Here is a 56083-nt window from a genome sequence, read left to right as displayed (position 1 = left end):
TGGTCAGCGTGTCGCAATCCGGCGAGACCGCCGACACGCTCGCCGCGCTCAAGTACGCGCAGGCGCTCGGTCATATCGACACGCTCGCAATCTGCAACGTGCCGACCAGCGCGATGATGCGTCAGGCTGGCCTGCGGTTCCTGACGCGCGCCGGCCCGGAAATCGGTGTCGCGTCGACCAAGGCATTCACGACGCAGCTCGTCGCGCTGTTCATACTCGCGGTGACGCTTGGCCGGCTGCGCGGCTACGTCGACGACGCGCAACTCGCGCGTTATACGACGCAGCTGCGGCGGCTGCCCAGCGCGCTCGAGGACGTGCTTGCGCTGGAGCCGCAGATCGAGGGCTGGGCCGCGGAGTTCTCGCAGCACGAGAATGCGCTGTTTCTCGGGCGCGGGCTGCATTACCCGATCGCGCTCGAAGGTGCGCTGAAGCTGAAGGAGATCTCGTATATCCACGCGGAAGCGTATCCGGCCGGCGAGCTGAAGCACGGGCCGCTCGCGCTCGTCACGCATGCGATGCCGGTCGCGACGATCGCGCCGAACGACGCGCTGCTCGAGAAGCTCAAGTCGAACATGCAGGAAGTGCGGGCGCGCGGCGGGCAGCTTTACGTGTTCGCCGATGCCGATACGCGGATCGACAACGGCGAAGGTGTGTCGGTGCTGCGGATGCCGGATTACTACGGGCTGTTGTCGCCGATCCTGCACGTCGTGCCGCTGCAGTTGCTCGCCTATCACGCGGCATGCCTGCGCGGTGCGGATATCGACAAACCGAGGAACCTGGCGAAATCGGTGACGGTGGAATGACGGGAAGGGGGCGGGGGCCGGTCGGCGGTTGCCGGCCGGCCCCCGCAAGCGATCAACGCAACGCCGCCCGGGCCTTCACGATTTTTCCTCGCTGCAACACGTACGCGACGCTTTCGCCGTTCCCCGCGACGACGCCGATATCGTCGAGCGGGTTCCCGTCGAGCACGACGACGTCCGCGATCGCACCCGCGGCGATCACGCCCAATTGCCCCGGCATGTTGACGATCTCGGCCGCCACCGTCGTCGCCGACCTGAGCGCCGCGAGATTGCCCAGCACGTCGGCCCGGATACGGAACTCTCCGCACTGAAACGCGTGCATTTCGCCGAGCAGGTCGGAGCCGAAGCCCATCTTCACGCCGGCGTTCGCATAGATCTCGAGCGACTCGCGCCCCTTCTGCTGCACGGAAGCCACCTTGGCCACCGAATCCGCCGGCATCCCGAACTGCGCACCGTGTTGGGCAAGCGCGTCGTACGTGACGAGCGTGGGCACGACAAACGCGCCGCGCTCGTGCATGAGCTTTGCGGCCGCCTCGTCGACGAGATTGCCGTGCTCGATCGTCCGCACGCCGCACCGCACCGCGCGCGCAATCGCTCGCCCCGTGTACGCATGTGCCATCACGTAAGTATTGGCGGCGTCGGCTTCATCGACGATCGCGCGAATCTCGTCTTCCGAATACTGCGTGTTCGCGATCGGGTCGGTCGGCGAGGCCACCCCGCCCGACGCCATGATCTTGATCTGCGTCGCGCCTTTCTGGATCTCTTCGCGCACGGCGAGCCGCACGCCCTCGACGCCATCGACGACCCGCGCGATCGCCCCCGTGCGAAAGCAGCACGAACACGGCTCCAGCACGTCCCCGCGCGGCCGGAAGTCGCCGTGCCCGCCGGTTTGCGACAGCGCCTTGCCGGACGGAAAGATGCGCGGCCCCGAAACCAGCCCGGTCTCGACCGCCTGCATCAGGCTCCAGTCCGCGCCGCCCGCGTCCCGCACGCTGGTAAATCCGCGCGCCAGCATCGCATCGAGAATCGGCAGCGACCGAATTGCCGCGAGAATGTTCGGCTGCGTCGCGTTGGCGCCCAGGTTCGCATTGGAGGCGAGCACATGCACGTGGCAATCGATGAACCCGGGCATCACGGTCTTGCCGCGCACGTCGATCACGCGCGCATTCGGAAAATCCACGGGTCGATCGGTGACTTCGACGATGCGCTCGCCGTCGATCACGACGTGGTGATGGTCGAGGAGCACGCCCCGTTCGAGGTCGAGCACGTTGCCGCCGTGAAGCACGGTGATGGTCATTGGGGAGGTATCCTTATCGAGTCGTTGACGCATTGCGCCGCGCGTCCTTCACGAAGCGCGTGCCGACGAGGCTGACCGCCGCCGCGACGGTCACGTAGAGCGCGGGCGCCATGTTGCTGCCCGTGCGGGCGATGAGCCACGTAATGAGGAACGGTGCGAACCCGCCGAAGATCGTGACCGCGAAGTTGTACGCGACCGACAACCCGGTCGACAGCACCTTGGTCGGGAACAGTTCGGCAAACGCCGCGAGAATCGGCCCCGTATAGGTGGCGATCAGCACGCCGAACACGGCCTGGAACACGATCAGCGAAGCGAAGCCGGGCGCATGGTTGATCCACGCGAACATCGGCCACGCGAGTACCAGAATTGCGAGCGCCGAGCCTGAGAGGAACACGCGCCGGCCCCACGCGTCGGCGAGCTTGCCGACGATCGGCGAGCAGCACATGATCATCAGGCCACCGGCCATGCCGGCCGCGAAGCCGGTCGACTGCGGCAGGTGCAGCGTGCGCACCGAATAGGTCGGCATGTAGAACAGCAGCACGTACGTGCAGACCGTCCACAGAATCACCATCGAGAAGCTGGCGAACGTCTCGCGCGGGTAGGTCGACAGCACTTCCTTCAGCGGCGAGCTTTCCTTCACCTGCGCTTCGACGGCGCTGAACGCGGGCGTTTCGTCGAGATGGCTGCGGATGAAGTAGCCGACCGGCCCGACGACGATCCCGAGCAGGAACGGCAGCCGCCAGCCCCAGCTGTGCAGTGCCTGCGCATCGAGGGACGTCGTGACGAACGTGCCGGTCGCGGCGCCGAGCAGTACCGCGAAGCCGATGCTCGACTGGATCCAGCTCGAGTAGTACGCGCGCTTCTCCGGCGGCGCGTATTCGGTGAGGAAGGCGGTGGCGCCACCCATCTCGCCGCCGGCCGAGAAGCCTTGCAGCAGCCGCGCGACGACGATCAGCAGCGGCGCGGCGATGCCGGCCTGCTCGTAGGTCGGCGCGAGCCCGATCAGCGCGGTGCCGAACGCCATCAGCAGGATCGTCAGCGACAGCGCGGCCTTGCGACCGACCTTGTCCGCATAGACGCCGAGCACGATGCCGCCTACCGGCCGCATGAAGAAGCCGACGCCGAACGTCGCGACGGTGAGCAGCACCGACGTCAGTTCGTTGCCGGTCGGGAAGAACAGCTTCGCGATGATCACCGCGAAGAAGCTGTACACGGTGAAGTCGAACCATTCGAGGCCGTTGCCGATCACGGTCGCGACGATGGCGCGGCGGCGCTGCTGCGCGGCCGCATCGACGGAATGCGCGGCGCGCGGGGAAAGCGTTCCTTGCATGGTCTCTTCCTTTGTCGGATGACGGGACGGGTGCCCCGCGTGAAGCCCATGTTAAGGACAGCCGGATTTTTTTATGAAACGAAAGATTTGCATGCACGCATGCGCACAGCGCATGCATCGCATTCACTGCGCGGTCTGCCGGTCCGCCTGCTCGAACAGCCAGCGCGAGAACAGTCGTGCCGCCTGGTTCTGCGCGCGGTCGTTCGGCGAGATCACGTAGTAGCCGCCGCCGTGGCTCGCGGATGCCTCCGTCACGCGCACGAGCAGGCCGGCCTCGAGGCACGCGTCGATCATGTAGCGCCAGCCGAGCGACACGCCCTGGCCGAGGATGGTCATCTGCACGATCTGCGGATACGAGTTGATCGTGATGTCCTGGGGCTGCGCCTTCTGCCGATCGATGTCATTCATGTCGAACCATTCGGACCACGACATCCACTGGCGCTGGCCGTCCTCGAGGCGCAGCAGCGTCTCGTTCGCGAGGTCGGCCGCGCACAGCGTGCGGCCGGCCAGGTAACCCGGCGCGCAGACCGGGAAGACTTCCTCGTCGAACAGGCGGCGCGCGGTATATTCGGCCGGCGCTTGCTGGCGCACGTAGTAGACGCCGACGTCGAATTCCGCGGGCGACATCGATGCCAGGCCGTCGCGCACGATCACGCGCAGCTTGATGTTCGGATATGCGGCGCGGAACGCCGGCAGGCGCGGCGTGAGCCACAGCAGTGCGACGCCGGACGAGCAGGCGATCGTCAGTTCGAGATCGCCGTACGGCTTCATCACGTCGTGCGTGGCTTCCGCGCATAGCGTGAGCAGATGATGGACCTGCGCCGCATATTGCTCGCCGGCGATCGTCAGCCGCAGCGAGCGGTGTTCGCGGACGAACAGCGAGCGGCCGAGGAATTCCTCGAGCTGCTGGATCTGGCGGCTGATCGCACTTTGCGTCAGGTGCAGTTCGACGGCGGCCTTCGTGAAGCTCGCATGCCGCACGGCGGCTTCGAACGCGACGAGGCACTGAAGGGGCGGCAGGGGCGTGATGCGCATGGCGGGCGTGAGGGTCGAGGTCGCTGCCGACATGATACGGGCGCACGAGCCGGAAATCGCATGCCGGAACGATGCTGCCGGGCCTTATTCGTGCGAAGATTGAGCGACTTCCACCTGCATTCCATCGAGGCCGTCGTGATCCGATCGAACCCCGAGGGCAACCCGCAAGCCGGCCATCCGCCGTGGATGCCCGTCGCGCTGGACGAGCTGGGCATCCGCCGCTTCCCGCCCGGCAGCATCAATCCGCGCATCGTCGAATACAACAACCACACGAATCTCGTCGGCTACGACGACAAGATTTCGTGGTGCTCGTCGTTCGTCAACTGGTGCATGACGCATGCCGGCATCCGCGGCACGGGGTCGGCGCTCGCGCGCTCATGGCTCGAATGGGGACGCCCGCTGGAGCGTCCGGAGTACGGCTGTATCGCGATCCTGACGCGCGACGACCCCGCAAGCTGGAAGGGGCACGTCGGGTTCTATCTGCGTCACGACGACGACCATGTGCACCTGTTCGGCGGCAATCAGCTGGAAGAGGTGCGCGAACTTGCGTACCCGGTGAGCGAGGTGATCGGATACCGCTGGCCCGACGCCGGCTGATCGCGCCGCACGCGGGCGCCCTGTACACACGGACAATGGAGCCGGCGTCGAATGGCGGCCGCAGTCAGTCCTTCGCGGCAGCGACGGCCACGGCCTCCGTCTCATCCGACGCCTCGTTCCTGCTCCACCCACCCCCGAGCGACCGATACAACGCGACCGCCGCCAGCGCATGCTCGCGCTTGACCTGGTTGAGCGCATCCGAGTCCCGCAGATACACCTCCTGCGCTGACAGCACGTCGAGAAAATCTGTCGCACCGCCCTTGTAGAGCTGGTTTGCCAGCCCGAGCGCCTTGTCCGATGCCGCGAGCGCGCTGTCGAGCCGTCGCGTCGCTTCATCGCTGCTGACGAGGTTCGCACGCGCATCCTCGACTTCCCGCAGTGCTTGCAGCATCGTCTGCCGCAACCCGAGTTCCGACTCGCGCATCCGGCTTTCGCTTTGCGTGATGTCGGCCGTGATCCGCCCGGCATTGAAGATCGGGCTCGTCGCGCTCAACGCCGCGCTGAACAGGTTGTCGGTCAGCGTCGGCAAGCCGAGGTACGACGCGGCAAGAATCCCGTCCGTCAGGTTCAGCGAGAACTTCGGATAACGCTCGGCCTTCGCGACACCCACCTGCGCCGCGCGCCGTTCGACCTGCGCGTAAGCGGTGAGCACATCGGGCCGCCGCAGCAGCGCCTGCGAAGGCAGCGTGGCGGGCGACCCGGCCGGCGGTGCCGGAATCGCGCCAGCCTGCGCGAGCACGAGCCGATCGATCGACTCGGGCGTGCGCCCCGAATACACGGCGATCAGGTTGAGCTGATGCGCGATCTGCGCCTGCGTCGGCGGAATCCGCGCTTCGAGCGCGTCGAGCTGGTTCTGCGCGCGCGTGACGTCGAGTTCCGTCGACAGCCCGAATGCCTGCCGCTTGCGCGTGAGTTCGAGCGCACGTCGACGAATTGCCGCGTTGTCCTGAAGGATCTTCAGTTCCTGCTGCGCCCAGCGCAGGTCGACGTACGCGGAGGCCGCATCGGCCGCGAGCGCGAGCCGCATCGCGTCTTCCGCGTGCTGTTGCCCGACCAGCCCGGCCTGCGCGGCCAGCAGGTCGAGCCGTTGCCCGCCGAACACGTCCGGCGACCAGCTCAACGCGAGCCCGGCGCCGGCCTGCCGCACGTAGCCGAGCGGCGGTGGCGTGTTCTGGCGTGCGTCGGCGGCATGCGCGGTCGCGTCGAGTTCGGGCAGCAGCACCGCCCGCTTCTGCACGGTCAGCGCCTGCGCCTGCTTCACGCGTTCGGCGGCGGCCAGCAGATCGAGGTTGCCGTCGAGCACGGTCGCGATCAGCCGGTCGAGCACGGGATCGTGGAACTGTGCCCACCACGCGGCGGCGTCGATGTCCGCGCGCGGCACGTCGGTGTCCCATGCGGCGGGTGCGAGCGCTTGAACGGAATCGTGCAGCGCGGGATGCTGCGCGGGCTGCACCGCGCAGCCGGCGGCGAATGCGCTGACGGCCAGCGCGGCGAGTAGCTTTTTCATGACGAGTGTCTCGGCTTCAGTGCGCGTCCGGCGGCGGCGCGTTCAGGGTGATGGGGCGGGAAAACGCGACGGCGATCAGCGCCACCACGAAGCACAGCGACAGCGCGTAGTACGCATCCGCATAGGTGAGCGTCAGCGCTTCGCGATAGATCAGGCGGTGCAGGTTCGCGAGGCCGGCCTGCGCGGTATCCAGCGTGTTGCCGGCCACCGAGGTCCAGTACGCGGCCTGGCGATCGAGCAGCGACGCGACCTGAGGCTCGCCGGCGCTCACGTGCTCGTTCAGGCGCAGGTAGTGGAAGTTCAGCCGGTCGTTGAGCATCGTCGCGCTCACCGCGATGCCGATCGCGCCGCCGAGGTTGCGCATCAGGTTGAACAGTCCGCTCGCCGATTTCAGCCGCGACTGCGGCAGCGAACCGAGTGCCATCGTCACGATCGGCGGCACGCTGAACTGCTGGCCGATGCCGCGCAGCGCCTGCGGCAGCAGCAGTTCGCGCCAGCCCCAGTCGTGCGTGATCGGCGTGTACAGGTAGCAGCCGAGGCCGAAGCAGACGAGCCCGAACACGAGCAGTGCGCGCATGCTGAAGTGGCGCGCGGCGAACGCATACGCGCAGAGCGCGAGCAGCTGGAACGCACCGACCGACAGCAATGCGATGCCGATCTGCAGCGAGCTGAATGCACGCACCTGCGACAGGAACAGCGGCGTGAGGAACACCGTCACGAAGATCCCGATGCCCGTCACGAACGACAGCAGGCTGCCGATCCCGAAGTTGCGCACGGCGAGCGCGCGCAGGTCGACGACCGGATCATCCGCGGTCAGCGCATGCACGATGAACAGGAAGCCGCAGATACCGGAGATCCACGCGCAGACGACGATCGCGTCGTCGCCGAACCAGTTCTTGCGCGGGCCTTCCTCGAGCACGTACTCGAGGCAGCCGAGGAAGCCCGACATCAGCGCGATGCCGAGGTAGTCGCCGCGCTTGACGAGGCTCGGGTCCGGCGTGTCGATGTGCACGTAGCGCGGCACCAGCACGGCCACGACGATGCCCGGCACGAGGTTCAGGTAGAACAGCCAGTGCCACGACCATTGATCGGTGATCCAGCCGCCGATCACAGGCCCGATCGCTGGCGCGAGCGATGCGAGCGCGCCGATCGTCGTCGACGCGATCAGCCGCTGCTTGCCCGGGAACAGCACGAACGCGGTGGTGAACACGGTCGGGATCATCGCGGCGCCGAGCGCGCCCTGCAGCCCGCGAAACAGGATCATCGAGTTGATGTCCCACGCGAGCCCGCACAGCATGCTCGTGATCGTGAAGCCGACGGCCGATGCGACGAACAGCCAGCGCGTCGACATCACCTTCGACAGCCAGCCAGACATCGGGATCACGATGATCTCGGCGATCAAGTAGGCGGTCTGCACCCACGACAGCTCGTCCTGGCTGGCGGACAGGCCGCCGCCGATGTCGCGCAGCGACGATGCGACGATCTGGATGTCGAGCGTCGCCATGAAGAAGCCGACGCACATCAGCGCAAACGCGAACACGCGCTGCTTCGTCGGTTGCGACGCGGGGTCGCCGGAAAACGCGGTGGTCATCGTCGGCTCCCGTTCAGTTCGCGCGGCCGGTGTGCACGGTTACGACCGCGGACAGGCCGGGGCGCAGCACGTGCTCGATGCCCGGTTGCGGATCGAGATGCACGCGCACCGGCACGCGCTGGACGATCTTCGTGAAGTTGCCGGTCGCGTTCTCGGGCGGCAGCACGCTGAAGGTCGCGCCGGTCGCCGGCGCGAGACTGTCGACGCGGCCGTGGAGGCGCGCGCTCGACGCATCGAGCGACACGTCGACGCGATCGCCCGCGTGCATCTTGCGAAGCTGGTCCTCCTTGAAGTTCGCATCGATCCATAGCCCCGACGCGGGCACGACCGTCAGCAGCGGCACGCCGACGTTCGCGAGCATCCCGACGCGGCCCGTGCGGTTGCCGACGTAGCCGTCGACCGGCGAGCGGATCGTCGTGTATTCGACGTTCAGCGCCGCGACGCGTTGCGCGGCGAGTGCCGTGTTCACGCGGGCCCGCGCATCGGCGAGCTGCGCGCCGAGCACGTCGAGCTGCCGCTTCGATGCGAGCAGCGCGGCGTCGCTGCGTGCGACGGCGGCATCCGCTTTCGAATAGTCGGCATCCGCACGTTCGACGATCTGGTTCGACACCGCATCGGATTTGACGAGCTCGCGGTAGCGCACGCGGTCGGATGACGCGCGCGTGAGCTCGGCCGACGATGCATTCCTGTCCGCCGCATGCTGACCGATCACCGCGTACTGCAGTTGCTGCTTCGCTTCGAGTTCGGACACCGCGGAGCGCGCGCTGTCGACTTCCGCGGCGGCTTGCGCGAGCTTCGCGTCGTAGTCGCGCGCATCGAGCTGCACGAGCACGTCGCCGGTCTTCACGCGCTGGTTGTCGGTCACGAGGATCTTGTCGACGAAGCCGTTCACCTTGGGCGCGAGCACCGTGACGTCGCCACCGACATACGCGTCGTCGGTGCTTTCCTGGAAGCGCAGCACGAACAGCCAGTCGAGCGCGGCAGCGGCCACCACGACGATCACCGCGCCCACCGCGATGCGCATCCACGGCACGCGGCGCTGCCTGGCCGGCCGGTCGATTGTGGCTGCCTCGCGGGAGGCAGCGGCTGGGGTCGTTTCCATCGATTCACCTATGTATATGCACTAATTGAGGCGACCGACGATGCGTCGCCGATCGGGGAAGGGGTTAGCGTTCCGGCAGGTTGTGCGTGATCCGGAACAATTCGTCTCTGAGGCGGGCCGCCCGGGCCGGCCCGAATTGCTGCTCGAACGCCTCCTGCGCGGCGAGCCAGTGCACATGCGCGTCGGCGATCTTCGTTTCGCCGTGTGCGGTCAGCGCGAACGTCCGGGGGCGGCAACGCGGCTCGATCCGGCCCGTCACGAGCGCCGCGCCGACCAGCGGCTTGAGTGCGCGCAAGAGCGCCGTGCGCTCGATCACCAGCACCGCCGATAGCGTCGCCATCGTCAGGCCCGGGCGCTCGCGCAGCAGCGCGAGAATGCTGTACTGCGACGGCGTGACGCCCGCCCGCGACAGGTAGCGCTCGTAGAACTGCGAGATTCGCCGGGCGGCTTGCCGAACCGCGAAGCAATCGTCATCGGTAAGCATGGTCGTGTGCATGTGCACATGTTAGGCGGCAATGCGAGGCGAAGCGAGCGGCGGGGCAGGATCAGATTGGTGTCGTGGCTGTACCAATCGGCGGCAGAACGGCGCGTTCCGTGCCGGATCAGGCCGCGGCCGGAACGATCCAGCCTTCGCGGTCGCAATACGCGGCCGTGTAGTCGATGAACGCCTGGACCTTCGCGGGCAGCAGCGCGCGGTTCGCGTAGGCGAGCTTGATCTCCACGAACGCGTCGACGAGATCGGCGCCTTCGAGCAACTGCACGAGCGCGCCCGACGCGAGTTCGGCCTCGACGAGCGTTCTCGGCACGACGCCGATGCCGAAGTCGTGCATCACCATTTCACGGTTGAAGACGGGGCTGTTCGACGAGATGTCGAAGCTCAGCGGCACGGTCAGCAGGTCGCCGTCGACGCGGAACGACAGCGCGGGCCGGCGCAGCGACGGCGACATCGGTACGAATGCATGATCGGCGAGGGCGGCCGGCGTGTCGGGGCGCGCGTGCGCGCGCAGGTACGCCGGGGTCGCGACGATCACCACGGGAATGCGTTCGACCAGCCGCACGACGGTCGTCTCGCTCGTCAGCATGTACGGCACGACGATGCCGATGTCGTAGCCTTCGCCGACGAGGTCGACCGGGCGCTCGGTTAGCGTGACGTCGAGGCGCACCTTCGGATGCGCGGCCTTGAAGCCGGCGATCAGCGGCACGAGCCGGTTCAGCGCGGCCGTCGTATGCGCGACGAGGCGCAGCAGCCCTTCGGGCTCGCGCGTGTGCGACTGTGCCTGCGCTTCCATCGAGTCGAGTTCGTCGAGCACGGCCGCGCAGCGTTCGTAGATGCGTTCGGCGGTTTCGGTCAGCGAGACCTGGCGCGTGGTCCGGTGCAGCAGGCGGCTGCCGAAGCGCGCCTCCAGATCCGCGACCGCCCGCGACACGACCGGCCGCGCGAGGCCGTGCATGTCGGCGGCGCGCGTGAAGCTGCGCGTTTCCACCACCGACCGGAAGATCCGCAGCTTGTCGATGTAGTCCATGTCCGTCTCCTCGGGGCGATGGCGGGGCGCCCGATGCACGCGACCGGCCCGGCCATGTTACGGCGCAGTGTACATTGACTTTATGCATATGCACATATAAATTGCCGATCATGAACGATATCCAGATGGCCCAGGCCTGCAATTGCCTCGCGCTGCGTCAGGCGGCGCGCTTCGTCACGCAACTCTACGAGCGGCATCTGGCCCCGGTTGGCGTCACGCCCGCGCAGTTCTCGATCATGGCGAACCTGTCGCGCCGGCCCGGCCTGGTGATGAGCGAACTTGCCGATAGACTGGTGATGGATCGCACGACGCTGTTGCGCGCGCTGAAGCCGCTGCAGCGCGACGGATTCGTCGCCGCGGCCGCGTCCGAGCATGACGCGCGCGCGCATGCGCTCAGCCTGACGAAGCTCGGCGAGCGTACCTACGCGCAGGCGAAAGTCGCGTGGCAGGCCGCGCAGGACGAGTTCGAGACGCAGTTCGGCCGCAGCCGGGCCAAGGCGCTGCGCGACGAACTCTTCAGCCTGACGGCGCAGCGATAGGCGCAATGCGCGCGGTAGTATGACGAAAGCGATCCGGATCCACCGGACGAGACACGAGGAGCACCCCCATGCTGCAGTTGAGCGAGCGTGACGACGCGATGTTGCGCGGCGCATTCGGCGACGGCGTCGCGCGCGCGATGCGGATCGTCGCGCGCACGGCCGAGGTCATGTCGGCGCCGCACTTGATCGACATCACGTCCGCGCATATCGACGGTTGTCTTTACCACGGCCGGACGAGCCTCGACTTCGTCGAGTATTTCGTCGATACCGGCGCGCAAGTCGCGGTGCCGACCACCCTGAACGTCGGGTCGCTCGACCTGATCCATCCCGAGCTGTATCACGGCGACCGCACGATCCAGCGCGACGCGCAGCGCCTGATGGATGCGCACCTGCAACTCGGCTGCGAATCGAGCTTCACGTGCGCGCCGTATCAGCTGAAGCATCGTCCGCGCGTCGGCGAGCAGATCGCGTGGGCCGAATCCAATGCGATCGTGTTCGCGAATTCGGTGCTCGGTGCGCGCACCAGCCGCTACGGCGACTTTCTCGACCTGGCCGCCGCGATCACCGGACGCGCGCCGTATGCGGGCCTGCACGTCGAATCGAATCGCGCGGCGCGGATCGTGTTCAACGCGCCGGACTTCGGCAACCGGCCGTCGCGCGACATCTATTTTGCGGCGCTCGGGTTGCTGATCGGCAGGATCGCGGGCGCGATCGTGCCGGCGATCGTCGGATTGCCCGTCGACACCACCGAAGACGAACTCAAGGCGCTCGGCGCGGCCGCCGCATCGAGCGGGGCCGTCGCGCTGTTTCATGCGGTGGGCGTCACGCCCGAGGCGCCGACGCTCGATGCCGCATTGCACGGGCAGGCGGCGCAGCGAACGGTCGAGGTCGCGATGGCCGATCTCGACGAGATCCGCCGCACGCTGAATCATGGCGCGGCCGGCGATGCGCTCGTCGCGGTCGCACTCGGCACGCCGCATTTCTCGCTGGCCGAATTCCGCACGCTCGACGCGCTGCTCGATCAGTTCGACGGCAAGCTGACGTGCGATTTCTACGTGAACACGAGCCGCTTCATTCTGTGGGAGCTGGGCGAGCTCGGGCTCGCGGACAAGTTCGACGCGCGCGGCATCCAGATCGTCGTCGACACCTGCACGTACATCACGCCGGTGATGAAACAGCTGTCGGGCCTGGTGATGACGAACTCGGGGAAGTGGGCGTCGTATGCGCCCGCGAACATTGGCGTCACGGTGGCGTACGGCAGCATGCGCGAGTGCGTGCGCTCCGCGTTCGAAGGAAGGGTGCGATTCGATGACTGAAGCAACGATCGGGAAACTGACGGGCGACACGCTCGTGCAGGGCAGCGTGTGCGCGAACACGATCGTGCTCGACAAGCCGCTCAGCTTCTGGGGCGGCTACGACTCGGGCGCGGGGCGGATCGTCGATCGCGGGCATCCGCAGGCCGGCGCGAGCCTGGCCGGTCGGATCATGGTGATGCCGCACGCGAAGGGTTCGAGCTCGAGCAGCAGCGTGCTCGCGGAAGCAGTGCGCAACGGCACGGGGCCGATCGGGATCGTGCTGAAGGAGCGGGACCTGATCATCTCGATCGGTGCGATCGTGGCTGCCGAACTGTATGGGATTGCGGTGCCGGTGGTGTGCGTGACGGACGACGTGTATGACGCGATCGTCGCCGCGACCGGCGAGGTGCGGATCGAGGCGGGCGGCGGGGACGGTGGCGCGCGGATTGACGTCGGCGACTGAAGCGGTCTCGCCGACGTCGGCTCAGATGAAGCGGATGCGCGGCGTATCCTCCGGCGCGAGCGAGAGCGCGTTCCTGGCGGCATTCATCTCGCGTTTGCCGCCCGGTTGCTTGAGCCGTCGAATTTCGGGCCACACGATCAGACCGAACACCGAGCGCAGGATCGTACTCGCCACGAAGAAGCCGATCACGGCTGCACCGAACCACGCAAATATGTCGAGCATGCCGTCGGTACTGCGTTGCACGGCGGACAGGATGCCGGTGACGAGCGTCAGGCAGATCAGCGCGCCGATCGTCACGGCTACATCGGTTCGGGCGCCGGCGACCCGCGCGGGGCGAACGAGATACACCGAGCCGTCGGTGACGTTGCGGATTCCGTAGATTGCCAGGCTATCGAGGCCTTCGGCATAGGCGACATTCAGCTGATCGCCCGCGACGAGGAAGAGGTTGCGCGTCCCGCTTGTCCTGAGCGTAAGCGGCGCGTCGAACGCGTCGAGCCGAAGAGCGATCTCCTCGATGCTTTGCGTGGTCCAGCCGAGGTTATTGCTCCAGACCTTCGTATTGATCGTTTTCTGGCTGACCGACATGACGCTGCCGGACGCAATCCGCATGGAGCGATCGGTCATGCGTTGCTCCGTTCGATCGTGAAACGGGACGGCTGGCATTGCCACTGTTCCCTGGCTTCGCGCCGCTGCGGCCGGAACACCCATTCGGACAGGCCGGCAATCGCGAGCAGCGTGCCCAGCATGCTGATGATGCTCGCGAACACGGTCAGTGCGAGGACGAGCGCCCAGCCCGATTTGAACGCGGCGCCGCCGATCAACAGGCTCAGGATGAACACGCACGACGCCCAGGTGAGCAGCGACAGGTTGCGGTCTTTCTGGGCGAATGCATCGTAGGGCGCGATCGCCAGATCGTGGCTTCTGATCCATGCGATCCGGCGACGGCCGCGGTCGTCGAAGACGCATGCGCGTACGGCCATGCCGGGCTTCAACCGATCCACCTGCTTGAACGCTTCGGCGTCGACGTCGCCGGCCGCGATGAAGTAGCAAACATCCTGCATCGTCAGGCGATAAAGCGGCACCTGCTTGATGTCGGTCTTGACGCGGATGAGGTTCGTATCGATACGGTCGATCCTCGCGTCGATCAGCGTGGTGTGATTGCGCATGATTGGAAGAGGGCGTCAGCCGACATCGCGTTGGTGTGGCATTCATCATACCGATGAATGCGCGGGCGAGCGCATCTCCCGCGTTTCCGCATCATTCGCGCGCCGTTCCCGCCGCTGCTTCCCGATACGCACTCGGCGTTTGCCCGGCCCAGCGCCGGAACGCCCGCGTGAAATTCGCCGGATCGGTGAACTGCAGCCGCTCGGCGATCGTCTTCAGGTCGAGGTCCGATGCGGCGAGCAACTGCTTCGCGTCGCGAAACCGCGCTTCGTCGAGCAGTTGCCGATAGCTCGACCCGGCGTCCTCGAGCCGGCGCCGCAACGTGCGCGTCGACACGAGCAGTGCGTCGGCGAGCGCCTCCGGGCTCGAATAGTCGCCGGCCGTGCGCGCCAGTTCGGCACGCACGCGCTCGACGAGATCGCCTTCCTCCTGGCGCACCTGCGCATACTCGCGCTCGACCTGCACGAGCGCCTGCCGGTGCGCGACTTCGTCGGCGAGCGGCAGCGGCCAGTCGAGCACGTCGCGTGCGATCCACAGCGCATTCGCCGGGCAGCCGAATTCGACCGGCGGCAACTGGTCGCGGTAACGCGCGAAATAATCGGGCTCCGGCCACGTGAAGCGCAGCGCAATCGGCGGCGACGCGCGTCCGGACCATTGCGAGACGTTCTGCGCGAGCCCGGTCAACACGAACTCGAACATCACGTGATGCTGCAGCACGGGGCTTGCCTGCACGCCGTGCAGTTCGAGCGTCGCGCCACGTTCGTCCTCCGCGTAGATCAGCCGATATTGACGGTTGCGCATCCGGAAGTAGCGCTGCGTGACGACCAGCGCGTCGCGGATGTCCCGCGCGGTCAGCGTCGCATAGCCGAGGAAGCCGTGCACGGTCGGCTTCAGCAGCAGGCCGAACGCGAGGCCGATGCCCGGGTCGCCGCCGATCTCGATCGCGTTGAGCACGAGCCGGCCCCATTGCGACGGCGCGACGCGCGCGTCCGGTTCGGCCAACACCGCGTCGCGCAGCCCGGTGCCCGCGCGCACCGCGGCCAGATCGACGCCGCGTGCGGCCAGCGCCTGCAGCAGCAGGCGCGTATAGGCAACTGGAATCGTCGGCCGGCGTAGCCCGAGGCGGTCCTTGCGTGGCGGGGAGGTCATGTCGTTTTGGCCGGAAATGACAAGCATTATGGCTGTTTGCCCCCTCACGTTCAAGGCGGCGCGCGGCCTACGATGGCATTCATCGCTCAACCGCGGAACGATCATGACGACCCCCTTTCCCCACCTGCTCGCACCGCTCGACCTCGGCTTCACCACGCTGAAGAATCGCGTGCTGATGGGTTCGATGCACACGGGCCTCGAAGACAGCCGCAAGACGCTGCCGCGGCTCGCCGACTATTTCGCCGAACGCGCGCGCGGCGGCGTCGGCCTGATCGTGACCGGCGGCTTCGCGCCGAACGTGGCCGGCTGGACCAAGCCGTTCGGCGGCACGCTGATGACGTCGGCCGGCGCGCGGCGGCATCGCGTGGTCACCGACGCCGTGCATGCGGACGACGGCAAGATCGCGCTGCAGATCCTGCATACCGGCCGCTACGGCTACCACCCGTTCGCGGTCGCGCCGTCGAAGATCAAGTCGCCCATTTCTCCGTTCGCGCCGCATGAACTCGGCGCGCGCGGCGTCGAGCGTCAGATCCGCGCGTTCGTCCGCTGCGCGCAGCTCGCGCGCGAGGCCGGCTACGACGGCGTCGAGATCATGGGCTCCGAGGGCTACCTGATCAACCAGTTCATCTCGGTGCATACGAACAAGCGCACCGACCAGTGGGGCGGTTCATACGAGAACCGGATCCGCCTGCCGATCGAGATCGTCGAGCGCACGCGCGACGCGGTCGGGCGCGATTTCATCCTGATCTACCGGCTGTCGATGCTCGACCTGATTCCGGACGGCAGCGACTGGAGCGAGACCGTGCAGCTCGCGAAGGCCGTCGAGCGCGCGGGCGCGACCATCATCAACACGGGGATCGGCTGGCACGAGGCGCGCGTGCCGACGATCGCGACGTCGGTGCCGCGCGGCGCGTTCGCGTGGGTGACGAAGAAAATGAAGGGCGAGGTCGGTATCCCGCTCGTGACGACCAACCGGATCAACCGGCCCGAAGTGGCCGAGCAGATTCTCGCGGACGGCTGCGCGGACATGGTGTCGATGGCGCGCCCGCTGCTCGCGGATGCCGAGTTCGTCGTCAAGGCCGCACAGGGCCGCGCCGACGAGATCAACACCTGCATCGGCTGCAACCAGGCGTGCCTCGACCACGCGTTCAAGAACCAGATCGCGTCGTGCCTGCTGAACCCGCGTGCCTGCCACGAGACGGAGCTGGTCTACACGCGCGTGCAGCAGCCGAAGCGCATCGCGGTCGTGGGTGCGGGCCCGGCCGGGCTCGCGTGCTCGACCGTGCTCGCGCAGCGCGGCCACCACGTCGACCTGTTCGACGCGGCGCCGGAGATCGGCGGCCAGTTCAACATGGCGAAGCGGATTCCGGGCAAGGAGGAGTTCGACGAAGCGCTGCGTTACTTCGGCCGCCAGGTCGAGCTGACCGGCGTGAACCTGCACCTGAACCGCCGCGTCGACGCGAGCGACCTGATCGCGGGCGGCTACGACGAGATCGTGCTCGCGACCGGCGTGGCGCCGCGTGACCCGAAGATTCCCGGGCAGGACGGGCCGAACGTGCTCAGCTATATCGACGTGCTCGCCGGCAGGCAGCCGGTTGGCCAGCGTGTCGCGGTGGTCGGCGCGGGCGGCATCGGTTTCGATGTCGCCGAGTATCTGGTGCAGGACGGCGAGTCGCCGACGCTCGATCTGGAAGAATGGAAAGCGGAGTGGGGCGTGACCGATCCGGCCGCGACGCGCGGCGGCGTGACGCGCGCGCGGGTCGCGGCGCCGGTGCGCGAAGTGACGCTGCTGCAGCGCAAGGCCGCGCCGCTCGGCAAGGGGCTCGGCAAGACGACCGGCTGGATTCACCGCGCGACGCTGAAGATGAAGCAGGTGAAGATGATCGGCGGCGTGAACTACGAATCGATCGACGCGCGCGGGTTGCACGTGTCGTACGGCGAGCAGCGTACCGATCACGAACTGATCGAAGCCGACACGATCGTGCTGTGCACGGGGCAGGAACCGCAGCGCGCGCTGCTTGCGCCGCTTCAGGCGGCCGGACGCTCGGTGCATCTGATCGGCGGCGCGGAACTGGCGGCCGAACTCGATGCGAAGCGTGCGATCGATCAGGGCTCGCGGCTTGCCGCTCGGCTGTAACGGGCAGGCGTTCCGGGTTTCGAGACGGCGTGCGTCGCGCGGCAGCGCGCTGCGTGCGCGACGGCTCCCGACTTCCCGGCCGATGTGTTGCGGCATCCCGCAACACGCCGGTTGCGTGGACCGGATGTACCGCGGCGCCATGCAACATGGCGACGCGATTCCGGCAGACCGCCATCTGCCACCGGCACGCGTGCCTTAGGCCGCTTCGGCCCGCTCTTCCTCTTCCGCTTCCAGCATTGCCTTGACGATCAGGTAGACGGCCGGCAGGTCGTCGTCGTCGCGGCGCCAGTCGACCGGCTCCTCGACGTCCGCGGCGACCAGCCGGCTGTCGCGCAGGCGGATGAACGCGTCGACGACCGTCGGATCGTTGCGGCTCAGGAAACCGGTATTCGAGAACGCGAGTTCCTCGACGTTCAGCAGCGCCTGCCAGCTCATCGTGCGGACGGCGGCCGGATGAGTGCGGCGCCGCAGGCCGAGCGCGCGTTGCGCAGGGCCGCCGACGACACGCTGAAGATCGACGACCGCCCGCTGCGCGGCACGCTCGAAGTGGACGGGGTTGAAGCCGGGTTGCTCGGGATCGAATGCGGATGACTGGAACATGGTCGCCTCACAGAAGTCCGTCCGTCATGGGTGACGGAATTCGGGTCAAATGGTGCAAAAGCACTGTAAATATATACAGTGTTCGAGGCGGTTTCAAGTGCTGAATGCACGTGTGTTCGTCGCAACCGGTTCGAGCGCGGCGGTGAGGGTGGTCGAAGCGTGCGTCGAGTCGTTCCCGCGCGCGGCTTACACCGACGCGGCGATCGTCTCCCGCAGCCATCGATGCGCCGGATCGCGATGCACGCGTTCGTGCCACAGCATCGACATCTCGTAGCCGGGGACCTCGACGGGCGCCTCCACGACGCGCAACGCGGGCGTATTGCGCACCAGCCGCTCGGGCAGCATTGCCACGAGGTCGGTGGCGGCGACGGCCGACATCACGAACAGGAAATGCGGAACCGACAGCACGACACGCCGCGCGGCGCCCGCTTTCGCGAGCGCTTCGTCCGTCACGCCGAAGAAGCCGCCGCCGTCGGGCGACACGATCACGTGTTCCAGCGCGCCGAACTGCGCGAGCGTAGGGCGTCGCTTCAGTTTCGGATGACCGGCGCGGCCGACGAGCACGTATCGCTCGACGAACAGCGGCAGGCGCCGCATTCCTTCCGGCGAGCCGTCGGTCGTATGGAAAGCCAGGTCGATGCCGTTTCGCTCCGCATCCTGCTCGATGCGCGGCGGCGCGAGTTCGACGACGGCGAGCCGCGTAGCGGGGGCGGCCGAACGCAGCGCGTTCAGTGCAGGCAGGACGATCGTCGATTCGCCATAGTCGGTCGCGGCCACGCGCCATGTGTTCGTCGCGGTTGCCGGATCGAACGGCGTGGCCGTCAGCACCGCGCGTTCGATCGCATCGAGCGCGTCCCGCAGCGGCTCGCGCAGCGTTTCCGCGCGCGCGGTCGGCCGCATCCCGCGCGGCCCCGGCAGCAGCAGCGGATCGCCGAACAGCTCGCGCAATTTCTGCAATTGCACGCTGACCGACGGCTGCGACATGTTCAGCTTTTCAGCCGCCCGCGTGACGTTGTGCTCGGCGAGCAGCACGTCCAGCGTGACCAGCAGGTTCAGGTCCAGCCGTCTGAGATTGTTCATGACTATACCTGGGATATCTAGAATTCATTTCCAATATACCTTTGGCGACGGCATCCTGCAGTCATTCAATCAACGGAGCAATGAACATGAACGTGCTGATCGTCTATGCCCATCCCGAGCCGCGCTCGTTGAACGGCGCGTTGCGGGACTTCGCGGTCGAGCATCTCGAAGCGGCCGGCCACGCCGTGCAGGTGACCGATCTGTATGCGATGAACTGGAAGGCCGCGTTCGACGCGCACGACGTGACGGACGGTGCGCCCGACGCACGCTTCGATCCCGCGCTCGATTCGAAGCGTGCATTCGAGACGGGCACGCAGCGCGACGACATCGTGCGCGAACAGGCCAAGCTGAAGTGGGCCGATGCAGTGATCCTGCAGTTCCCGCTGTGGTGGTTCTCGATGCCGGCGATCATGAAGGGCTGGGTCGAGCGCGTGTATGCGTACGGTTTCGCGTACGGCGTGGGCGAGCATTCCGACCAGCATTGGGGCGACCGTTACGGCGAAGGCTCGCTTGCGGGCAAGCGTGCGATGGTGATCGTCACGACCGGCGGCTGGGAGTCGCACTACAGTGCGCGCGGCATCAACGGGCCGATAGACGACGTGCTGTTCCCGATCCAGCACGGGATCCTGTATTACCCGGGGTTCGACGTGCTGCCGCCGTTCGTGATCTACCGGACGGGGCGGATGAACGACGTGCGTTTCGACGAAACGCGTGCGGCACTCGGCAAGCGTCTCGACGAACTGTGGACCGCTCAACCGATTCCGTTCCGGCGGCAGAATGCGGGAGACTACGAGATTCCGGCGCTGACGTTGAAGGCGGGAATCGCGCCCGAGAAGGTGGGGTTTGCGGCGCATCTGGCGCACGGGCAGTGACGGTGTGCGATCACGACCAGTCGATGCGACGTTCGACGCGCAGGCGCCCCGGCGGTTCGAAGTAGGTGCCGAAGCGCACAAGCCCGGCGTTCTTCAGGTGGCATGTCATCTCGAAGCTGACCAGGATTCCGGGATCGCGGTTGTCGACGATTCCGATGTCGATCGAACGAATGCGCGGCTCGTATTTCAGCAGCGTGGCTTCCATCTGCTGCTTGAGCAAATGCGCCGACGCGGGCAATGCCTTGTAGATGTTCGTGAGGTCGGGCAACCCGTATCCGCCGACGGAAGATCGTTTCCAGTGGCGCGTGCTGTCGCATCTCGCGCCGAATTTCCTGTCGATGATGAACGCAGAGGTGTTGCGTGGCGCTTTGGCGCTGTACGACTGGACGAACGAGGAACTGAACCGGAGGCGGCTTGCCGGCATCCTGCATGTATCGCAGGAATTGATCGAGGAAGTGTCGGGCGGGGCGGTCGAGCGTGGCGTGCTGATCGAGGTCACGCTCGATGCGCATGCGTTCTCGGGCGAGGGCGACGTGATGCTGTTCGGCGAGCTGCTGCATCGGTTCTTCGGCGCATATGCGGAGATCAATCTGTTCACGAAGCTGGCGATCGTCAGCCTGCCGTCCCGGTCGCGGACGGCGTGGCCGCGCAGCAAGGCACAGCGGGCACCGTTATGAGCGCGTCGATGGGTCGGATGAGTGCTGAAGCAGGCGAGTCGAAGGAGTTGCCGACCGTGGCGGTGAGGCTGTTCGAGCGGGCGCCGAAGATGACTTTCATGCAGTTCTGTCGTCTTCTGGAGGCGTGCATGCCTGAACGTCCCGGGTTTGGCACGCGCGACACGCTGGAACACGAGCCGGTGCGGTTCCGGCCGCGTCCGCGGTTGGGGTTTCCGGCCGGTGAGGTGGCCGCAGTCGAATTCGACGACGAGCATATCGATGTGCCGCCGACCGTGCGCACGACCTTCATGGGTCTCTATGGCGTCGATGCAGCCATGCCGTCGCACCTGATCGACGAGATCGTGTTGCGAGAGGAAGGGCATGAGGCGGTCGAGGCGTTTCTCGATCCGTTCAACCACCGGGCGGCGACGCTGCTGTATCGCGCATGGAAGAAGTACCGCTATCCGGAGCGCTTTCGGGCCGGCGGCGTCGACGATTATTCGCAGAGCCTGTTGTGTCTGGCGGGATTTGGATGGGGCGACAAGCCTTTGCGGGCGGGCTTGCCGGATTCGCGGATGCTCGCGTTGCTAGGGCTGCTGATTCAGCGTACGCGCACGTCGGAAGGGCTGGCCGGCGTGGTGGCACTCGCCGCGCCGGGGGCCGATGTTCGTGTCGACGAGTTCTGGGCGGTGACGACGAGTAGCGGTCGACCGAAACCGTTGACGTCGGCGAAGCCGGATGAGGATGTGCTGTCGGACGGGAAGCGCAAAGGGCTCGGTGGCGGGTATGTGCTCGGCAGGCGTCTTGCGTATCGCAGCCGGGCGGTGCGTTTGACGTTGCGACCTGCCGATGCGAAGCAGGCCCAGGATCTGTTACCGGGCGGATGGTTGCATCGAGAGGTGATGGCATTTATCCAGCTGTATGTCGGCATCAAGGCCGACGTGCATTTGCGGATGAACGTGTCGACACGGTTCGTGCCACCCCCGACCGTCGGCGTTGAACGTGCGGCTCCCGCGCCGCGTCTCGGCTGGACGACGGTGTTGCCGTCAGTCGATGAACGCCTGATCGACATCGCGCTCGGTGTGTACGAGGCGTTTCCCATGGCGCAACCCAACCCGCAATTCGCGCCGCGCACAATCTGATTCCGGAGTCTTCATGTTCTATCGAATGAGTGCGGCGACTGCTGCCGCCGTATTGCTGCTGTCGGGGTGTGGTGCTTGGCAGTCGGTATCGGATGCGTCGTCGAATGCATACCGCGCAGTGTTCTTCAAGCAGGTCAAGGTGCTTGATGTCGACCTGACCGCACGCGCGGCGCTGAACCCGGACGACGCGGGACGATCGGCGTCGGTTGTCGTTCGCGTCTACCAGTTGAAGGATCGCAAGATGTTCGATGCGGCATCGTACGACGATCTGTTGAAGAGCGATCGGACTGTGCTGGCCCAGGATATGCAAGCCGACATGTCGACGGTTGTGAACCCCGGGGCTTCTTCCAGCTTGTCGCAACCGCTGCAGCGCGAGACGGAGTATGTGGCGGTCGTTGCGTTGTATCGCGTTCCCGGCGTCGCCGGAGACTGGAAAAGAGTCGTCGAGAAAAAGAAGCTCGATCCGGATAAGCCGCTACGTATTGGATTGATGTCGAATGGACTTCAGATGACGGGAGACATCCCCAAGTGAGTGCGGCCACGTCAGCTTCTCGCGAAAGCCGAGGCGGGAAATGGCGGGAAATGGCGGGGAAGCGGCGACCCATGCGCCGGATAACCGGCAGCACGGGTCGCACGGAAATCACCGATCGTCGTCCCGAATGGAAGAAGGATGCCGACACAGCGCCCGCACCTCCATCTCCATATACGGAAACAACGGCAGCTGACTCAACAGGTCATGCAACTGCTGCACGCTCTCGACATCGAAGATACTGACGTTCGCATACTGCCCCGCGATCCGCCACAGATGTCGCCAGACGCCTTCGTTCATCAGCCGCTGGCACATCGCCTTTTCTTCGGCCTTCAGCGTGGCCGCCTTGACCGGATCCATGTCCGCCGGCAGACGGACGGTCATCTCCACATGAAACAGCATTCTGCACTCCTTGCGTTGTCGATTCGTCGAACGGGACGGCCGCTCAGGCCCGCGCACGCGCCCGCTCGACTTCGCTCGCCGGCACGTCCTGCTTGTCCTCGAGCAGCGAGAAATCGAAGTCGATCAGCGCGAACTGCCCGTCGACGCCATACGGCTTGCCTTCCGCGCCCTCGGCCTGCTTGACCTTCGGGATCAGCCCTTCGCGGGTCGCGAATGCGAAGTCGTCCCAGATGTGCGGATCGCCTTCGATGTTGATCTGCGTCGTCAGCTTACGATATCCGTCCGCCGAAACGAAGAAGTGGATGTGCGCCGGACGATGGCCGTGGCGGCCGAGCTGGTCGAGCAACTGCTCGGTCTTGCTGCCCGGCGGCACGCTGTAGCCGACCGGCAGCACGCTGCGAAAGCTGTAGCGGCCCTCGGCATCGGTGCGGATCGAGCGGCGCAGGTTGAACGCGGGTTGCGACTGATCGAAGTACGAGTAGCAGCCGAGATGGTTCGCGTGCCATACCTCGACGAGCGCATTCGCGATCGGCGCGCCGTCCTGGCCGAGCACCTGGCCGCGCATGATCAGCGTCTGGCCCGGATCGGTGCCGTCGTCGAGACGCGCATGGCCGACCGATTCCGGTGCGCCCGCGACATACAACGGCCCTTCGATCGTGCGCGGCGTGCCGCCCTGGAAGCCGGCCTTCTCCTCGGCCTCGTCCATCCGCACGTCGAGGAAGCGCTCGAGGCCGAGGCCTGCGGCGATCAGCCCGAATTCGCGGCCGGCTTCGTTCAGGTAGTTGAGCGCGGTCCAGAACTCGCTCGGCTGCACGTCGAAATCCTCGATCGTGTAGCAGAGGTCCTTCACGATCCGGTTGACGATCGCGCGCACGCGCGGGTTGCCGGGCTTTTCCGCGGCGTCGTCGAAGGTCTTCAGCAGGGCGTCGATGGCTTGCTTGTTCATCTGTGTCTCCGGTTTCGGTTGTCGTGTCGTGTGGGTCAGCGGGCGTCGCGTCGCATCCGTTCGATGCGGGCCCAGTCGAAGGTGATGCCGAGGCCGGGCGCAGCCGGCAGGTGCAGCTTGAAATCCTGGTAACGCAGCGGCTCGACGAGAATCTCCTCGGTGAGCAGCAGCGGGCCGAACAGCTCGGTGCCCCATTTCAGCGAGCCGAACGTGCTGAACAGCTGCGCGGACGCCATCGTGCCGGCCGCGCCTTCGAGCATCGTGCCGCCGTACAGGTCGATGCCGGCAGCCGATGCGATCGATGCGACGCTCGCCGCGCCGAGCAGGCCGCCCGATTGCGCGATCTTCACCGCGAACACGTCGGCCGCGCGGTCCTGCGCGAGGGCGAACGCATCGACGGGGCCGTGCAGCGCTTCGTCGGCCATGATCGGAATCTGCGCGAGCTGCGTGAGGCGTTTCAGCCCCGCGCGATTGGTCGCCGCGATCGGTTGTTCGACGAGGCTCACGCCGGCGTCCGCGAGTCGTGCGCCGGCCCGGATCGCATCGGTTTCGGTCCATGCCTGGTTCACGTCGACGCGCACGTCGCCGCGCTCGCCGAGCGCGCGCTTGATCGCGATCACGTGCGCGACGTCGTCGTCGACGGCGTTCGATCCGATCTTCAGCTTGAAGGCGCGATGGCGACGCGCTTCCAGCATCGCCTCGGCTTCCGCGATGTCGCGCTGCGTGTCGCCGCTCGCGAGCGTCCATGCAACGTCGACCGCGTCGGTCGTTCGGCCGCCGAACAGCTCGGACAGCGGCACGCCGAGGCGGCGCGCCTGCGCGTCGAACAGCGCGGTTTCGATCGCGCACTTCGCGAACCGGTTGCCCTGGAACAGCTTGCGGGCACGTGCCATCGCGGCGCCCGGACGCGTCGCATCCATGCCTTGCAGCAGCGGCGCGAAGTAGGTGTCGATGTTGACCTTGATGCTCTCGGGGCTCTCCTCGCCATACGCGAGACCGCCGATCGTGGTCGCTTCGCCGACCCCTTCAATACCGTCCGTGCATCGAACACGGACCAGCACGAGGGTCTGGCAATTCATCGTGGCGACCGACAGTTTGTGGGGCCTGATCGTCGGCACGTCGACGAGCAGCGTCTCGATGCGTTCGATGGTGGCGGCAGTTGCTATCATGCGATTCCTCCTGTTGGTGCACATGGTAGGAATTCCCGCCCGGCGTCGTCCAACACTCTTTCCGACTACTTCCATACCTTTGAGGCATGAAATGGAATTGCGCCAGCTCCGGTACTTCATCGCCGTCGCGGAAGAAATGAACATCACGCGAGCGGCGGAGCGGCTGCACATGACGCAGCCGCCGCTGAGCCGCCAGCTCCAGGCGGTCGAGGACGAGGTCGGGTTGGCGCTGTTCGAGCGCGGCGCGCGGCCGTTGAAGCTGACCGACGCGGGCCGCGTGTTCTATGCGCAGGCGAAGCGCGTCGTCGACCAGGCCGACGAGCTCGGCCCGCTGACGCGGCGGCTCGCGCAACTGTCGAAGCGGATCGTGATCGGCTTCGTGCCGTCGACGCTCTATGGCGCGCTGCCGGACGTGATCCGCGCGTTTCGCGAGGCGCAGCCGGACGTCGAGCTGTCGCTGATCGAAATGTTTACGCTCGAACAGCTCGGTGCGCTCAAGGGCGGGCGGATCGACGTAGGATTCGGCCGCCTGCGTTTCGACGACGACCAGCTCGTGCGCGAGGCGCTGATCGAGGAAAAGCTGATCGCGGCGCTGCCGGTCGGGCATCCGCTCGCGGATCCGGACCGGCCGCTGACGCTCGCGGACATCGCGAACGAGACGCTGATCGTCTATCCGAGCACGCCGCGGCCGAGCTTCGCGGACCAGCAGCTGTCCGCACTGCGCGACGGCGCGCTCGTGCCGGCGGCCGTGCACGAGGTGCGGGAATTGCAGACGGCGCTCGGGCTCGTTGCCGCGCAGGTGGGCGTGTCGCTGGTGCCGGAAAGCGTGGAGGGCGTGCGCGTGAAGGGCGTCGTCTACCGGCGGCTGCCGGAACCCACGGCGACATCGCCGATCATCATGAGTCGCCGGCTGCACGGCGAAAGCGCCGCGACGACCGCGTTCTGTGCGATCGCGCGGGAGATGATCGTGCCGGCGGTGTAAGGGCGGGATCGTTTGCGTATCAATTGCAACTAACGGTCAGTTTTGGCGCATCAAGCCGAATCAGCCCGCCGGCCCCCGCCTACCGCTTGCCGTCGAGCGTCTCCGACGGTGATTCGCCGAACTTTTCCCGATACGCGATCGCGAAGCGCCCGAGGTGCGTGAACCCGCAATCGAGTGCGATATCGGCGATCCGTCGCTCGGACACCGACCCGCGCAGCAACTCCCGCGCATGTTCGAGCCGCGTCGCGCGCAGGTATTGCATCGGGCTCATCCCGCGGAACTGCAGGAAGGCGTCGCGCAGCGTCCGCTCCGGCACGTTGGCGGCCTGGACGATATCGGCGAGCTGCAGCGGCTGCGCGTAGTGTGCGTTGACGAACTCCTGCGCGCGCCGCACGAAGCCGGGCGCCGGATCGTGGCGTGTGCTCAGTACCGACGGCGGGTGGCCTTCGATCAGCAGGTCGATCAGCAGGTGCTCGAGCTGCGACGCGACGCGCGGGTTGGCGTTCGCGCGTTCGAGCAGCTCGGGCGAGCGGGCGACGAGCATCAACTGCTGGCGCCACGCGGCGAGCGCGGCGTCGCTGATGTGCAGCACAGGGTCGAGCGTCGCGCGCGGGTCGCCGGTCAGCGAGCCGACGGTGGCCGCGTCGATGCGCAGCACGAACTGCTCGCAGTCGGCGGACAGCACCGCGTCGAAGCGCTCGCCGGGCGCGCACAGCACGCCCGTCTGCCCGTCGACGCCGAGCCGGCGTCCCATCGCGTGGACTTCTGCCTGCCCGGACAGGCAGAACATCAGCAGGTAATACCCGTCGACGGCGTCGACCTGCACGCGCATCGCGTCGCCGAATGCAATGGTGCCGATGCCGAGCCCGCCGAGCCGCACGAAATCCATGTGCGATGCGCCTTGCACGCGGCCGCTCGGCAGCAGCGCGTGCGGCTGCATCACGCGCGAGATTCGCTCGCGCGTCTCGTCGAGATCGCGGGATTCGAACAGCCGGTGCGCGCGCAGCGCATGCGGCTCGAACGACGTTGGGGACATGGGCATCGGCCTTGGTGTGGACGCGCGCTTCGATCCGACGAATGGGTCGCGATCGTGCGCGGGGTCGCGTGTGTCGCCATGCTAGCGCAGAAATCCGCCGAAAGTGGATATTGCGCCGCCGCAATCGCACTTTCCGGATAGACGCCGAATATTAGCTTTTCAAAAATCATCTCCATGCAATCAACGAAATGGAACCACAAGGAGTCCGACATGGAGCAGACAGAATCGCCCGTCGTATTCGCCACGCGTGACGACGCGTCAGATGTGCGTTTTCCGCACGACGACGGCTCGCGCGTACCGTACAAGGTGTTCAGTTCGCGCGCGGTCTACGATCGCGAGCAGGAACGCATTTTCCGCGGGCCGACATGGAACTTCGTCGCGCTGGAAGCGGAAATCCCGAACGCCGGCGACTTCAAGAGCACGTTCGTCGGCGACACGCCGGTGGTCGTCACGCGCACCGAGGACGGCACGCTGTCCGCGTGGGTGAACCGCTGCGCGCACCGCGGCGCACAGGTCTGCCGCAAGTCGCGCGGCAACGCGAGTTCGCACACGTGCGTGTACCACCAGTGGAGCTTCGACAACGAGGGCAACCTGCTCGGCGTGCCGTTCCGGCGCGGCCAGAAGGGGATGACCGGGATGCCGGCCGACTTCGACCCGAAGCAGCACGGGCTGCGCAAGCTGCGCGTCGACAGTTATCGCGGGCTCGTGTTCGCCACCTTCAGCGATGAAGTGATGCCGCTGCCGGATTATCTCGGCGAGCAGATGCGGCCGTGGATCGACCGGATCTTCCACAAGCCGATCGAGTATCTCGGCTGCACGCGCCAGTATTCGAAGTCGAACTGGAAGCTGTACATGGAGAACGTGAAGGATCCGTATCACGCGAGCATGCTGCACCTGTTCCATACGACCTTCAACATCTTCCGCGTCGGGATGAAGGCGCGCTCGATTCCGGATGCGAACCACGGGCTGCACAGCATCATCACGGTGACGAAGACGGGTGACGACACGTCGGCTGCGTACAAGCAGCAGAACATCCGCTCGTTCGACGAGGGCTTCCATCTGGAAGACGAGTCGATCCTCGATCTCGTGTCGGAATACGACGAGGACTGCACGAACCATATCCAGCCGATCTTCCCGCAGCTCGTGATCCAGCAGATCCACAACACGCTGGTCGCGCGGCAGATCCTGCCGAAGGGCCCGGACAACTTCGAGCTGATCTTCCACTTCTTCGGCTACGCGGACGACACGCCCGAACTGCGCGCGCTGCGCATCAAGCAGGCGAACCTGGTCGGGCCGGCCGGCTACATCTCGATGGAAGACACCGAGGCGACCGAACTCGTGCAGCGCGGCACGGTGCGCGACGCCGATGCGACGTCGGTGATCGAGATGTCGCGCGGCAATCCGGACCAGCAGGACACGGTGATCACCGAAAGCCTGATCCGCAAGTTCTGGGTCGGCTACCAGAAGCTGATGGGCTATTGAAGCGGGAGCGCGGAATGATGGAAAACCTGACGGAAGACATGAAGACGTGGTTCGAGATTTACATGCTCCAGAACCGCTACATCGGCCACCTCGACAACGACCGGCTCGAACACTGGCCGGAGATGTTCACCGAGGACTGCACGTACGAGATCGTGCCGAAGGAGAACGCGGATCTCGGGCTGCCGGTCGGAATCGTCCACTGCACGAACCAGCGGATGCTGCGCGACCGCGTGGTATCGCTGCGGCACGCGAACATCTTCGAAGAGCACACGTACCGGCACATGACGTCGGGTCTCACGATCGTCGCGCAGCGCGACGGCGAGATCGACACCGAGAGCAACTACGTGGTCGTGCAGACGCGCAGCAACGGCGAATCGAACGTGTACCAGGCCGGCAAGTACTACGACACGGTCGTGCGCACGCCGGAGGGGCTGCGCTACAAGACCAAGCGCGTGATCTACGACACGTCGCGCGTGCAGACGCTGCTCGCGACGCCGATCTGATACGGAAGCAAGGAACCGACATGACCGAAGCAACGCTGGCCGAGTGGCATCCGCTCGGCGCATTCGACGAATTCTCCGAAGACGAACCGGTGGCGCGCGTCGCCGGCCAGAAGCCGATCGCGGTGTTCCGGATCGGCGACGAACTGTTCGCGATGCACGACCTCTGTTCGCATGGCCACGCACGCCTGTCCGAAGGCTATGTGGAAGACGGCTGCGTCGAGTGCCCGCTGCATCAGGGGTTGATCGACATTCGCACGGGTGCGCCGAAGTGCGCGCCGATTACCGAGCCGGTGCGGACTTATCCGATCCGGATCGTCGACGGGCAGGTGGAAGTCAATGTCGACTGACCCGTTCGTGATCGTCGGCGCCGGCCACGCAGCGCGGCGCACGGCCGAGGCGTTGCGCGCGGGTAACGCCGATGCGCGCATCGTGATGATCGGCGCGGAGCGCGAGCTGCCGTACGACCGGCCCGCGCTGTCGAAGGACGCGCTGCTGAGCGACGGCGGTGAGCAGCGCGCGTTCGTGCGCGATGCCGCATGGTACGACGCGCAGCGCATCGAGCTGCGGCTCGGCACGCGGGTCGATGCGATCGAACGCGATGCGCAGCGTGTGCGGCTCGACGACGGCGCGACATTGCCGTACGCACGGCTCGTGCTCGCGACGGGGTCGCGGGTGCGTGCATTCGGCGGTCCGGTCGACGAAGGCGTGGTTCCGCACTACGTGCGCACCGTGGCCGATGCGCGAGCGTTGCGGGCGCGGCTCGCGCCGGGGCGTCGCGTGGCGGTGCTCGGCGGCGGCTTCATCGGTCTGGAAGTGGCGGCTGCGGCGCGCCAGGTCGGCTGCGACGTGACGGTGATCGACCCGGCGGCGCGTTTGCTGCAGCGTGCGCTGCCGGACGTCGTCGGCGCCCATGCGCGGCAACTGCATGACGCGCGCGGCGTGAGCTTTCAGATGACGACGCTGCCGCGCGCGATTCGCCGTGCTCCGGGCGGTGGCGCGATCGTCGAGACCGATCGCGGCGACGTGCCGGCCGATATCGTCGTGGTCGGGATCGGCGTCGTACCCAACGTCGAACTCGCGCAGGCAGCCGGCCTCGAGGTCGACAACGGGATCCGTGTCGATGCGGGTTGCCGCACGGCCGATCGCGCGATCTTCGCGGCGGGCGAGGTGACGATGCACTTCAATCCGCTGCTCGGGCGTCACGTGCGGATCGAGTCGTGGCAGGTCGCGGAAAACCAGCCGGCCGTCGCGGCCGCGAACCTGCTCGGCGCGGACGAAACCTATGCCGAACTGCCGTGGCTGTGGTCCGATCAGTACGACTGCAACCTGCAGATGCTCGGGCTGTTCGGCAGCGAGCGGGCGACCGTCGTGCGCGGCGATCCGGCGAGCGGGCCGTTCACGGTGTTCGGGCTGGACGACGACGGGAAGATCGTGGCGGTGGCCGCGGTGAACCTCGGGCGCGACATCGGTGCGTCGCGGCGGCTGATCGCGGCGGGGGCTGTACCCGATCCGGTGAAACTCGCCGATCCGGCGGTGAACCTGAAGACGTTCCTCTGACGCAGCGCGCGAACGCGGCCCGCGTGGCCGTATTCGCGCCGGCGCCTGGCGGCGAATGGCCGGAAGTGGAAGCAACCCCGTGCCGCGCGACATTCCCGGCTCGCGCAATGCGTGCGGGTTTGTCGCGGGCAGGCGTTCGGTGCATATTAGCGGCATTGCCGTTTCACCGGTCGCCCATGACGCCAGACAAAGCCCTCGAACTGAAGCGCAGCAAGCGCCGCGCGCTATGGCTGCTGCTGGCCGCCGTCGCGGTATTCGTCACGACGATCCTGCTGCCGCGCGGCCCGTGGGTCGATGGTTTCAAGGCGGTGGCCGAGGCCGCGATGGTCGGCGCGCTTGCCGACTGGTTCGCGGTCGTCGCGCTGTTCCGACGCGTGCCGATTCCGTTCGTGTCGCGCCATACCGAGATCATCCCGAAGAGCAAGGACAAGATCGCCGACAACCTCGCGGTGTTCGTGCGCGAGAAATTCCTCGGCCCCGACGCGCTCGCCGCGCAGATTCGCCAGCACGACCCTGCGCAGAAGCTCGGTGCATGGCTCGGCGAACCGGCGAACACCGACGCGCTCGGCGGCTACGTGACGAAGCTGATGAGCTTCGCGCTCGACATGACCGACGATGCGCGGATCCAGTCGTTCGTCCACGATGCGTTCCGCGCGGTGATCGACCGGATCGACCTGTCGCAATCGGCCGGCGCGATCCTCGACACGCTGACGAAGGACGGCCGGCACCAGACGCTGCTCGACGATGCGATCGAGCAGGTGGTCGACGTGCTCGACAAGGAGGAGAACCGCGAGGTGATCGCCGGCTTCATCGTCGAATGGCTGAAGACGCAATATCCGAAGGTCGAGAAGATCATGCCGACGCAGTGGTTCGGCGAGAACGGCGCGCGCATGCTGGCGAGCGCGGTGAGCCGCGTGCTCGAGGGCGTGGCGGCCGATCCCGAACACGAGCTGCGGCAGCGCTTCGACCGCACGGTCGTGCGGCTGACCGAACGATTGAAGCATGATCCGGCATTCATCGCGAAGGGCGACGAGATCAAGCGCTACATCCGCGACGGCGACGCGTTCAACGACTATGTGCGCGATCTGTGGGGCCAGTTGCGTGCGTGGCTGAAGGCCGATCTCGCGCGCCCGGATTCGGCGCTGCACCGGCAGGCCGCGACGCTCGGCGGCTGGCTTGGCGCGCGGCTCTCGGAAAGCCCGGCACTGCGCGCGTCGCTGAACGAGCATATCGAGAGGGCCGTGCACGAGATGGCGCCGGATTTCGCGGATTTCCTGATGCGTCACATTCGCGACACGGTGCGCAACTGGGATGCGCGCGACATGTCGCGGCAGATCGAGCTGAACATCGGCAAGGACCTGCAGTACATCCGCATCAACGGCACGCTGGTCGGCGGGCTGATCGGGCTCGGGCTGTATCTGGTGTCGCTGGTGCCGCGCTGGGCGGGCGGATGGCTGCATTGACGCGGCCGCGGCCCTCGCGTGGATGGCGGGTGCGCCGCCGCGCGCCGCCGAATTACGCGTGCGCCTTCGCGCCGTGCAGTTGCAGGCCGAGCGCCTTGATCACTTTCAGGATCGTGCCGAAGCTCGGATTGCCGTCGTGCGACAACGCCTTGTACAGCCCTTCGCGCGACAGGCCCGCGTCGCGCGCGACCTGCGACATGCCGCGCGCGCGGGCGATCACCCCGAGCGCATGTGCGATGAAGGTCGGGTCGTCGCCGGCTTCCTGCAGACAGGCCTCGAAGTAGTCGGCCATGTCGTCGTCGGTTTTCAGGTGTTCGGCCGAATCCCATGGCCGGGTCTTGATCTTGTCCATCGGTCACTCCAGGTCGAGCCGCTCGAGCATCGCGTGCGCGGCGCGGATGTCCGCCTGTTGCGTCGACTTGTCGCCGCCGCAGAGCAGGATCACCCATATCGTTGCGCGCCTGACGTAATAGACGCGATAGCCGGGCCCGTGGTCGATACGCATTTCGACGACGGGGGAGCCGGCGGATTTCCAGTCGCCCGGATTGCCCATCGACAGGCGGTCGATGCGCGCCTGGATGCGCCGCCGGGCGACGCGATCCGGCAGGCCGGCAAACCACGCGTCGAAGACGTCGGTGGTCCGGATACTGTACGTAGGCGCACTGTAGGGCACGGATTGCAGTATGTCAACCATGGTTCACAGATTCGATGAGTGGCATTCGGTAGCCGCCACAGTAGGGCCGCGCGCGCCGTTTGACGTTGAATTGGCCGTCAGGCCGATCCTGTCGCGAGGCCGGGCCCGGCCATTCGGTCGAACTCGGGATCGCGCGAATCCGTCTACAATCAAAAACGTCCTTGCCGTCCGCGCGCGCTTGCCGCGCGTGGGCGGATCCGTTTGTCCTCCTGCATCGGGGGGCACCGCCACGCATCGCGTGGCGGGCAGTGCCGTGGTCAGTGTCCAGTAGGTAAAGCGTCCGCGTGCCGTAGGCCGGCGCGCGTTCTGAACGTCGCGCGCTCGTAAGCCGGGCAGGCGGCATCAACCGAGAGTCCCCATGAAAGCATCGGATCTGTTCGTGAAGGCGCTGGAAGCCGAAGGCGTCGAGTATGTGTTCGGCATTCCCGGCGAGGAAAACCTCGATCTGCTCGAATCGCTGCGACGATCGAAGATCAAGCTCGTGCTGACCCGGCATGAGCAGGCGGCCGGGTTCATGGCCGCCACCTACGGCCGCCTGACGGGCCGAACCGGCGTGTGTCTCGCGACGCTCGGGCCGGGCGCGACCAACTTCGTGACGGCCGCCGCGTATGCGCAGCTCGGCGGCATGCCGATGCTGATGATCACCGGGCAGAAGCCGATCAAGTCCAGCAAGCAGGGCCACTTCCAGATCGTCGACGTCGTCGACATGATGCAGCCGCTCACGAAGTTCACGCGGCAGATCGTGTCGATCGGCAACATCCCGTCGGCGGTGCGCGAAGCGTTTCGCCGCGCGGAAGAAGAGCGCCCGGGCGCCGCGCACCTCGAGTTGCCGGAGGACATCGCGCACGAGGAGGGCGACGGCAAGCCGATCCCGCGAAGCTACAGCCGGCGGCCGGTGGCCGAGGAGAAGGCGGTCGCGCATGCGATCGACGCGATCCAGGCCGCGCGTCATCCGCTGCTGATGATCGGTGCGGGCGGCAACCGCAAGACGACCTGCAAGATGCTGCTCGAATTCGTCGACAAGACGGGCATCCCGTTCTTCACGACGCAGATGGGCAAGGGCGTGATCGACGAGACGCATCCGCTGTGGCTCGGCAACGCGACGCTGTCCGACGGCGACTTCGTGCACCGTGCGATCGAGCATGCCGACTGCATCATCAACGTCGGGCACGACGTGATCGAGAAGCCGCCGTTCTTCATGCGCGCGGACGACAAGACCGTGATCCACGTGAACTTCCTCGGCGCGCAGGTCGATCCCGTCTATTTCCCTCAGATCGAGGTGGTCGGCGACATCGCGAACGCGGTGTGGCAGATGAAGGAAGCGGTGACGCCGCAGCCGCACTGGGATTTCGAGCGCTTCGCGATGATCAAGGAGCATTTCGACGCGCATCTGCAGAAGGGCCAGCACGACCCGCGCTTCCCGATGTATCCGGTGCGGATCGTGAACGACCTGTACAACGCGCTGCCGGTCGACGGGATCGTCTGTCTCGACAACGGGATGTACAAGATCTGGTTCGCGCGCTACTGGCGTGCCCACGAACCGAACTCGCTGCTGCTCGACAACGCGCTCGCGTCGATGGGCGCGGGCCTGCCGTCGGCGATCGCGACGAAGATCGTGCATCCGCAGCGCAAGGTGATCGCCGTGTGCGGCGACGGCGGCTTCATGATGAATTCTCAGGAACTCGAAACGGCGGTGCGGCTGAAGCTCGACATCGTCGTGATGATCCTGCGCGACGATGCGTTCGGGATGATCCGCTGGAAGCAGGAGAACATGAATTTCCCCGATTTCGCGATGACGCTGAAGAATCCCGATTTCGTGTCGTATGCGCAGAGCTACGGTGCGCACGGGCATCGCGTCGAATCGGCCGACGATCTCGAGCCGCTGCTGCGCGACTGCTTCGCGACGCCGGGCGTGCACGTGATCGACGTGCCGATCGACTATTCGGACAACGAGCGCGTGCTCAACCGCGAAATCAAGCGCCTGTCGGCGCAACTCTGAATCCGCAGTTCCCCGGAAGGAGCGTTCCATGTTGAAGGATACCTATCCGTACTACCTGGCCAACGAAGCCGTCTACGCGAACACCGATCTCGACGTGACCGACAAGTTCACCGGCAAGGTCGCCACGCGCGTCGCGCTCGCCGACGCGAAGGCGATCGATGCGGCCATCGGCGCGGCGGTCGACGCGGCGAAGCCGATGCGCGAGTTGCCGGCCTACAAGCGGCAGGCGGTGCTCGACCACTGCGTCGCGCGCTTTCGCGAGCGTTTCGACGAGCTGGCCGAGGCGCTGTGCATCGAGGCCGGCAAACCGATCAACGATTCGAAGGGCGAAGTGACGCGGCTGATCGATACGTTCCGCGTCGCGTCCGAGGAGTCGGTGCGCATCGACGGCGAAGTGATCAACCTCGAGATCTCGGCGCGCGCGCAAGGCTATACCGGCTATACGCGGCGCGTGCCGATCGGCCCGTGCTCGTTCATCTCGCCGTTCAACTTCCCGCTGAACCTCGCCGCGCACAAGGTCGCGCCCGCGCTGGCCGCGGGCTGTCCGTTCGTGCTGAAGCCCGCAAGCCGCACGCCGATCGGCGCGCTGATCATCGGCGAGGTGCTCGCGGAAACCGACCTGCCGAAGGGCGCGTTCTCGGTGCTGCCCGCGCATCGCGACGGCGCCGATCTGTTCACGACCGACGAGCGCTTCAAGCTGCTGTCGTTCACGGGCTCGCCAGCCGTGGGCTGGGCGCTGAAGGAGAAGGCCGGCAAGAAGAAGGTCGTGCTGGAGCTCGGCGGCAACGCGGCGGCGATCGTCGACGCGGATCAGCGCGACCAGCTCGACTACGTGGTCGATCGTCTCGCGTTCGGCGCGTATTACCAGTCCGGCCAGAGCTGTATCGGCGTGCAGCGGATCCTCGTGCATGCGGATCTGTACGACGCGCTGCGCGACAAGCTGATCGCGAAGACGCGGTCGCTGAAGATGGGTGATCCGAAGGATCCGTCGACATTCGTCGGCCCGATGATCTCCGAATCCGAATCGCGCCGGTTGTCCGGCTGGATGGATGCGGCCGTCGCGGCGGGCGCGAAGATCGTTGCGGGCGGCAAGGTCGACGGCGCGATGTTCGAGGCGACGCTGCTGGAAAACGTCGGCCGCGAGCAGGACCTGTACCGCAAGGAGGCATTCGGCCCGGTCGCGATCCTCGAGAAGTTCGACCGCTTCGACGACGCGCTCGCGCGCGTGAACGACAGCGACTTCGGGCTGCAGGCCGGCGTGTTCACCGATTCGCTCGCGCATGCGCAGCGTGCGTGGGGCGAGCTGGAGGTGGGCGGCGTCGTGATCAACGACGTGCCGTCGTTCCGCGTCGACAACATGCCGTACGGCGGCGTGAAGGATTCGGGGCTCGGCCGCGAAGGGATCCGCTACGCGATCGAGGACATGACCGAGCCGCGGCTGATGGTCGTGCGGCGCCGCTAGCGCGATCTCAGGCGGCATGACGGCACGCGGGCGGGCGATCGCGCCGGCCCGCGTGCCGTTTTCGTTTCGGCGCACGCCGACGGGCACGGCGACTTCCCGCCGTGCGCGATCGAGGCGAAACCGTGCGCCGCGCCTGCCGAACGCGCTCGACTGCAAGCGTCGCATCGTGATGTAATCGCGCGAAATGGCCAACCGGGGTACGACACCGGTTGGCGTGCGCATTCATTCTTCACGAGGTCGATTCATGTCCCCCGTCTCGGCATTCAAGCTGGTTCTGTTGTCATTCCTCGCAATCGTCGCGCTCGAATGCATCGCCAAGCGGTTGCGGTTGCCGCCCGCGGCCGCGCTGCTGATCGGCGGCATCGGCATCGCGTTCATTCCCGGCCTGCCGCCGATCAACCTCGATCCGGAACTCGTGCTGCTCGTGTTCCTGCCGCCGCTGCTGATGGACGGCGCGTATTTCTCCGTGTGGGAGGAGTTCAAGCACAACGTCGGCGGCATCCTGATGCTCGCGATCGGCGCGGTGGTGTTTACGACGTTCGCGGTCGGCTTCGCCGTGCACTGGGTCGTGCCGTCGCTGCCGTGGGCCGCATGCTTCGCGCTCGGCGCGATCGTGTCGCCGCCCGACGCGGTGGCCGCGAAGGCGGTGCTCGAACGCGTCGCGCTGCCGCGTCGGCTGATGGTGCTGCTCGAAGGGGAAAGCCTGCTGAACGACGCGGCCGGCCTGGTGCTGTTCCGCTTCGCGGTCGCCGCCGCGCTGACGGGCGCGTTCAGCCTCGAGCACGCGGTCGTGCGCTTCGCGGAACTCGGGCTCGGCGGCGTCGTGGTCGGTTTCCTGGTCGGCAAGCTCGTCGTGTGGTTCCTGAAACTGCTCGACGACGACTATCTGGTGATTACCGTCGCGGTGATCGCAGGCTGGATCGCGTACATCGCGGGCGAGATGGTCGAGGTGTCGGGCGTGATCTCGACGGTGACGGCCGGCATGATCGTCGGCTGGCATCAGCACGAGGTGTTTTCGGCGGCCGTGCGCACGCGTGGCACCGCGTTCTGGCAGGTCATCGTGTTCCTGCTCGAGGCGATGGTGTTCGTGCTGATCGGGCTGTCGCTGCGCGGCGCGATACACCGGCTCGGCGGCTTCGAGCAGGTGCTCGCCACGATGGTGCCGCCGGTACTCGCGGTGCTGGCGGCGGTGATCGTGTCGCGTTTCGTGTGGGTCTATGCGGTCGAGGTGCTGAAGGTGCCGGTGCGCGGGATCGTCGGGCGCGGTATTCCGCCCGACTGGAAGGCCGCGACGATCATGAGCTGGGCCGGGATGCGCGGGGTCGTGACGCTGGCGATCGCGCTGTCGTTGCCGGAGGCGATGCCGGGCCGCGACGTGATCCTGGTCGCGTCGTTCGCGGTGATCCTCGTCACCGTGCTGCTGCAGGGCACGACCATCGGGCCGCTGATCCGGCTGCTGCGCCTGCCGCAGCAGGAGGAGCGCGCCGCGCATCACCTGACCGAGCCGATGGCGTGGGCGCATATCGAGGCGGCGCAGCTCGCGGCGATCCAGCCGCTGGTGCGCGACGAGCGCGGCAACGTGATTCACCCGCGCCTGCTGGAGCAATACACGTATCGCGCGGAGCTGACCGAGCGGGCGAAGAACGCGCCTGCGTATCCGGCGGAGGTCCGCACCGCGCACTACGACGTCGTGCTGGCCGCGATCAAGGCAGGACGTGTGGAATTGTTGCGCCTGCATCGTTCGGGTCGCATCCACGACGAGATGCTGCATATGCTCGAGCGCGATCTCGACCTGCAGGAAGTGTCCGCGCAGCACGCACGCGGATAACCGGCCGCGCGGGCCGGCCTGCGCGCACGGCCGTCGCTGCCGTGCTTGCCGGTTCCGGCCGGCTGCATCCCGTGCATTCGCGTCGCGGCCGATTCGGTCGCGGCGCGCTATTTCCCCCCTCCGTCCCTCCGATTCCACCGCGTCGGAATCCGGCCCCGATACGTTCGACGCGCGAGACTTGCAGCGCATGCAAACCTCGCGGCGCCGACTTCGCAAACGTTCTCGTCTTTCGCTTCCGGAAATGATCAGATTTATCTGAATCCCGCTCTTTCACCCTATTTGGCAAAACTAAACCGGAAGGAGATAGATGCTGTGTTCTAATTTAATTTAGAATCAGCCAGTTATCTTTATTGAGAGAAAGCACGCGGAGGTAATGCGACCGTCGTCGGGGAAAATCGACGCTCGGATCCCCGTGAGGCAATGCTGATAGGCCAGATCGGCAACAATAGGCGGATTTCTCAACCGCTAAATTAAGATAGCGTCCAAGTCGGATAAACAACTCCCATGAAAGAATCAATTGGAGATTTGGCGTTTGAAACGGTATTTATGAAAGAATCGAGCGGTGAAAATGCGCCGGATTGTCTCGAGTCGGGGCTATCGGTTCTGCTCGTTGACGATCAGCCGTTCGTCGGCGAGGTGATCCGCCGCGCGCTGCGCGGCGAGCACGATATCGACCTGCATGTGTGCACCGACGCACACCGTGCGATGGCGGTCGCGCGCGACGTGAAGCCGACGGTCATCCTGCAGGATCTCGTGATGCCGGACATCGACGGCCTCGACCTCGTCCGCGCGTGGCGCGCCCACGCCGATACCGCACGCGTGCCGATCATCGTGCTGTCGGCGAAGGAGGAGCCGATCGTCAAGCGCGAGGCGTTCATCGCCGGCGCGAACGACTATCTCGTGAAGCTCCCGGACGCGATGGAACTGACCGCGCGCATCCGCTATCACTCGAATTCGTACCTGATGTCGCGGCAGCGCGACGAAGCGCTGGATTTCCTGTCGCACGACATGCGCTCGCCGCAGACGTCGATTCTCGCGCTGCTCGAGGTCTACCGGAGCGAGTACGGCGACATGCCGCCGATCATGGAGCGCATTGCCGGCCACGCCCGGCGCGCGCTCGCGCTCGCCGACGGCTTCATCCACCTGACTCGCGCACGCTCGGAGCGCCGCGCGCACGAGGTCCTGAGTCTCAACGAGATCGTGCTCGACGCCGTCGATCAGCTGTGGGAGAAGGCGGCTGGATTCGGCAGCCGGGTCGTGGCCCACGTGCCCGACGCCGAGTGCGTGACGATGGGCGACCGCTTGATGCTCACGCGCGCGGTCGTGAACCTGATCGACAACGCGCTGAAATACGGTCCGCCCGGCACGGACGTGCACTGCACGCTGAGCGACGACGGCGGTGCGTGGCTGATCGGCGTCGAGGATGCCGGCAATGGCATCGCGCCCGAGCAGCGCACGGCCGCGACCGAGTCGTTCGTGCGGCTCGAATCCGCGCACGGCACGGCACGCAGCGGCTTCGGCCTCGGGCTTGCGTTCGTCCGTGCGACGGCCGCGCGGCATCGCGGCCAGATCCTGATGCGCAATACGGCGCGCGGCTTCATGGTTGCGCTTGTGCTGCCGGCACAGGCGGAGCGATGATTTCGCGGCGCGGCCCGCCGGTGCCGTGCCGCCCGCAGACTCCGATGCGCTCGTGGCGCGCCGTGCGGCGCGCAGGCGGGCGCGGTTTTTTTTCAACGCTGACTTTAGAAAGCCCATAACGAACATGGCCACCGTGACGCCCCGCGCGACCAATGAAAGCCTGCATCCGACGATCGGCGCTGGCCGGCTGACGCTCGGCAACCGCATCCTGCTCAGCTTCGGCGTGTTGTTCGTGCTGATGCTGGTGACCGCCGGCGTGTCCTACCAGCGTTTGCGTGCGATCAACGCCGAAGCGGTCAGCATCGAACGCGACTCGCTGCCCGGCGTCTATCTCGCGGCGTCGCTGCGCGGGGCGATCAACGAATCGTTCACGCAGCTGCAGCAGGCGACCTTCGTCGATACCGATCCCGAGCTCGTGCAGCGCGATTTCGCGAAGATCGCCGAGGCGCTCAAGGAAGTCGAGTCGTTGTCGATCGACTACCAGAACACGACGTTCCGCGATGACGATCGCCAGCGCTTCGCGACGTTCCGCGGCTCCTTCGACCGCTACCTGCCGCTGCTGAACGAGGCGGTGCAGAAGAGCCGCGTGTCGCGCGAAGAGGCCATCGCCGCTTATGCGAAGCTGCAGCCGTCGTGGGCCGAGGTCGTGCGCAACGCGAATATCCTGGTGCAGGAGAACCGCAAGTTCGCCGACCAGTCCGCGAAGCTGATCCGCGAATCCGTGCAGGACACCGAAGTCGTCCTCGCAACTGCGCTGGCGATCGTGCTGCTGTCCGCGCTCGGGCTGGGCTACGGGCTGTACCGTTCCGTTACAGTGCCGATGGCGCGGCTCGTGGAAGTGCACGACGTGATGCGCACCGGCAACCTGACGCGCCGCCTCGACCTGCGTCGCCGCGACGAATTCGGCACGCTCGAGACGGGCTTCAACCGGATGGCCGACGAACTGACCGAGCTCGTCTCGCGCGCGCAGCAGTCGTCGCTGCAGGTGACGACGTCGGTGGCCGAAATCGCGGCGACGTCGCGCGAGCAGCAGGCGACCGCCAACGAAACCGCGGCGACGACGACCGAGATCGGTGCGACGTCGCGCGAGATCTTCGCGACGTCGCGCGACCTGCTGCGCACGATGAACGAGGTGGCCGGCGTGGCCGAGCAGTCGGCGACGCTCGCGGGCGTGAGCCAGGGCGGGCTCACGCGGATGGGCGAGACGATGCGCAGCGTGATGGACGCGGCCGGCTCGGTGAACGCGAAGCTCGCGATCCTCAACGAGAAGGCGCTGAACATCAACCAGGTCGTCGCGACGATCACCAAGGTGGCCGACCAGACCAACCTGCTGTCGCTGAATGCGGCGATCGAGGCCGAGAAGGCCGGCGAGTACGGCCGCGGCTTCGCGGTCGTCGCGACCGAGATCCGCCGCCTCGCCGACCAGACGGCGGTCGCGACCTACGACATCGAACAGACGGTGAAGGAGATCCAGTCGGCCGTGTCGGCGGGCGTGATGGGGATGGACAAGTTCTCCGAGGAAGTGCGCCGCGGGATGCTCGACGTGCAGCAGGTCGGCGGCCAGCTGTCGCAGATCATCGCCGAGGTGCAGACGCTCGCGCCGCGCTTCCAGATGGTCAACGAAGGGATGCAGACGCAGGCGAACGGTGCCGAGCAGATCACGCAGGCGCTGTCGCAGCTGTCGGAAGCCGCGCAGCAGACGGCCGAATCGCTGCGCCAGTCGTCGCAGGCGATCGACGACCTGACGCTCGTCGCGAACCAGTTGCGCACCAGCGTGTCGCGCTTCAAGGTCGACGCGTGACGCGCGCCGAATCGCACGGCTGCGCGCATGCGCTGTTCCTGATGTTCGAGCTCGACGGCGAGCGCTATGCGCTCGACGCGGCCGACATCGACGAGGTGTTGCCGCTCGCGACCGCCAAGGCCGTGCCCGGTGCGCCCGAATGGATCGCCGGGCTGCTGATGCGCGGCGGTCAGCCGGTGCCCGTGATCGACGTGCCGATGCTGGCGCTCGGGCGGCGCGCGCATGCGCTGCGTTCGACGCGGCTCGTGATGGTTCGCTACCGCGTCGAGCAGCTCGACCGCGAGCGTGTGATCGGCCTGATCGTCGAGCGCGCGACGCAGACGCTGCGGATCGATCGCACGGCGTTCCATGCCAGCGGCGTGTCGACCGCGCGCACGCGCTGGCTCGGGCGCGTCGCGAACACGCCCGACGGGATCGTGCAGCAGGTCTCGGTATCGGACCTGATCGACGACGTTGCGCGCCTGTATCTGTTCGACGGCCAGCCGGGCCACGGAGGGGAGTCCGCATGAAAGCGTCCGATTCGCGATTTCGCGGCTGGCTGCTGCGCGAGACCGGCATCGACCCCGATTCGCTCGGCAACGATTTCCTGAGCCGCGCGCTGACGGAGCGCGTGCATGCGCTGCACGGCGACGGCGAGCGGCTGCCGTCGGCGGCGCGGCCGCCCGTCACGCCGGAAGCGCTCGACGCATACTGGCAGCAGCTCAACGCGTCGGCCGACGAACGGCGCGCGCTGATCGAACTGTTCGTCGTGCCGGAGACGTGGTTCTTCCGCGATCGCGAGGCCTTCGCGACGCTCGCGCGGCTCGCGGCCGAGCGGCTGGCCGCGACGCCCGGGCGCGTGATCCGCGTGCTGAGCGCACCGTGCTCGACCGGCGAGGAGCCGTATTCGGCGGCGATGGCGCTGCTCGACGCCGGGCTCGATCCGGCCAGCTTCACGATCGATGCGATCGACCTGAGCGTACGCGCGATCGAGCACGCGCGGCTCGGCTGCTACGGGCGCAACGCATTTCGCGGCACGGCGACCGAGTTCCGCACCCGCTACTTCATGCCGGCCGCCGACGGCTGGCTGCTCGACGAGCGCGTGCGCGAATGCGTGCAGTTTCGCCAGGCGAACCTGGTCGAACCGGGCGCCGCTACGGGCATCCGCTACGATTTCGTGTTCTGCCGCAACGTGCTGATCTATTTCGGCCGCGACGCGCAGGATCGCGTGATCGGCACGCTCGAAAGCTGGCTCGCCGACGACGGGATGCTGTTCGTCGGTCCGGCCGAAACGGGCGTCGCGATGCGGCACGGGATGCGCTCGGCGCGCGTGCCGCTGGCGTTTGCGTTTCATCGCATGCATGGCGGTGCGGCGGTGGACGCGGCGATGAACGGTTACGCGGCGCGGCATGCGGCGCCGATGCCCGCGGCCGCGCCGTACCGGCGCGCGGAGCGCTTCACGGTGGCACCGCCGGCCGCGGCGCGCCCGCTGGTGGCCGTCGCGCCGTCGACATGGGGCGGTACCGCGTCTTCGCCGGCGCCGCTCGCGCCGGACGAGCGCCCGACGGCGTTCGAGCCGACGGCCGACATGCGCGCAGACTCGCTGGCCAATGCGACCCAAGCAGCCCAAGCAGCCCACGCGACCCACGCGACCCACGCGACCCACGCGACGCCGGCACCGCTCGCCGCCGCCGACGCGCCGACGCTCGAGGAAGCGCAGGCGCTGGCCAACGCCGGTGCATTCGACGAGGCCGAGCGCGTGCTCGCGCAGTTCTCCGCGCACGCCGGGCCGCACGCGGACGCGTTCTACCTGAACGGACTGATCGCGGATGCGCGCGGGCGGGTCGCGGAAGCGGGCGATTTCTACCGCAAGGCGCTGTATCTGCGGCCGACGCACCACGAGGCGCTGACGCATCTTGCAACCTTGCTCGACGTCGGCGGCGATGGTGCCGGCGCGCAATGGCTGCTCGAGCGTGCGCGGCGCTCGGCCGGATAATGAGAGTACGGGTTGGGAGCCGACATCGGGATGACCGAGGAACGAATGAACCGCGACGCCGTTGTCGCTGACGACGCGACGATCGGCGTCGACGATTGCTGGAACCGGATCGGCACGCGCGGCGACCGCTCGTGCGAGCGGCTGGCCGACTGCCTGCGCTGCCTGAATTGCCCGGTCTATGCGTATCACGCGGCAAAACTGCTCGAACGCCCGCTCGGCGTCGCCGAGATGGCCGACGCCACGCAGCGGATCAGCGCGTTCGACGCGACCCGCGCGCACGGCGGCGACGATACGCGTCAGGCGGCGCTGGCGTTTCGCGTCGCCGACGAATGGCTCGCGCTGCCGATCGGCGTGCTGCGTGAGATCGCCGGCACGCGTCCGATCCATTCGCTACCGCATCGCCGCCATTCGGCCGTGCGCGGCGTGGTCAACATTCGCGGCACGCTGCGCATCGCGATCTCGATCGGCGCGCTGCTCGGACTCGAAGCGGGCAACGTCGGCCATGCCGGCGCGGACGGCCGGTTCACGCGGCTGCTGGTTGCCGCGCACCAGGGCGATCCGGTGGTGTTCCCGGTCGACGAAGTCGAGGGCGTGCTGCGCTTCGGCGCATCCGAATGGGTACCCGTGCCGGCGACGGTCGGGCGTGCAAGCGCCGGCTTGTCGCGCGGCGTGCTGTCGTGGCGCGGCAAGTCGGTGGGGCTGCTCGACGACGATCGGCTGTTCGACGCCGTCACACGGAGCATGCGATGAGCGGCGATGACGATCTGAGCCACCTGTCGCTGCTCGAGCTGTATCGCGAGGAGACGCGCACGCAGACCCAGTCGCTGTCCGAATGCCTGCTCGCGCTCGAATCGGGCGAACCCGACTCCGTCGCGCTCGAGGCATGCATGCGCGCCGCGCATTCGCTGAAGGGTGCCGCACGCATCGTCGGCGTGCCGCTCGGCGTCGACATCGCGGGGCGGATGGAAGAATGCTTCGTCGCGGCGCAGGCCGGCACGATCGCGCTGACTGCCACGCATGTCGACGTGCTGCTTGCCGGCGTCGACCTGCTGGTGCGCGTTGCCGATCCGCAGGCGCCGCCCGTGTCGTCGGCGGAGATCGACGCGTTTGCGCTGGCGCTGACGGGGGCCGACGGCATGCCCGCGATGCCGGCACCGGCCTTCGCGCCGCCGCCGGCGCTGCCGTCCGTCGCGCCGTTTCGCGAACACGACGGTGCCGCGAACGAGCCCGTAGGGGCCAGTGCCGCAGTGCCGCCGCTCGCCGTGTCGGCGGCCGTGCCCGATCCGGTCCCGGCTGGCCGCGCGGCTGGCGCGGGTGCGATGCGCCGCGTGCGGGCCGATACGCTGAACCGGCTGCTGAGCTTGTCCGGCGAGTCGCTCGTCGAATCGCGCTGGCTCAAGCCGTTCGCGGAATCGATGCTGCGCGTGAAGCGCGCGCAGCGCGACGCGGCCCGCTCGCTCGATCTGTTATACGAACGGTTCGCCGACGATCTCGATGCGGGCGTGCTCGCGTCGATGAACGAAGTGCGGCACATGCTCAACGACCTGCAGCGTTCGCTCGCCGAGCGCATGGACGAGTTCGACCGTTTCGAGCGCCGCAGCACGCATATCGCGGAGCAGCTGTACGACGAGGCACTGCAGTGCCGGATGCGGCCGTTCGGCGACGCGACGCGTGCGTATCCGCGCATCGTCCGCGATCTCGCGCGCTCGCTCGGCAAGCAGGTGCGCTTCTCGATCGTCGGCGAAGGCACGCAGGTCGACCGCGACATCCTCGACCTGCTCGACGCGCCGCTCGGCCATCTGCTGCGCAACGCGATCGATCACGGCGTCGAATCGCCCGACGCGCGCCGCGCGCGCGGCAAGCCGGACGAGGCGAGCGTGACGCTGGAGGCGCGTCACAGCGCCGGCTCGCTGCTCGTCAGCGTGATCGACGACGGGCCGGGCGTCGACATGGACGCGCTGCGCGCGGCGGTCGTGCGCCAGCGCCTGACCGACGACGAGACGGCCGCGCGGCTGTCCGATCCCGAGCTGCTCGAATTCCTGCTGCTGCCGGGCTTCTCGATGCGCGACGCCGTGACCGACGTGTCGGGGCGCGGCGTCGGCCTCGACGCGGTGCAGGAGATGGTGCGCGGCGTGCGCGGCGCGGTGCGCATCTTCAACGAGCCCGGTGCGGGCATGCGCTTCGTGCTGCAACTGCCGCTCACGCTGTCGGTGATCCGCAGCTTGCTGGTCGAGGTCGGCGGCGAGCCGTACGCGTTCCCGCTCGCGCACGTGCGCCGCACGCTCGAACTCTCGCATGACGACATCGACGTGCTCGAAGGCCAGCCGCATTTTCCGTTCGACGGCCGGCGTGCGGGCCTCGTCGCCGCGCATCAGCTGCTCGATGCCGGCGAGCCCGACGCCGCGCGCACGAGCACGGCGGTCGTGGTCGTCGGCGGCGAGCCCGAGCTGTACGGCGTCGCCGTCGACCGCTTCCTCGGCGAGCGGATGCTCGTCGTGCAGCCGCTCGACAGCCGCCTGAACAAGATCCAGAACATCGCGGCCGGTGCGTTGCTCGAGAACGGCGACCCGGTGCTGATCGTCGATGTAGAGGACCTGATCCGCTCCGTCGACAAGCTCGTGCGCGGCGGCCAGCTCGCGAAGCTCACGCGCGATCCGCAGCTCGCGCGTGCCGACCGGCGCCGCCGCGTGCTCGTCGTCGACGATTCGCTGACGGTGCGCGAGCTCGAACGCAAGTTGCTGGAAAAGCGCGGCTACGACGTGACCGTCGCTGTCGACGGGATGGACGGCTGGAACGCGGTGCGCAGCGACGCGTTCGACCTGGTCGTCACCGACGTCGACATGCCGCGCATGGACGGGATCGAACTCGTCACGCTGATCAAGAACGATCCGATGCTCAGGCGCTTGCCGGTGATGATCGTGTCGTACAAGGATCGCGACGAGGATCGCCGGCGCGGGCTCGATGCCGGCGCCGACTACTACCTCGCGAAGAGCAGTTTCCACGACGAAGCGCTGCTCGATGCGGTGCATGACTTGATCGGGGATGCGCGCGGATGAACATCGGCATCGTCAACGATCTGCCGCTTGCCGTCGAGGCGCTGCGCCGCGTGATCGCGCTGCGTACCGATCACCGCGTGCTGTGGGTGGCGACCGACGGCGACGAGGCCGTGGATTTCTGCGTCGCGCATCCGCCCGACCTCGTGCTGATGGATCTCGTGATGCCGAAGCTCGACGGCGTGGCCGCGACGCGGCAGATCATGGCGCGTGCCCCGTGCGCGATCCTGATCGTGACCGCGAGCGTCAGCGCGAACACGTCGTCGGTCTACGAGGCGATGGGCGCCGGCGCGCTCGACGCGGTCGACACGCCGTCGCTCGCGCTCGGCCTGCCGTCGGATGCGGCACCGCAGCCGCTGCTCGCGAAGATCGACCAGATCGGCCGGCTGCTCGAAAGCCGGACCGCGACGCTCGTGCCGTCCGCGCCGGCGCTCGCGCGCGGCCAGCCGACGCTGATCGCGATCGGCGCGTCCGCGGGCGGGCCGACCGCGCTCACCGCGCTGCTGCGCGCGCTGCCGGCCGATTTTCCGGCCGCGCTCGTGATCGTGCAGCACGTGGACCAGGCGTTCGCGCTCGGCATGGCGGATTGGCTCGACGGCTATACGCGGCTGCCCGTGCGCGTCGCGCGGCAGGGCAGCGTGCCGCAGGCGGGCGAGGTGCTGCTCGCGGCGACCAACGATCACCTGTGCCTGTCGCCGCGCGGCGTGCTCGGCTATACGCGGCATCCGGCCGAGACGCCGTACCGGCCGTCGATCGACGTGTTCTTCAACAGCGTCGCCGACGGCTGGGAGGGCGATGCGCTCGGCGTGCTGCTGACCGGGATGGGGCGCGACGGCGCGCTCGGGCTGAAGGCGATGCGCGCGAAGGGTTGCTACACGATCGCGCAGGACGAGGCGACGAGCGCCGTCTACGGGATGCCGAAGGCGGCCGCGGCGATCGGCGCGGCGTCCGCGATCCTGCCGCTCGAGCGGATCGCGCCCCAGCTGATCTCGCGCGTGAAGCGCATGCCGCTCGACTGACGGTGCGCGGCGGGCCGGCCGGCCCGCCGGCCCGCATTGCGTGCGACGCGCGGCGTCGCGTACAATTGCCGCCTGCGGAGATGGCATGCCTCCCTGCGGCCGAGCCCGGCGCGTTGCGCGGTTTGGCCCTCAACCGCCGGTTTGCCCGGCTGATGATGCCTGCGTGTTCCTGGGTTGTCAGGAGGTCGCAGGCCGTCCATGCGGTATTCTGCCGCCCAGGTTTTGATGTCCTGTCGAAACTGGAAATCATGTTTTTCTCGACTTCTGCCGATTTTTTCGCGACCGTGCGCTACGTGTGCCGCTGGCTCGCACTCTCGGCCTTGCTCGGCGCGCTGGCCGGCACGGCTTCCGCGCTGTTCCTGATCGCGCTCGACTGGGCGACCGGCACGCGCGTCGCGCATCCGTGGCTGCTGTGGGGGCTGCCGGCCGCCGGCTTCGCGACCGGCTGGGTCTACCACCGGTTCGGCCAGTCGGTCGCGCGCGGCAACAACCTGCTGATCGACGAGATTCACGACCCGAAGGCGCTCGTGCCGAAGCGCATGGCGCCGCTCGTGCTCGTCGCGACCGTCGTCACGCACCTGTTCGGCGGGTCGGCTGGCCGCGAGGGGACGGCCGTGCAGATGGGCGGCGCGCTCGCCGATCGCGTCACGCACCTGTTCCGGCTCGATCGCGAGCATCGGCGCGTGCTGCTGATGGGCGGCATCGCAGCCGGGTTCTCGTCGGTGTTCGGCACGCCGCTCGCGGGCGCCGTGTTCGGGCTCGAAGTGCTCGCGATCGGCCGCGTACGCTACGACGCGCTGCTGACCTGCGTCGCGTCGGCGATCGTCGCGGATGTCGTGTGCCGTGCGTGGGGCGTGCATCACACCGTTTATGCGATTCCGTTCGTGCCGGCCGTCTCGGCGACGGGGCTGGCCGCGACGGTCGCCGCGGGCATCGCGTTCGGCGTCGTCGGCCGGCTGTTCGCGTTCGCGACGCACGCGCTGACCGCGTGGTTCCGCCGCGTCGTCCGCTACGCGCCGCTGCAGCCGGTGCTCGGCGGTGCGATGGTGGCCGTGGCGGCCACCGTGCTGAACGTGCCGCAGTATCTCGGTCTCGGGATTCCGACGATCGAGGCCGCATTTCACGGGCCGCTGCCGGTTTACGATTTCGCGGGCAAGTTCGCGTTTACGGTCGTCACGCTCGCGTCGGGATTCAAGGGCGGCGAAGTGACGCCGCTGTTCTACATCGGCGCGACGCTCGGCAATGCGCTCGGCCAGGTGCTTGCGCTGCCGGTGCCGGTGCTCGCGGGGCTCGGCTTCGTCGCGGTGTTCGCGGGTGCGGCCAATACGCCGATCGCGTCGACGATCATGGCGATCGAACTGTTCGGCGCGGATGTCGGCGTGTATGCGATCGTGGCTTGCGTGGTCGCGTATCTGTTTTCCGGACACGCGGGGATTTACCGGTCGCAGCGGGTGGCGGTGGGGAAGGGCGTACAGGTGGAGCCGGAGTGACGTCGGCGTACGGGGCGGCCGGCCCGGGCGGGTCGACCGAAACCGATGCCCGGTGATCCCGCCGATCACCGGGAACAGGGTGTCCGTTACTGCTTCGGCAGCCGCGCGACGTTTCGCGCGAGCAGTTCCTCGATGTCGATGCCCTTCTCGGCGAGCAACGTCGTGACGACGCCCGTCAATTCCCCGAGCGTTTCCTTGACCGATTCCCGGATCGTATCCACGACGACCTGGGTGCTGCGCTCGATCTCGATATTGACCTTGTCGTTGACGCCCTTCGCATCGAAGGTGGTGGCGCGGCGCGTTTCGGGGATCAGCCAGACTTCGAACCAGCCTTCGTCGCGATTGACGTCCGACACGGTGAGGCTGCAGCCGTTGATCGCGATATAGCCCTTCGCGAACACATAGCGCTTGAAATCGGCCGGCACGCCGATGCGGATCATCCGGTTGTGTTCGGACGATGCGATGTGCAGGATGGTCCCCATGAAGTCGACGTGACCGGACAGCGGATGTCCGCCGATCTCCGCGCCGTCCTTCGCAGCCCGTTCCACGTTGACGCGGGCGCCGGTCGTCAGGTCGGCCAGCGTGGTGATTCTCAGGCTCGGCAACATCACGTCGAAGTCGATCAGCACCGGGGAGTGGATGGTTGTCACCGTCAGGCAGACGCCGTCGACCGACACGCTCGCGCCGATCTCGATGTCGGCGGTAAATCCGTCGGGGAATTCGATGCTGAACGTTCTCAGCTCGCCGTGATCCTTGATCGCCGCGATGACGCCAACACCCTGAACAATGCCTGTAAACATGATCTGCCTTTCGTCGCAAATTGCCTGGCCCGTATGATAAGTGATCCCGGCGGGCGGCGTTGCGGGTGGGGCTTCGGGGCGCAAACGACGGCCGTGGCACCGTGTTCGAACGTCGCCGGTGTTCCCCGCGGCTCCGCCATTTCGTGACAGGAAAGGCCGTGCATCGGCACGGCCTCGATCCGAGCCCGAACACCGGCCAGGCCTGGCCCGGCGCGTGCAACCGTCTCGCCGGGCCACGTCGCGTCAGGTCCGCATCACACCGCAGCCGGCTCTCCCAGCGGCCCGGCATCACCGTCCGCCATGCGCCGCGGCGAATCGATCAAGCCCTTCGCCAGCTCCAGCGCCTGCCGCTCGAACAGCCGGCGATACATCCCGCCGTCGATGCGGATCAGCGCGTCGTGGCTGCCTTCCTCGATCACCTTGCCGCGATCGAGCACGAGCAGGCGGTCGAGCGCGCGCACCGTCGACAGCCGGTGCGCGACGACGAGCGTCGTGCGGCCGACCATCAGCCGCTCCATCGCCTGCTGGATCAGCACCTCGCTTTCGCTGTCGAGGCTCGACGTTGCTTCGTCGAGAATCAGGATCGGCGCGTCCGCGAGGAACGCGCGCGCGATCGCGACGCGCTGGCGTTCGCCGCCCGACAGCTTGATCCCGCGCTCGCCGACGAGCGTGTCATAGCCGTCCGGCAGCGCGACGATGAAGTCGTGCGCGCTGGCCAGACGCGCGGCGCGCTCGATCTCCGCGCGGCTCGCATCGGGACGGGCATACGCGATGTTCTCCGCAAGCGTGCGGTGGAACAGCACGGGCTCCTGCTGGACGATCGCGATCTGGCTGCGCAGCGAATCCTGCCGCACCTGCGCGATGTCCTGGCCGTCGATCGTGATGCGGCCGCCCGACACGTCGTACAGGCGCTGGATCAGCTTGATGAACGTTGTCTTGCCCGAACCGGAATGGCCGACGAGGCCCACGCGTTCGCCGGGCGCGATGCGCATCGAGAAGTCGTCGTACAGCGGTACCGGATGATTGCCGTAGCGGAACGTCACGTGCTCGAAGCGGATCTCGCCTTGCCCGATCCGGATCGCCTGCGCGCCGGGACGATCGTCGATGCCGAGCGGCTGGCGCTCGAGCGCGACGAGCTCTTCCATGTCGTTGACCGAACGCTGCAGGTTGCGGATGTGCATGCCGACGTCGCGCAGGTAGCCCTGCAGCATGAAGAACATCGTCAGCGAGAACGCGATGTCGCCGACGCTCGCTTCGTCGTTCGCCCACAGCCGCAGCGCGACGCCGATCATCGCCGCCTGCATCGCAACGAGCATCGCACCCTGCAGCCCGCCGTTGAACGTGCCGCGCACCCACGTGCGGCGCGTGCGCTGACGCCACTTGCCGATCACGCGCGCGAGCCGCGCTTCCTCGCGCGTTTCCGCGCCGAATGCCTTGACGACCGCATTGCAGCTCACTGCGTCCGCGAGTGCGCCGCCCATGCGCGTGTCCCACATGTTGCCGAGCCGCGCGGCCGGCGCGACGATGCCGAGTGACACGGCGACCGTCACCGAGATGTACAGCAGCGAACCCGCGCCGACCACGAGCCCCATCACCGGCCAGTGCGTGCCGAGCAGCACGGTTGCGCCGACGAGCATGGTGATCGACGGCAGCAGCGCGATCAGCACCGTGTCGTTCAGCAGGTCGAGCGCCCAGATGCCGCGCGTGATCTTGCGCACGGTCGACCCCGCGAAGCTGTTCGCATGCCAGTCGGTCGAGAAGCGCTGCACGCGATGGAACGATGCGGCGGCGATCTCGCTCATCATCTTCAGCGTGAGCGTGATGATGTTCAGGTAGACGCCTTGCCGCAGCAACGTCGCGCCGATGCCGAGCGCGGCCAGCGTGCCGAATGCGGTGACGGCCGAATGCCACGCGGCGGCGCGGTTCGTCAGGCCGGCCGACAGCGCATCGACGAGGCGCCCGGCGAACAGCGGCGTGAGCACGTCGGCCAGCGCGCCGAGCAGCGCCAGTGCCGCGATCGCCGCGATGCGCACCGGCTGCTTGCGCCAGTAGCGGAACGTGAAGCCGAAGACGGCCTGGAATGCCTGGCCGCCCAGATGGGTGGTTTTTCTGGTCATGTATCGTTGCCCGGCGCATCGCGCGACGGGACTTTCCGGTTCGGAGAACGTCGAAAACGCAACAGCCGGGCCGCACGGACGACGCGGGCGAAACGAAACGGGCTGTCGGGAAGATGCGCGGGCCGGCGGGTCAGTGAAGCACTCGGGAGCCGGCGCGGACGACGGGCTGGATCAGCCGCGTCGTGGGACCACGTTCGGGAAGGTTGCTGGCATTCGGAACATCTGCACCTCCTCGAAGTGAACGGTTGAAAGGACGCCGAAAAGACGTGAAGGGATTTTATCAGCAGTGCCGGACGCGCCGCAATGTCTGACGAATGCGGCGTTGCAGCGTCGATACGGTTAGTATTCCGGGTTTCGGCCCTTTTTCGTGTGCGTTCCGCGATGTGGCGGCGCACGGGTTAGCGGGCCCCATCGATTACACTTTGCGGTTGCGTGCCGGCCGCTGCGGCCCCGCAGATTCACCACGATACATTTCTGAGGAAACGATGAGCGACGTTCAGCAAGGCATCCTGGCTCCGATCGACACGGCGGCCCGATACCTCACTTTCACGATTTCGAACAACGGCAATGTCGCGGCGGCGCTGACGGCGTTGCGCGAGCTCGTCGACGGGCGCGACACGGTCGCCGGCTTCGGACATGCGCTGGCCGCGCACCTCGGGCACCCGGTGCCGGGCCTCACCGAATACCCGGCGTTCGCGGTGAACGACCGCACGCTGCCGATTACGCCGGCCGACGTATGGGTCTGGCTGCGCGGCGACGATCGCGGCGAACTCGTGCTGCGCGCGCGGGCGATCGAGCGGGCGCTCGCGCCGGCATTCGCGCTGCAGGACGCGGTCGACGGGTTCCGCTATTCGAACGATCGCGACCTGTCGGGTTACGAGGACGGCACCGAGAACCCGAGCGGCGACGATGCGCTGGCCGCGGCGATCGTCACGGGCCAGGGTGCGGGACTCGACGGGTCGAGCTTCGTCGCGGTTCAGCAATGGCTGCACGACTTCGACCAGATGGAGCGCATTGCGTCGGGGGACATGGATAACATCATCGGCCGCCGCCGCTCGGACAACGAGGAACTCGACGATGCGCCGGAGTTCGCGCACGTGAAGCGCACCGCGCAGGAGAGCTTCGAGCCGGAGGCGTTCATGCTGCGCCGTTCGTCGCCGTGGTCCGATGCGCGCCGCGCGGGGCTCTACTTCGTCGCGTTCGGTTGTTCGTTCCGCGCGTTCGACGTGCAGATGCGCCGGATGAGCGGCGCGGACGACGGCATCGTCGACGGCCTGTTCCGCTTCACGCGGCCGCTGACGGGCGCGTATTTCTGGTGCCCGCCGGTGAAGGACGGCAAGCTGGATCTTTCCGCGCTCGGACTCTAGGCCCCTGCGGCATAGGCAAACGGGCGGGCCGCGCATCGTGCGCGGTCCGCCCGTTTTGCTTGTTGCGCGTCGATCGTGTGCGGAGCAGTGCGGTGCGACGCTCGCCGGGCGTCACACACCCGGCACGTAGCGCGTCAGTTCAGCGTCGTTTCGATGCGCGTGCCGCGCTTGATGAACAGCGTCACCGGCGTTTTCTCGCAGATTTCCGCGAGACGCTGGCGCTGCGCGTCGTCGAGCGGGCCGTCGAGCGTCACGACGCGGCGCACGTACTGCTGACCTTCGCGATCGGCATGCAGTTCGGCGTGCACGTCGATGCGCACGGCCGGCCACGTCTTGCGCTGCATATACATGCGCAGTGTCGCGGCCGTGCACTGTGCGAGGCCGGCCAGCACGAACTCGAACGGCGCCGGCCCGAGGCCCTGGCCGCCTTCGCGCGGCGCTTCGTCGCCGGTCAGCGCATGCGTGCCGGCCTGCAGCTGGACGACGTAGTCGGGCGCGTCGGCGGCGAGGGTGGCGGCGGCGTGGATGAGCGGCATGGCAAGTCTCCGGTAAGCGGGAAAGAGGGGCCGCGATGATGCGCGGCGTGCGAGCCGTCAGCATACCGTCCTGGCTGAAACCGCGGGCGCAGTGAGCGTCGACGAGCGTCGATGGGATCAGCCGGCGACGCCGGCAGTCCTGCGTACGAGCGTGGCGACGCGTTCGCGCACCCACTGGTGCGCGCGGTCGGTCTCGCGCGATTCGTGCCAGTACGCGAGTAGCGGAAACGGCTTGAGCCGCAGCGGCAGCGGCTGCACGGCGATCGGCAGCAACGCCGCCATGCGCAGCGCATACGTGCGCGGCAGCGTCAGCAGCAGGTCGCCCGCCGCCGCGATCTGGCAGGCGGCGAAGTAATGCTGGCACACGAGCTGGATGTGCCGGAAGCGTCCGTCGTTGCCGAGCAGCACGTCGAGCGATTGCGGTTCGCCGAGCGACGACACCGCGATATGCCGCGCGGCGAAATAGTCGCTGCGTCGCAGCGGGTCGCTCATCAGCGGATGATCGTGTCGCATCGCGACGACGAGCGAATCGTCGAGCAGGTGTTCGGTCGAGATGCGCGGGCCGGTTTGCACGCGCCGATCGACGGCGAGATCGAGATTGCCCGACGCGAGTTCGCGTTCGATGTCGTGCACCGCGACGCGGCGGCTCACGAATCGCAGGCCGGGCGCTTCGTCGGCGAACGCGGCGGCGATCTGCGGCAGCGCGATCGATTCGAGCACGTCGCGAATGCCGACCGCGATGCTCAGGTCGAGCGTCGCCGGGTCGAATGCAGCCGGGTCGCGCGCGGTGCGCTGCAGTCCGGCGAGATGAAGCTGCACGTCCGCGATGATCGCGCGCGTGCGTTCGGTCGGCACGACGTGGTTGCCCTGGCGGACGAACAGCGGATCGTCGAAATGCGCGCGCAGCCGGTTGAGCGCATGCGTGACGGCCGGCTGCGTCAGGTGCAGCGCGCGGGCGGCTGCACCGATGCCGCCGTGCACGTAGACGGCGTCGAGCACGCGGAACAGGTTCAGGTCGAGACGATGATCGGCGGGCACGGACGAAGTCGGCGTGGTGGACGGTGGAGCGATTCTAATGGATGCGCGGACAACGGAACGCCAGGGCGCGCGTGCGTTCGTTTGCATCGGCGTTGCCGCGAACATCGCCCATATCGGGAATGCCGCGCACGTCGCGCGTCCGCACGTCGCACGCGTATTTCGGCGCGGGATGCGATCGGTGGGCGAAAGCCTGTAGAAATCCGCCATCATGCTGTCACTGTCGGCCATTTCGCGCCAAGGACAGCGCCCGACAGCACCCGTTCGGCTAAGATGCCGTCGCTTCATATTTCGAGATAGCCGTCCTGTCGCACCTGTTCAAACCCAATATAAGCCTGACAGTTCGACGGTATTAGAAGAAGTCGAAACAGTCCGGGGGCTTGGCCAGTGGAAGCAGCAGATCAGAGATGGGTCGTTGTCTATTTGAGTTCGGGGTTTTCCTTGGCCCAGGCCGCGCGTCTCGGCGAGGCCTTCAACCTGGCGAATCGCCTGCACGCGTTCAGTGCGGGTTACCAACTGAAGTACGTATCCGAAAGCGGGGGATTGCTGCAGTCGTCGTCCGGCGTGAAGATCGCCGCCGATGCGCTCGGCGACGAGCACGGCCATCGCGCGCTCGCGTTCTTTCATCTTCACGGTGAGCGCGCGTCGGTCAACTGGAGCGATGCATTGCGGCGGCGCCTGACCGACATTCGCCGGCATGCGCGATGGATTGTCGATGCGATGGACCTGTCGACGCTCGCGGCGTCGCAGCGGCAGGCGGATGCCGGTCACCCGCGAACGGATCGCGCCCGCCGTGCGGCGGCAACGATCGAACTGCAGGGCGGGGAGGCCGACGTGTTCGCGGCCGTGCTCGACATGTTTCGTGCCGATCTCGGCGACAGCGCCGCGCAGGAGATCGCCGGCAACCTGATGCAGCCGGTCGAGCAACGCTACGCGCAGTCGATGTGGGCGTTTCGCGAACTGAGCGCGAGCCCGTCGATCCGGATGTCGGCGCAGCAACTGCGCGCGCAGAGCGCGAACCGCATCTCGATCGCGGAAGTCGCGCGGACGGCCGCGATGAGCGAGCGCAATTTCCTGCGGCGCTTCAAGAAGGAAATCGGCGTGACACCGACCGAGTTCGTGCAGCACGTGCGGCTCGAGCGCGCCTGCCACATGCTGATCCACACGACACTGCCGGCCGACAAGGTCGCGCGGCGCGCGGGCTTCGGCAGCGGCGAGCGTCTGGCGAAGCTGTTTCGCCAGCGTCTCCAGGTGTCGCCGACCGAATTTCGCATCGCCGAGCGAGAGCGGATCCTGACGAACGGCGCCGGGGCGCCCGACC

The 56083-nt window shown here is 67.2% G+C and carries 51 protein-coding genes, 2 pseudogenes and 1 riboswitch (2 of these 54 running past the window's edge); of the genes and pseudogenes, 29 read left to right on the top strand and 24 right to left on the bottom strand.

Annotation, left to right across the window (positions count from 1 at the left end; translation table 11 throughout):
* A protein-coding gene (glmS, locus tag DIE15_RS04750; protein WP_124832508.1) for a glutamine--fructose-6-phosphate transaminase (isomerizing) crosses the window boundary here: on the top strand, positions 1-803 show its 3' portion. The gene continues 1015 nt to the left of window position 1, outside the view; the window shows 803 of its 1818 coding nt (coding positions 1016-1818); its start codon lies off the left edge, out of view; it ends in the stop codon at positions 801-803.
* A 52-nt stretch (positions 804-855) separates the two neighbouring features.
* Here glmS and DIE15_RS04745 read toward each other — a convergent pair whose 3' ends face one another.
* The 3 genes from DIE15_RS04745 to DIE15_RS04735 all read right to left on the bottom strand — a co-directional run bounded on the left by DIE15_RS04745 (position 856) and on the right by DIE15_RS04735 (position 4462).
* The gene (locus tag DIE15_RS04745) at positions 856-2097 is read right to left on the bottom strand and encodes an amidohydrolase family protein (RefSeq protein WP_124832507.1); all 1242 of its coding nucleotides are present in this window, start codon (positions 2095-2097) and stop codon (positions 856-858) included.
* 13 nt (positions 2098-2110) lie between these two features.
* Positions 2111-3427 (bottom strand): MFS transporter, encoded by a 1317-nt coding sequence (locus DIE15_RS04740; RefSeq protein ID WP_124832506.1) that lies wholly within the window; start codon positions 3425-3427, stop codon positions 2111-2113.
* A 123-nt stretch (positions 3428-3550) separates the two neighbouring features.
* Complete coding sequence (locus DIE15_RS04735) at positions 3551-4462, bottom strand: LysR substrate-binding domain-containing protein (RefSeq protein WP_057925747.1); 912 nt, start codon at positions 4460-4462, stop codon at positions 3551-3553.
* Positions 4463-4648: 186 nt separating this feature from the next.
* Between DIE15_RS04735 and DIE15_RS04730 the strand changes: the two genes are divergently transcribed.
* The gene (locus tag DIE15_RS04730; RefSeq protein ID WP_057925965.1) at positions 4649-5059 is read left to right on the top strand and encodes a TIGR02594 family protein; all 411 of its coding nucleotides are present in this window, start codon (positions 4649-4651) and stop codon (positions 5057-5059) included.
* Positions 5060-5123: 64 nt separating this feature from the next.
* Here DIE15_RS04730 and DIE15_RS04725 read toward each other — a convergent pair whose 3' ends face one another.
* The 5 genes from DIE15_RS04725 to DIE15_RS04705 all read right to left on the bottom strand — a co-directional run bounded on the left by DIE15_RS04725 (position 5124) and on the right by DIE15_RS04705 (position 10782).
* Positions 5124-6566, bottom strand: coding sequence for an efflux transporter outer membrane subunit (locus DIE15_RS04725; protein WP_124832505.1), 1443 nt, complete (start codon positions 6564-6566; stop codon positions 5124-5126).
* 16 nt (positions 6567-6582) lie between these two features.
* A complete protein-coding gene (locus tag DIE15_RS04720) occupies positions 6583-8157 on the bottom strand; it encodes a DHA2 family efflux MFS transporter permease subunit (protein WP_057925745.1) in 1575 nt (524 codons plus the stop codon).
* Positions 8158-8170: 13 nt separating this feature from the next.
* Positions 8171-9259 (bottom strand): HlyD family secretion protein, encoded by a 1089-nt coding sequence (locus DIE15_RS04715; RefSeq protein ID WP_124832504.1) that lies wholly within the window; start codon positions 9257-9259, stop codon positions 8171-8173.
* 64 nt (positions 9260-9323) lie between these two features.
* Complete coding sequence (locus DIE15_RS04710; protein ID WP_124832503.1) at positions 9324-9755, bottom strand: MarR family winged helix-turn-helix transcriptional regulator; 432 nt, start codon at positions 9753-9755, stop codon at positions 9324-9326.
* 106 nt (positions 9756-9861) lie between these two features.
* Positions 9862-10782: a LysR family transcriptional regulator gene (locus tag DIE15_RS04705; protein ID WP_124832502.1), complete on the bottom strand. Its 921-nt coding sequence runs from the start codon at positions 10780-10782 to the stop codon at positions 9862-9864.
* 110 nt (positions 10783-10892) lie between these two features.
* Here DIE15_RS04705 and DIE15_RS04700 point away from each other — a divergent pair, with 110 nt between their 5' ends.
* The 3 genes from DIE15_RS04700 (at position 10893) to DIE15_RS04690 (ending at position 13079) form a co-directional block, all read left to right on the top strand.
* Positions 10893-11321, top strand: coding sequence for a MarR family winged helix-turn-helix transcriptional regulator (locus DIE15_RS04700; RefSeq protein ID WP_124832501.1), 429 nt, complete (start codon positions 10893-10895; stop codon positions 11319-11321).
* Positions 11322-11389: 68 nt separating this feature from the next.
* The gene (locus DIE15_RS04695; protein WP_124832500.1) at positions 11390-12637 is read left to right on the top strand and encodes an aconitase X; all 1248 of its coding nucleotides are present in this window, start codon (positions 11390-11392) and stop codon (positions 12635-12637) included.
* Positions 12630-13079: an aconitase X swivel domain-containing protein gene (locus DIE15_RS04690; RefSeq protein ID WP_124832499.1), complete on the top strand. Its 450-nt coding sequence runs from the start codon at positions 12630-12632 to the stop codon at positions 13077-13079. The genes DIE15_RS04695 and DIE15_RS04690 overlap by 8 nt, the downstream gene beginning before the upstream one ends.
* 21 nt (positions 13080-13100) lie before the next feature.
* Here DIE15_RS04690 and DIE15_RS36860 read toward each other — a convergent pair whose 3' ends face one another.
* The 3 genes from DIE15_RS36860 to DIE15_RS04675 form a co-directional block, all read right to left on the bottom strand.
* Entirely contained in the window at positions 13101-13787 is a 687-nt protein-coding gene (locus DIE15_RS36860; protein WP_242431789.1) for a hypothetical protein, read from the bottom strand.
* Positions 13700-14245: a hypothetical protein gene (locus DIE15_RS04680; protein ID WP_057925739.1), complete on the bottom strand. Its 546-nt coding sequence runs from the start codon at positions 14243-14245 to the stop codon at positions 13700-13702. The genes DIE15_RS36860 and DIE15_RS04680 overlap by 88 nt, the downstream gene beginning before the upstream one ends.
* Before the next feature lie 91 nt (positions 14246-14336).
* Positions 14337-15419 carry an AraC family transcriptional regulator gene (locus tag DIE15_RS04675; protein ID WP_124832498.1) on the bottom strand — a complete coding sequence of 361 codons (1083 nt, stop codon included), beginning with the start codon at positions 15417-15419 and terminating at the stop codon, positions 14337-14339.
* 76 nt (positions 15420-15495) lie between these two features.
* Between DIE15_RS04675 and DIE15_RS04670 the strand changes: the two genes are divergently transcribed.
* Positions 15496-17529, top strand: coding sequence for an NADPH-dependent 2,4-dienoyl-CoA reductase (locus DIE15_RS04670; RefSeq protein ID WP_124832497.1), 2034 nt, complete (start codon positions 15496-15498; stop codon positions 17527-17529).
* A 195-nt stretch (positions 17530-17724) separates the two neighbouring features.
* Here the strand turns inward: DIE15_RS04670 and DIE15_RS04665 are convergent, their stop codons facing one another.
* Both DIE15_RS04665 and DIE15_RS04660 read right to left on the bottom strand, forming a co-directional pair.
* The gene (locus DIE15_RS04665; RefSeq protein ID WP_057925736.1) at positions 17725-18129 is read right to left on the bottom strand and encodes a DUF2471 family protein; all 405 of its coding nucleotides are present in this window, start codon (positions 18127-18129) and stop codon (positions 17725-17727) included.
* 186 nt (positions 18130-18315) lie between these two features.
* Positions 18316-19209 (bottom strand): LysR family transcriptional regulator, encoded by an 894-nt coding sequence (locus DIE15_RS04660; protein ID WP_057925735.1) that lies wholly within the window; start codon positions 19207-19209, stop codon positions 18316-18318.
* Between the two features lie 86 nt (positions 19210-19295).
* Here DIE15_RS04660 and DIE15_RS04655 point away from each other — a divergent pair, with 86 nt between their 5' ends.
* Positions 19296-20081, top strand: a complete 786-nt coding sequence (locus DIE15_RS04655; RefSeq protein WP_124832496.1) for an NAD(P)H-dependent oxidoreductase — start codon at positions 19296-19298, stop codon at positions 20079-20081.
* 10 nt (positions 20082-20091) lie between these two features.
* Here DIE15_RS04655 and DIE15_RS04650 read toward each other — a convergent pair.
* Positions 20092-20358, bottom strand: a pseudogene (locus DIE15_RS04650) (type VI secretion system baseplate subunit TssE); the annotation flags it as partial.
* On the opposite strand from DIE15_RS04650, the pseudogene DIE15_RS04645 reads away from it, so the two are divergent.
* The 3 genes and pseudogenes from DIE15_RS04645 to tssJ all read left to right on the top strand — a co-directional run.
* Positions 20354-20758 (top strand): annotated as a pseudogene (locus DIE15_RS04645) (type VI secretion system baseplate subunit TssF); the annotation flags it as partial. The pseudogenes DIE15_RS04650 and DIE15_RS04645 overlap by 5 nt on opposite strands.
* A complete protein-coding gene (tssG, locus tag DIE15_RS04640) occupies positions 20755-21879 on the top strand; it encodes a type VI secretion system baseplate subunit TssG (RefSeq protein ID WP_124832495.1) in 1125 nt (374 codons plus the stop codon). The pseudogene DIE15_RS04645 and the gene tssG, both read left to right, overlap by 4 nt.
* A gap of 13 nt (positions 21880-21892) precedes the next feature.
* On the top strand, positions 21893-22411 hold the full coding sequence (gene tssJ, locus DIE15_RS04635; protein ID WP_124832494.1) for a type VI secretion system lipoprotein TssJ: 519 nt from the start codon (positions 21893-21895) through the stop codon (positions 22409-22411).
* A 108-nt stretch (positions 22412-22519) separates the two neighbouring features.
* Here tssJ and catC read toward each other — a convergent pair whose 3' ends face one another.
* Genes catC through DIE15_RS04620 form a run of 3 tightly spaced genes read right to left on the bottom strand, consistent with a single transcriptional unit; the run spans position 22520 to position 24925 of the window.
* Positions 22520-22810, bottom strand: coding sequence for a muconolactone Delta-isomerase (gene catC / locus DIE15_RS04630; protein WP_059237400.1), 291 nt, complete (start codon positions 22808-22810; stop codon positions 22520-22522).
* Between the two features lie 43 nt (positions 22811-22853).
* Complete coding sequence (catA, locus tag DIE15_RS04625; RefSeq protein WP_124832493.1) at positions 22854-23756, bottom strand: catechol 1,2-dioxygenase; 903 nt, start codon at positions 23754-23756, stop codon at positions 22854-22856.
* A 35-nt stretch (positions 23757-23791) separates the two neighbouring features.
* The gene (locus DIE15_RS04620) at positions 23792-24925 is read right to left on the bottom strand and encodes a muconate/chloromuconate family cycloisomerase (protein WP_124832492.1); all 1134 of its coding nucleotides are present in this window, start codon (positions 24923-24925) and stop codon (positions 23792-23794) included.
* 91 nt (positions 24926-25016) lie between these two features.
* Here DIE15_RS04620 and DIE15_RS04615 point away from each other — a divergent pair, with 91 nt between their 5' ends.
* Positions 25017-25907, top strand: a complete 891-nt coding sequence (locus tag DIE15_RS04615; RefSeq protein ID WP_057924109.1) for a LysR family transcriptional regulator — start codon at positions 25017-25019, stop codon at positions 25905-25907.
* Between the two features lie 79 nt (positions 25908-25986).
* Here the strand turns inward: DIE15_RS04615 and andR are convergent, their stop codons facing one another.
* Positions 25987-26943 carry an anthranilate 1,2-dioxygenase regulatory protein AndR gene (gene andR, locus DIE15_RS04610; RefSeq protein ID WP_124832491.1) on the bottom strand — a complete coding sequence of 319 codons (957 nt, stop codon included), beginning with the start codon at positions 26941-26943 and terminating at the stop codon, positions 25987-25989.
* 210 nt (positions 26944-27153) lie between these two features.
* Between andR and andAc the strand changes: the two genes are divergently transcribed.
* From andAc to DIE15_RS04585, 5 genes are all read left to right on the top strand, one after another.
* Entirely contained in the window at positions 27154-28425 is a 1272-nt protein-coding gene (gene andAc / locus DIE15_RS04605) for an anthranilate 1,2-dioxygenase large subunit AndAc (RefSeq protein ID WP_124832490.1), read from the top strand.
* A 14-nt stretch (positions 28426-28439) separates the two neighbouring features.
* Positions 28440-28928, top strand: a complete 489-nt coding sequence (gene andAd / locus DIE15_RS04600; protein ID WP_057924106.1) for an anthranilate 1,2-dioxygenase small subunit AndAd — start codon at positions 28440-28442, stop codon at positions 28926-28928.
* 20 nt (positions 28929-28948) lie between these two features.
* On the top strand, positions 28949-29275 hold the full coding sequence (gene andAb / locus DIE15_RS04595) for an anthranilate 1,2-dioxygenase ferredoxin subunit AndAb (RefSeq protein ID WP_057924105.1): 327 nt from the start codon (positions 28949-28951) through the stop codon (positions 29273-29275).
* On the top strand, positions 29265-30485 hold the full coding sequence (gene andAa, locus DIE15_RS04590; protein WP_124832489.1) for an anthranilate 1,2-dioxygenase system ferredoxin--NAD(+) reductase: 1221 nt from the start codon (positions 29265-29267) through the stop codon (positions 30483-30485). Before andAb ends, andAa begins: the two co-directional genes overlap by 11 nt.
* 176 nt (positions 30486-30661) lie before the next feature.
* A complete protein-coding gene (locus DIE15_RS04585) occupies positions 30662-31948 on the top strand; it encodes a DUF445 domain-containing protein (protein ID WP_057924103.1) in 1287 nt (428 codons plus the stop codon).
* A 52-nt stretch (positions 31949-32000) separates the two neighbouring features.
* On the opposite strand, the gene DIE15_RS04580 is transcribed toward DIE15_RS04585, so the two are convergent.
* A complete protein-coding gene (locus DIE15_RS04580; RefSeq protein ID WP_057924102.1) occupies positions 32001-32300 on the bottom strand; it encodes an addiction module antidote protein in 300 nt (99 codons plus the stop codon).
* Between the two features lie 3 nt (positions 32301-32303).
* Positions 32304-32642, bottom strand: a complete 339-nt coding sequence (locus DIE15_RS04575; RefSeq protein ID WP_057924101.1) for a type II toxin-antitoxin system RelE/ParE family toxin — start codon at positions 32640-32642, stop codon at positions 32304-32306.
* Positions 32643-33000: 358 nt separating this feature from the next.
* Here DIE15_RS04575 and DIE15_RS04565 point away from each other — a divergent pair, with 358 nt between their 5' ends.
* The 11 genes from DIE15_RS04565 to DIE15_RS04510 all read left to right on the top strand — a co-directional run bounded on the left by DIE15_RS04565 (position 33001) and on the right by DIE15_RS04510 (position 48907).
* A complete protein-coding gene (locus DIE15_RS04565) occupies positions 33001-34641 on the top strand; it encodes an acetolactate synthase large subunit (RefSeq protein WP_057924100.1) in 1641 nt (546 codons plus the stop codon).
* Between the two features lie 28 nt (positions 34642-34669).
* On the top strand, positions 34670-36103 hold the full coding sequence (locus DIE15_RS04560; RefSeq protein ID WP_124832488.1) for an aldehyde dehydrogenase family protein: 1434 nt from the start codon (positions 34670-34672) through the stop codon (positions 36101-36103).
* A gap of 244 nt (positions 36104-36347) precedes the next feature.
* Positions 36348-37931 (top strand): Na+/H+ antiporter, encoded by a 1584-nt coding sequence (locus tag DIE15_RS04555; RefSeq protein ID WP_057924098.1) that lies wholly within the window; start codon positions 36348-36350, stop codon positions 37929-37931.
* A gap of 504 nt (positions 37932-38435) precedes the next feature.
* A complete protein-coding gene (locus DIE15_RS04550) occupies positions 38436-39569 on the top strand; it encodes a hybrid sensor histidine kinase/response regulator (RefSeq protein WP_124832487.1) in 1134 nt (377 codons plus the stop codon).
* 124 nt (positions 39570-39693) lie between these two features.
* Positions 39694-41370, top strand: coding sequence for a methyl-accepting chemotaxis protein (locus tag DIE15_RS04540; RefSeq protein WP_124832486.1), 1677 nt, complete (start codon positions 39694-39696; stop codon positions 41368-41370).
* On the top strand, positions 41367-41879 hold the full coding sequence (locus tag DIE15_RS04535; RefSeq protein ID WP_124832485.1) for a chemotaxis protein CheW: 513 nt from the start codon (positions 41367-41369) through the stop codon (positions 41877-41879). The genes DIE15_RS04540 and DIE15_RS04535 overlap by 4 nt, the downstream gene beginning before the upstream one ends.
* A complete protein-coding gene (locus tag DIE15_RS04530) occupies positions 41876-43345 on the top strand; it encodes a protein-glutamate O-methyltransferase CheR (protein WP_124832484.1) in 1470 nt (489 codons plus the stop codon). Before DIE15_RS04535 ends, DIE15_RS04530 begins: the two co-directional genes overlap by 4 nt.
* Positions 43346-43390: 45 nt before the next feature.
* Positions 43391-44095, top strand: coding sequence for a chemotaxis protein CheW (locus DIE15_RS04525; RefSeq protein ID WP_124832557.1), 705 nt, complete (start codon positions 43391-43393; stop codon positions 44093-44095).
* On the top strand, positions 44092-46401 hold the full coding sequence (locus tag DIE15_RS04520; RefSeq protein WP_124832483.1) for a hybrid sensor histidine kinase/response regulator: 2310 nt from the start codon (positions 44092-44094) through the stop codon (positions 46399-46401). Before DIE15_RS04525 ends, DIE15_RS04520 begins: the two co-directional genes overlap by 4 nt.
* Entirely contained in the window at positions 46398-47417 is a 1020-nt protein-coding gene (locus tag DIE15_RS04515; RefSeq protein ID WP_057924092.1) for a chemotaxis response regulator protein-glutamate methylesterase, read from the top strand. The genes DIE15_RS04520 and DIE15_RS04515 overlap by 4 nt, the downstream gene beginning before the upstream one ends.
* 67 nt (positions 47418-47484) lie before the next feature.
* A riboswitch (Fluoride riboswitch) is annotated at positions 47485-47586 on the top strand.
* Positions 47587-47665: 79 nt separating this feature from the next.
* Positions 47666-48907, top strand: a complete 1242-nt coding sequence (locus DIE15_RS04510) for a voltage-gated chloride channel family protein (protein WP_057924091.1) — start codon at positions 47666-47668, stop codon at positions 48905-48907.
* An 86-nt stretch (positions 48908-48993) separates the two neighbouring features.
* On the opposite strand, the gene DIE15_RS04505 is transcribed toward DIE15_RS04510, so the two are convergent.
* A complete protein-coding gene (locus DIE15_RS04505) occupies positions 48994-49707 on the bottom strand; it encodes a riboflavin synthase (protein WP_057924090.1) in 714 nt (237 codons plus the stop codon).
* Positions 49708-49961: 254 nt separating this feature from the next.
* Positions 49962-51824 (bottom strand): ABC transporter ATP-binding protein, encoded by a 1863-nt coding sequence (locus tag DIE15_RS04500; protein WP_057924089.1) that lies wholly within the window; start codon positions 51822-51824, stop codon positions 49962-49964.
* 485 nt (positions 51825-52309) lie between these two features.
* Here DIE15_RS04500 and DIE15_RS04490 point away from each other — a divergent pair, with 485 nt between their 5' ends.
* Positions 52310-53191 (top strand): Dyp-type peroxidase, encoded by an 882-nt coding sequence (locus tag DIE15_RS04490; RefSeq protein WP_057924088.1) that lies wholly within the window; start codon positions 52310-52312, stop codon positions 53189-53191.
* 134 nt (positions 53192-53325) lie between these two features.
* On the opposite strand, the gene DIE15_RS04485 is transcribed toward DIE15_RS04490, so the two are convergent.
* The gene (locus DIE15_RS04485) at positions 53326-53727 is read right to left on the bottom strand and encodes an OsmC family protein (RefSeq protein WP_124832482.1); all 402 of its coding nucleotides are present in this window, start codon (positions 53725-53727) and stop codon (positions 53326-53328) included.
* A gap of 117 nt (positions 53728-53844) precedes the next feature.
* Positions 53845-54765: a LysR family transcriptional regulator gene (locus DIE15_RS04480; RefSeq protein WP_124832556.1), complete on the bottom strand. Its 921-nt coding sequence runs from the start codon at positions 54763-54765 to the stop codon at positions 53845-53847.
* Between the two features lie 438 nt (positions 54766-55203).
* Between DIE15_RS04480 and DIE15_RS04475 the strand changes: the two genes are divergently transcribed.
* Positions 55204-56083 carry the 5' portion of a helix-turn-helix domain-containing protein gene (locus tag DIE15_RS04475; RefSeq protein ID WP_124832481.1) on the top strand. 185 nt of this gene lie beyond the right edge of the window, so 880 of the gene's 1065 nt are visible here — the first part of the coding sequence; its start codon is at positions 55204-55206; the stop codon falls past the right edge of the window.

The organism is Burkholderia sp. Bp9031 (assembly GCF_003857965.1).
GTDB classification, from domain to species: Bacteria; Pseudomonadota; Gammaproteobacteria; order Burkholderiales; family Burkholderiaceae; genus Burkholderia; species Burkholderia ambifaria_A.
Note: the sequence above shows the minus strand (reverse complement) of the source record. Positions and strands in the feature narration are given on the sequence as shown.

Excerpts from the sequence above, each read along its gene's own strand:
- DIE15_RS04515 (WP_057924092.1), top strand. The coding sequence starts at position 46,398 with ATGAACATCGGCATCGTCAACGATCTGCCGCTTGCCGTCGAGGCGCTG.
- DIE15_RS04620 (WP_124832492.1), bottom strand. The coding sequence starts at position 24,925 with ATGATAGCAACTGCCGCCACCATCGAACGCATCGAGACGCTGCTCGTC.
- DIE15_RS04740 (WP_124832506.1), bottom strand. The coding sequence starts at position 3,427 with ATGCAAGGAACGCTTTCCCCGCGCGCCGCGCATTCCGTCGATGCGGCC.
- DIE15_RS04520 (WP_124832483.1), top strand. The coding sequence starts at position 44,092 with ATGAGCGGCGATGACGATCTGAGCCACCTGTCGCTGCTCGAGCTGTAT.
- DIE15_RS04705 (WP_124832502.1), bottom strand. The coding sequence starts at position 10,782 with ATGGACTACATCGACAAGCTGCGGATCTTCCGGTCGGTGGTGGAAACG.
- andAb (WP_057924105.1), top strand. The coding sequence starts at position 28,949 with ATGACCGAAGCAACGCTGGCCGAGTGGCATCCGCTCGGCGCATTCGAC.
- DIE15_RS04555 (WP_057924098.1), top strand. The coding sequence starts at position 36,348 with ATGTCCCCCGTCTCGGCATTCAAGCTGGTTCTGTTGTCATTCCTCGCA.
- DIE15_RS04490 (WP_057924088.1), top strand. The coding sequence starts at position 52,310 with ATGAGCGACGTTCAGCAAGGCATCCTGGCTCCGATCGACACGGCGGCC.
- andR (WP_124832491.1), bottom strand. The coding sequence starts at position 26,943 with ATGTCCCCAACGTCGTTCGAGCCGCATGCGCTGCGCGCGCACCGGCTG.
- DIE15_RS04730 (WP_057925965.1), top strand. The coding sequence starts at position 4,649 with ATGCCCGTCGCGCTGGACGAGCTGGGCATCCGCCGCTTCCCGCCCGGC.
- DIE15_RS04695 (WP_124832500.1), top strand. The coding sequence starts at position 11,390 with ATGCTGCAGTTGAGCGAGCGTGACGACGCGATGTTGCGCGGCGCATTC.
- DIE15_RS04715 (WP_124832504.1), bottom strand. The coding sequence starts at position 9,259 with ATGGAAACGACCCCAGCCGCTGCCTCCCGCGAGGCAGCCACAATCGAC.
- DIE15_RS04670 (WP_124832497.1), top strand. The coding sequence starts at position 15,496 with ATGACGACCCCCTTTCCCCACCTGCTCGCACCGCTCGACCTCGGCTTC.
- DIE15_RS04575 (WP_057924101.1), bottom strand. The coding sequence starts at position 32,642 with ATGGTTGACATACTGCAATCCGTGCCCTACAGTGCGCCTACGTACAGT.
- DIE15_RS04735 (WP_057925747.1), bottom strand. The coding sequence starts at position 4,462 with ATGCGCATCACGCCCCTGCCGCCCCTTCAGTGCCTCGTCGCGTTCGAA.
- DIE15_RS04505 (WP_057924090.1), bottom strand. The coding sequence starts at position 49,707 with ATGTTTACAGGCATTGTTCAGGGTGTTGGCGTCATCGCGGCGATCAAG.
- andAd (WP_057924106.1), top strand. The coding sequence starts at position 28,440 with ATGATGGAAAACCTGACGGAAGACATGAAGACGTGGTTCGAGATTTAC.
- DIE15_RS04660 (WP_057925735.1), bottom strand. The coding sequence starts at position 19,209 with ATGAACAATCTCAGACGGCTGGACCTGAACCTGCTGGTCACGCTGGAC.
- DIE15_RS04560 (WP_124832488.1), top strand. The coding sequence starts at position 34,670 with ATGTTGAAGGATACCTATCCGTACTACCTGGCCAACGAAGCCGTCTAC.
- DIE15_RS36860 (WP_242431789.1), bottom strand. The coding sequence starts at position 13,787 with ATGGGTGTTCCGGCCGCAGCGGCGCGAAGCCAGGGAACAGTGGCAATG.
- DIE15_RS04585 (WP_057924103.1), top strand. The coding sequence starts at position 30,662 with ATGACGCCAGACAAAGCCCTCGAACTGAAGCGCAGCAAGCGCCGCGCG.
- andAa (WP_124832489.1), top strand. The coding sequence starts at position 29,265 with ATGTCGACTGACCCGTTCGTGATCGTCGGCGCCGGCCACGCAGCGCGG.
- DIE15_RS04500 (WP_057924089.1), bottom strand. The coding sequence starts at position 51,824 with ATGACCAGAAAAACCACCCATCTGGGCGGCCAGGCATTCCAGGCCGTC.
- DIE15_RS04565 (WP_057924100.1), top strand. The coding sequence starts at position 33,001 with ATGAAAGCATCGGATCTGTTCGTGAAGGCGCTGGAAGCCGAAGGCGTC.
- DIE15_RS04530 (WP_124832484.1), top strand. The coding sequence starts at position 41,876 with ATGAAAGCGTCCGATTCGCGATTTCGCGGCTGGCTGCTGCGCGAGACC.
- andAc (WP_124832490.1), top strand. The coding sequence starts at position 27,154 with ATGGAGCAGACAGAATCGCCCGTCGTATTCGCCACGCGTGACGACGCG.
- tssJ (WP_124832494.1), top strand. The coding sequence starts at position 21,893 with ATGTTCTATCGAATGAGTGCGGCGACTGCTGCCGCCGTATTGCTGCTG.
- DIE15_RS04525 (WP_124832557.1), top strand. The coding sequence starts at position 43,391 with ATGAACCGCGACGCCGTTGTCGCTGACGACGCGACGATCGGCGTCGAC.
- DIE15_RS04690 (WP_124832499.1), top strand. The coding sequence starts at position 12,630 with ATGACTGAAGCAACGATCGGGAAACTGACGGGCGACACGCTCGTGCAG.
- DIE15_RS04665 (WP_057925736.1), bottom strand. The coding sequence starts at position 18,129 with ATGTTCCAGTCATCCGCATTCGATCCCGAGCAACCCGGCTTCAACCCC.
- DIE15_RS04725 (WP_124832505.1), bottom strand. The coding sequence starts at position 6,566 with ATGAAAAAGCTACTCGCCGCGCTGGCCGTCAGCGCATTCGCCGCCGGC.
- DIE15_RS04710 (WP_124832503.1), bottom strand. The coding sequence starts at position 9,755 with ATGCACACGACCATGCTTACCGATGACGATTGCTTCGCGGTTCGGCAA.
- DIE15_RS04550 (WP_124832487.1), top strand. The coding sequence starts at position 38,436 with ATGAAAGAATCAATTGGAGATTTGGCGTTTGAAACGGTATTTATGAAA.
- DIE15_RS04485 (WP_124832482.1), bottom strand. The coding sequence starts at position 53,727 with ATGCCGCTCATCCACGCCGCCGCCACCCTCGCCGCCGACGCGCCCGAC.
- catC (WP_059237400.1), bottom strand. The coding sequence starts at position 22,810 with ATGCTGTTTCATGTGGAGATGACCGTCCGTCTGCCGGCGGACATGGAT.
- DIE15_RS04655 (WP_124832496.1), top strand. The coding sequence starts at position 19,296 with ATGAACGTGCTGATCGTCTATGCCCATCCCGAGCCGCGCTCGTTGAAC.
- DIE15_RS04720 (WP_057925745.1), bottom strand. The coding sequence starts at position 8,157 with ATGACCACCGCGTTTTCCGGCGACCCCGCGTCGCAACCGACGAAGCAG.
- DIE15_RS04510 (WP_057924091.1), top strand. The coding sequence starts at position 47,666 with ATGTTTTTCTCGACTTCTGCCGATTTTTTCGCGACCGTGCGCTACGTG.
- DIE15_RS04680 (WP_057925739.1), bottom strand. The coding sequence starts at position 14,245 with ATGCGCAATCACACCACGCTGATCGACGCGAGGATCGACCGTATCGAT.
- DIE15_RS04615 (WP_057924109.1), top strand. The coding sequence starts at position 25,017 with ATGGAATTGCGCCAGCTCCGGTACTTCATCGCCGTCGCGGAAGAAATG.
- catA (WP_124832493.1), bottom strand. The coding sequence starts at position 23,756 with ATGAACAAGCAAGCCATCGACGCCCTGCTGAAGACCTTCGACGACGCC.
- tssG (WP_124832495.1), top strand. The coding sequence starts at position 20,755 with ATGAGCGCGTCGATGGGTCGGATGAGTGCTGAAGCAGGCGAGTCGAAG.
- DIE15_RS04700 (WP_124832501.1), top strand. The coding sequence starts at position 10,893 with ATGAACGATATCCAGATGGCCCAGGCCTGCAATTGCCTCGCGCTGCGT.
- DIE15_RS04540 (WP_124832486.1), top strand. The coding sequence starts at position 39,694 with ATGGCCACCGTGACGCCCCGCGCGACCAATGAAAGCCTGCATCCGACG.
- DIE15_RS04675 (WP_124832498.1), bottom strand. The coding sequence starts at position 15,419 with ATGCTTGTCATTTCCGGCCAAAACGACATGACCTCCCCGCCACGCAAG.
- DIE15_RS04580 (WP_057924102.1), bottom strand. The coding sequence starts at position 32,300 with ATGGACAAGATCAAGACCCGGCCATGGGATTCGGCCGAACACCTGAAA.
- DIE15_RS04745 (WP_124832507.1), bottom strand. The coding sequence starts at position 2,097 with ATGACCATCACCGTGCTTCACGGCGGCAACGTGCTCGACCTCGAACGG.